The sequence below is a fragment of the Streptomyces sp. NPDC029956 genome, from assembly GCF_055574655.1.
Genome location: NZ_JBVHZJ010000016.1, coordinates 122170 through 165837 on the forward strand (window position 1 = coordinate 122170; position 43668 = coordinate 165837).

At 70.0% G+C, this 43668-nt stretch carries 45 protein-coding genes and 4 tRNA genes (1 of these 49 only partly in view); 24 read left to right on the plus strand and 25 right to left on the minus strand.

The window, feature by feature from the left end:
- The 3 genes in view from htpX to ACZ4XX_RS15765 are tightly spaced (each overlapping or abutting the next) and all read left to right on the plus strand, a layout consistent with a single transcriptional unit that may run on beyond the window.
- Positions 1 to 315 carry the 3' portion of a zinc metalloprotease HtpX gene (htpX, locus tag ACZ4XX_RS15755; protein WP_468508488.1) on the plus strand. 549 nt of this gene lie to the left of the window's left edge, so the window shows 315 of its 864 coding nt (coding positions 550-864); its start codon lies beyond the left edge, outside the window; it ends in the stop codon at positions 313 to 315.
- Complete coding sequence (locus tag ACZ4XX_RS15760; RefSeq protein ID WP_468508489.1) at positions 312 to 710, plus strand: YccF domain-containing protein; 399 nt, start codon at positions 312 to 314, stop codon at positions 708 to 710. Before htpX ends, ACZ4XX_RS15760 begins: the two co-directional genes overlap by 4 nt.
- Entirely contained in the window at positions 711 to 1724 is a 1014-nt protein-coding gene (locus ACZ4XX_RS15765) for a barstar family protein (protein ID WP_468508490.1), read from the plus strand.
- On the opposite strand, the gene ACZ4XX_RS15770 is transcribed toward ACZ4XX_RS15765, so the two are convergent.
- From ACZ4XX_RS15770 to ACZ4XX_RS15785, 4 genes are all read right to left on the minus strand, one after another.
- Positions 1690 to 2928 carry an APC family permease gene (locus ACZ4XX_RS15770; protein WP_468508491.1) on the minus strand — a complete coding sequence of 413 codons (1239 nt, stop codon included), beginning with the start codon at positions 2926 to 2928 and terminating at the stop codon, positions 1690 to 1692. The two genes, ACZ4XX_RS15765 and ACZ4XX_RS15770, sit on opposite strands and share 35 nt — an antisense overlap.
- A gap of 14 nt (positions 2929 to 2942) precedes the next feature.
- A complete protein-coding gene (locus ACZ4XX_RS15775) occupies positions 2943 to 3566 on the minus strand; it encodes an alpha-ketoglutarate-dependent dioxygenase AlkB family protein (RefSeq protein WP_468508492.1) in 624 nt (207 codons plus the stop codon).
- Positions 3563 to 4060 (minus strand): methylated-DNA--[protein]-cysteine S-methyltransferase, encoded by a 498-nt coding sequence (locus ACZ4XX_RS15780; protein ID WP_468508493.1) that lies wholly within the window; start codon positions 4058 to 4060, stop codon positions 3563 to 3565. Before ACZ4XX_RS15780 ends, ACZ4XX_RS15775 begins: the two co-directional genes overlap by 4 nt.
- Positions 4061 to 4164: 104 nt before the next feature.
- Positions 4165 to 4656 carry a YajQ family cyclic di-GMP-binding protein gene (locus ACZ4XX_RS15785; protein WP_015035522.1) on the minus strand — a complete coding sequence of 164 codons (492 nt, stop codon included), beginning with the start codon at positions 4654 to 4656 and terminating at the stop codon, positions 4165 to 4167.
- 170 nt (positions 4657 to 4826) lie between these two features.
- Between ACZ4XX_RS15785 and ACZ4XX_RS15790 the strand changes: the two genes are divergently transcribed.
- Positions 4827 to 4908 (plus strand) — tRNA-Tyr (locus ACZ4XX_RS15790).
- Positions 4909 to 4978: 70 nt separating this feature from the next.
- On the opposite strand, the gene ACZ4XX_RS15795 is transcribed toward ACZ4XX_RS15790, so the two are convergent.
- Both ACZ4XX_RS15795 and ACZ4XX_RS15800 read right to left on the minus strand, forming a co-directional pair.
- On the minus strand, positions 4979 to 5635 hold the full coding sequence (locus ACZ4XX_RS15795; protein WP_468508494.1) for an NAD(P)H-binding protein: 657 nt from the start codon (positions 5633 to 5635) through the stop codon (positions 4979 to 4981).
- A gap of 2 nt (positions 5636 to 5637) precedes the next feature.
- Entirely contained in the window at positions 5638 to 6918 is a 1281-nt protein-coding gene (locus ACZ4XX_RS15800) for an amidohydrolase family protein (protein WP_468508495.1), read from the minus strand.
- 208 nt (positions 6919 to 7126) lie between these two features.
- On the opposite strand from ACZ4XX_RS15800, the gene ACZ4XX_RS15805 reads away from it, so the two are divergent.
- The 8 genes from ACZ4XX_RS15805 to ACZ4XX_RS15840 all read left to right on the plus strand — a co-directional run bounded on the left by ACZ4XX_RS15805 (position 7127) and on the right by ACZ4XX_RS15840 (position 11873).
- A tRNA-Thr gene (locus ACZ4XX_RS15805) sits at positions 7127 to 7199 on the plus strand.
- Positions 7200 to 7242: 43 nt separating this feature from the next.
- Positions 7243 to 7315, plus strand: a tRNA-Met gene (locus ACZ4XX_RS15810).
- A gap of 86 nt (positions 7316 to 7401) precedes the next feature.
- Positions 7402 to 7566, plus strand: coding sequence for a 50S ribosomal protein L33 (rpmG, locus tag ACZ4XX_RS15815; RefSeq protein WP_003956487.1), 165 nt, complete (start codon positions 7402 to 7404; stop codon positions 7564 to 7566).
- 82 nt (positions 7567 to 7648) lie between these two features.
- Complete coding sequence (locus ACZ4XX_RS15820; RefSeq protein WP_468508496.1) at positions 7649 to 8101, plus strand: FAS1-like dehydratase domain-containing protein; 453 nt, start codon at positions 7649 to 7651, stop codon at positions 8099 to 8101.
- Between the two features lie 2 nt (positions 8102 to 8103).
- Positions 8104 to 8532 (plus strand): MaoC family dehydratase, encoded by a 429-nt coding sequence (locus ACZ4XX_RS15825; protein ID WP_468508497.1) that lies wholly within the window; start codon positions 8104 to 8106, stop codon positions 8530 to 8532.
- 97 nt (positions 8533 to 8629) lie between these two features.
- The gene (locus tag ACZ4XX_RS15830) at positions 8630 to 9199 is read left to right on the plus strand and encodes a TetR/AcrR family transcriptional regulator (protein ID WP_468508498.1); all 570 of its coding nucleotides are present in this window, start codon (positions 8630 to 8632) and stop codon (positions 9197 to 9199) included.
- 98 nt (positions 9200 to 9297) lie between these two features.
- Positions 9298 to 10743: an MFS transporter gene (locus ACZ4XX_RS15835; protein ID WP_468508499.1), complete on the plus strand. Its 1446-nt coding sequence runs from the start codon at positions 9298 to 9300 to the stop codon at positions 10741 to 10743.
- Between the two features lie 71 nt (positions 10744 to 10814).
- Positions 10815 to 11873, plus strand: a complete 1059-nt coding sequence (locus ACZ4XX_RS15840; protein ID WP_468508500.1) for a UDP-N-acetylmuramate dehydrogenase — start codon at positions 10815 to 10817, stop codon at positions 11871 to 11873.
- 24 nt (positions 11874 to 11897) lie between these two features.
- Here the strand turns inward: ACZ4XX_RS15840 and ACZ4XX_RS15845 are convergent, their stop codons facing one another.
- Positions 11898 to 12530: an NAD(P)-dependent oxidoreductase gene (locus ACZ4XX_RS15845; protein WP_468508501.1), complete on the minus strand. Its 633-nt coding sequence runs from the start codon at positions 12528 to 12530 to the stop codon at positions 11898 to 11900.
- A gap of 87 nt (positions 12531 to 12617) precedes the next feature.
- Between ACZ4XX_RS15845 and ACZ4XX_RS15850 the strand changes: the two genes are divergently transcribed.
- Positions 12618 to 13226, plus strand: coding sequence for a TetR/AcrR family transcriptional regulator (locus tag ACZ4XX_RS15850; protein ID WP_468508502.1), 609 nt, complete (start codon positions 12618 to 12620; stop codon positions 13224 to 13226).
- Between the two features lie 162 nt (positions 13227 to 13388).
- On the opposite strand, the gene ACZ4XX_RS15855 is transcribed toward ACZ4XX_RS15850, so the two are convergent.
- Together ACZ4XX_RS15855 and ACZ4XX_RS15860 are read right to left on the minus strand one after the other, a co-directional pair.
- Positions 13389 to 14411: an adenosine deaminase gene (locus ACZ4XX_RS15855; RefSeq protein ID WP_468508503.1), complete on the minus strand. Its 1023-nt coding sequence runs from the start codon at positions 14409 to 14411 to the stop codon at positions 13389 to 13391.
- Between the two features lie 118 nt (positions 14412 to 14529).
- Positions 14530 to 15756 (minus strand): pyridoxal phosphate-dependent aminotransferase, encoded by a 1227-nt coding sequence (locus tag ACZ4XX_RS15860; protein WP_468508504.1) that lies wholly within the window; start codon positions 15754 to 15756, stop codon positions 14530 to 14532.
- 207 nt (positions 15757 to 15963) lie between these two features.
- On the opposite strand from ACZ4XX_RS15860, the gene ACZ4XX_RS15865 reads away from it, so the two are divergent.
- The 10 genes from ACZ4XX_RS15865 to ACZ4XX_RS15910 all read left to right on the plus strand — a co-directional run bounded on the left by ACZ4XX_RS15865 (position 15964) and on the right by ACZ4XX_RS15910 (position 29149).
- Positions 15964 to 16036: transfer RNA gene (locus tag ACZ4XX_RS15865), tRNA-Trp, on the plus strand.
- A 103-nt stretch (positions 16037 to 16139) separates the two neighbouring features.
- Entirely contained in the window at positions 16140 to 16427 is a 288-nt protein-coding gene (gene secE / locus ACZ4XX_RS15870; protein WP_030318724.1) for a preprotein translocase subunit SecE, read from the plus strand.
- Positions 16428 to 16471: 44 nt separating this feature from the next.
- Positions 16472 to 17368: a transcription termination/antitermination protein NusG gene (gene nusG / locus ACZ4XX_RS15875; protein ID WP_468508505.1), complete on the plus strand. Its 897-nt coding sequence runs from the start codon at positions 16472 to 16474 to the stop codon at positions 17366 to 17368.
- Between the two features lie 158 nt (positions 17369 to 17526).
- Entirely contained in the window at positions 17527 to 17961 is a 435-nt protein-coding gene (gene rplK / locus ACZ4XX_RS15880; protein WP_315891551.1) for a 50S ribosomal protein L11, read from the plus strand.
- Between the two features lie 78 nt (positions 17962 to 18039).
- Positions 18040 to 18768, plus strand: a complete 729-nt coding sequence (gene rplA, locus ACZ4XX_RS15885) for a 50S ribosomal protein L1 (RefSeq protein WP_187623329.1) — start codon at positions 18040 to 18042, stop codon at positions 18766 to 18768.
- Between the two features lie 114 nt (positions 18769 to 18882).
- On the plus strand, positions 18883 to 19803 hold the full coding sequence (locus tag ACZ4XX_RS15890; protein WP_468508506.1) for an SCO4651 family lipoprotein: 921 nt from the start codon (positions 18883 to 18885) through the stop codon (positions 19801 to 19803).
- Between the two features lie 284 nt (positions 19804 to 20087).
- Complete coding sequence (gene rplJ / locus ACZ4XX_RS15895; protein ID WP_030318714.1) at positions 20088 to 20618, plus strand: 50S ribosomal protein L10; 531 nt, start codon at positions 20088 to 20090, stop codon at positions 20616 to 20618.
- Between the two features lie 109 nt (positions 20619 to 20727).
- Positions 20728 to 21111 (plus strand): 50S ribosomal protein L7/L12, encoded by a 384-nt coding sequence (gene rplL, locus ACZ4XX_RS15900; protein WP_073910766.1) that lies wholly within the window; start codon positions 20728 to 20730, stop codon positions 21109 to 21111.
- 548 nt (positions 21112 to 21659) lie between these two features.
- Entirely contained in the window at positions 21660 to 25142 is a 3483-nt protein-coding gene (gene rpoB, locus ACZ4XX_RS15905) for a DNA-directed RNA polymerase subunit beta (protein WP_468508507.1), read from the plus strand.
- 107 nt (positions 25143 to 25249) lie between these two features.
- Complete coding sequence (locus ACZ4XX_RS15910) at positions 25250 to 29149, plus strand: DNA-directed RNA polymerase subunit beta' (protein ID WP_468508508.1); 3900 nt, start codon at positions 25250 to 25252, stop codon at positions 29147 to 29149.
- Between the two features lie 61 nt (positions 29150 to 29210).
- Here the strand turns inward: ACZ4XX_RS15910 and ACZ4XX_RS15915 are convergent, their stop codons facing one another.
- The 14 genes from ACZ4XX_RS15915 to ACZ4XX_RS15980 form a co-directional block, all read right to left on the minus strand.
- The gene (locus ACZ4XX_RS15915) at positions 29211 to 29474 is read right to left on the minus strand and encodes a hypothetical protein (protein ID WP_468508509.1); all 264 of its coding nucleotides are present in this window, start codon (positions 29472 to 29474) and stop codon (positions 29211 to 29213) included.
- Positions 29461 to 29727, minus strand: coding sequence for a hypothetical protein (locus ACZ4XX_RS15920; RefSeq protein WP_468508510.1), 267 nt, complete (start codon positions 29725 to 29727; stop codon positions 29461 to 29463). The genes ACZ4XX_RS15915 and ACZ4XX_RS15920 overlap by 14 nt, the downstream gene beginning before the upstream one ends.
- Positions 29728 to 29750: 23 nt before the next feature.
- Entirely contained in the window at positions 29751 to 30662 is a 912-nt protein-coding gene (locus ACZ4XX_RS15925; protein ID WP_468508511.1) for a peptidoglycan-binding protein, read from the minus strand.
- Positions 30663 to 30786: 124 nt separating this feature from the next.
- A complete protein-coding gene (locus ACZ4XX_RS15930; RefSeq protein ID WP_468508512.1) occupies positions 30787 to 31209 on the minus strand; it encodes an ATP-binding protein in 423 nt (140 codons plus the stop codon).
- 29 nt (positions 31210 to 31238) lie between these two features.
- Positions 31239 to 31880: a hypothetical protein gene (locus tag ACZ4XX_RS15935; RefSeq protein ID WP_468508513.1), complete on the minus strand. Its 642-nt coding sequence runs from the start codon at positions 31878 to 31880 to the stop codon at positions 31239 to 31241.
- Positions 31880 to 32974 carry a hypothetical protein gene (locus ACZ4XX_RS15940; RefSeq protein WP_468508514.1) on the minus strand — a complete coding sequence of 365 codons (1095 nt, stop codon included), beginning with the start codon at positions 32972 to 32974 and terminating at the stop codon, positions 31880 to 31882. Before ACZ4XX_RS15940 ends, ACZ4XX_RS15935 begins: the two co-directional genes overlap by 1 nt.
- A 10-nt stretch (positions 32975 to 32984) precedes the next feature.
- Positions 32985 to 34124, minus strand: a complete 1140-nt coding sequence (locus ACZ4XX_RS15945) for a hypothetical protein (RefSeq protein ID WP_468508515.1) — start codon at positions 34122 to 34124, stop codon at positions 32985 to 32987.
- A gap of 31 nt (positions 34125 to 34155) precedes the next feature.
- A complete protein-coding gene (locus tag ACZ4XX_RS15950) occupies positions 34156 to 35343 on the minus strand; it encodes a hypothetical protein (protein WP_468508516.1) in 1188 nt (395 codons plus the stop codon).
- Positions 35344 to 35377: 34 nt separating this feature from the next.
- Entirely contained in the window at positions 35378 to 36568 is a 1191-nt protein-coding gene (locus tag ACZ4XX_RS15955) for a hypothetical protein (protein ID WP_468508517.1), read from the minus strand.
- Positions 36569 to 36664: 96 nt separating this feature from the next.
- A complete protein-coding gene (locus ACZ4XX_RS15960; protein ID WP_468508518.1) occupies positions 36665 to 37588 on the minus strand; it encodes a phage distal tail protein in 924 nt (307 codons plus the stop codon).
- Positions 37589 to 37769: 181 nt separating this feature from the next.
- Positions 37770 to 39023: a tape-measure protein gene (locus ACZ4XX_RS15965; RefSeq protein WP_468508519.1), complete on the minus strand. Its 1254-nt coding sequence runs from the start codon at positions 39021 to 39023 to the stop codon at positions 37770 to 37772.
- Positions 39020 to 40219 carry a phage tail protein gene (locus ACZ4XX_RS15970; protein ID WP_468508520.1) on the minus strand — a complete coding sequence of 400 codons (1200 nt, stop codon included), beginning with the start codon at positions 40217 to 40219 and terminating at the stop codon, positions 39020 to 39022. The genes ACZ4XX_RS15965 and ACZ4XX_RS15970 overlap by 4 nt, the downstream gene beginning before the upstream one ends.
- Positions 40220 to 40250: 31 nt before the next feature.
- Complete coding sequence (locus ACZ4XX_RS15975) at positions 40251 to 41363, minus strand: hypothetical protein (protein ID WP_468508521.1); 1113 nt, start codon at positions 41361 to 41363, stop codon at positions 40251 to 40253.
- Between the two features lie 94 nt (positions 41364 to 41457).
- Positions 41458 to 41670 (minus strand): hypothetical protein, encoded by a 213-nt coding sequence (locus tag ACZ4XX_RS15980; protein WP_468508522.1) that lies wholly within the window; start codon positions 41668 to 41670, stop codon positions 41458 to 41460.
- A 302-nt stretch (positions 41671 to 41972) separates the two neighbouring features.
- On the opposite strand from ACZ4XX_RS15980, the gene ACZ4XX_RS15985 reads away from it, so the two are divergent.
- Positions 41973 to 42770 (plus strand): hypothetical protein, encoded by a 798-nt coding sequence (locus ACZ4XX_RS15985; protein WP_468508523.1) that lies wholly within the window; start codon positions 41973 to 41975, stop codon positions 42768 to 42770.
- Between the two features lie 34 nt (positions 42771 to 42804).
- Here ACZ4XX_RS15985 and ACZ4XX_RS15990 read toward each other — a convergent pair whose 3' ends face one another.
- Together ACZ4XX_RS15990 and ACZ4XX_RS15995 are read right to left on the minus strand one after the other, a co-directional pair.
- Positions 42805 to 43089: a hypothetical protein gene (locus ACZ4XX_RS15990; RefSeq protein WP_468508524.1), complete on the minus strand. Its 285-nt coding sequence runs from the start codon at positions 43087 to 43089 to the stop codon at positions 42805 to 42807.
- Positions 43090 to 43220: 131 nt separating this feature from the next.
- A complete protein-coding gene (locus ACZ4XX_RS15995) occupies positions 43221 to 43511 on the minus strand; it encodes a hypothetical protein (protein WP_468508525.1) in 291 nt (96 codons plus the stop codon).
- Positions 43512 to 43668: the final 157 nt, after the last annotated feature.

The following is a 43668-nucleotide window of genomic DNA, read 5'->3' on the forward strand; positions in this document are numbered from 1 at the left end:
CTGATCCTCATCCTCGGCCCGATCGCCGCCTCGATCATCCAGCTCGCCATCTCCCGCTCCCGCGAGTACGAGGCCGACTCCTCCGGAGCGCAGCTCACCGGCGATCCGCTCGCGCTGGCCAGCGCCCTGCGGAAGCTGGACGCGGGCACCAAGCAGCTGCCACTGCCCGCCGAGCCCCGGATCGAGACCGCGAGCCACATGATGATCGCGAACCCGTTCGGGCCCGTTAAGGGCATGTCCAAGATGTTCTCCACCCACCCGCCGATGGCCGAGCGGATCGCCCGGCTCGAACAGATGGCAGGTCGACGCCCGTGAAGACGATCCTCAACATCATCTGGCTGATTCTCTGCGGATTCTGGATGTTCCTGGGCTACATGCTCGCCGGCGTCCTGCTCTGCATCACGATCATCGGCATCCCCTTCGGACTCGCCGCGTTCCGCATCGGGCTGTACGCGCTGTGGCCCTTCGGGCAGACGGTCGTGGACCGCCGCGACGCGGGCGCGCCCTCCTGCGTGGGCAACGTCCTGTGGCTGATCCTGGCCGGCTGGTGGCTCGCCCTCGGCCACATCACCACCGGAATCGCCCTCTGCATCACGATCATCGGCATCCCGCTCGGCATCGCGAACTTCAAGATGATCCCGGTGTCGCTGCTGCCGCTCGGCAAGGAGATCGTCCCCACGGAGCAGGCGTACGGATACGCGGGCCGATAGGTGCAGAACCCCCGGTACGCGCTCCTCTCCGGCTCGTACGCCGTAGCCCTCTGCAAGGACGTCGACGGCCTGTACGGGGAGCCTGTGCCGGCGCCGCCCGTGCGCTACGAGCTCCGCGGCTGCGAGCCGCGCGGGGAGCTGGCCAGGGCCGTCACCGAGGCGCTGGTGGAGGGAACGGCGCCGCTCGGCACGCTGGACGTGGAGGTGCCGGACGGCCTGTGGCGCCTCGAGGGGGTCCGCGTCCTCGGCGCGCGCGGAGACGCCGTGACCGTCGAGACGACGGGCAGCCCGCACCGACGGGCCCGCGGCTCACAGCCGGCCCGCTGCGCCAACCTGATACGGATCTCGCCCGAGCCACCGCCGGAGGCCACCCGTACCGAGGTCACCTTCCTCGGCTGCTCTCCGCGCGGGGCCCTGCGCGACGCGCTCGCCGCCGGGGCGGAGGATTTCGAGACGGTCCACTACCGGGTCCTGGCCTGGACGGGGGATCTGCACCACGGCGGTGAGGCGGGCCGTATCACCGGCTGGGACACCTCCGCCGACCACCGCGGCCTGCTCGACCTGACCGTGGCCTTCCCCCGCGCGGGGCTCGTGCCGCCGCAGACCCGCGAGGTCTGGGACCTGTTCTTCGGCGGCCGACTCGCCGAGCCCGGCACCTGGCGGCGGTTCACCGGTGCGGCGCGCGGCGAGTGGCTGAGGCAGGCCGGCCGTCGGACGCACGGCGCTCCGGAGTTCGCCCCGGGGGCCGTGTACGAGCTCGACGGAGCCGGTGTCGTCGACGAGACCTCGTTCCTCTGCGCCCTCGGGGAGGCCGTGTACGGCCCCGGCCACGGCCCCGGTGTCGAGGCGGGGGACTTCGGGGAGGAGTGGGCGGGGATCACGCTCGTCTGGCACCGGGCCGATGTGGCCCGCGCCTGCCTGGGCGTCCAGCCGTGGCGCGGACACCGTCCCGCGACGTTCGAGGAACTGGCCGACGCTCTCAGGAAGGCGGGGGTACGGCTCGTCCTCGACTGATCGCCCACGCCACCACGCCCGCGGCGACCACCCCGGAGCCCGCGAGGACGGCGCCGAGCGGCAGGGCGAAGGCGAGCGCGGCGCACCCGGCGAGTCCGAGTGCGGCGAGCGGCCGGCGCGCGGGTCCCAGGGTCCAGGCGGCGGCGTTCGCGATGCCGTAGTAGACGAGCACGCCGAAGGACGAGAAGCCGATCGCGCCCCGCACGTCCGCCGTCGCCGCGACGACGGCGACCACCGCGCCCACCGCGAGCTCGGCCCGGTGCGGTACCTGGAAGCGGGGGTGGACTGCCGCGAGGGCGGTCGGCAGATAGGCGTCCCGGGCCATCGCCAGGGTCGTACGGGACACCCCGAGAATCAGCGAGAGCAGCGAGCCGAGGGCCGCGACTGCCGCGCCCACCGCGACCACCGGCACGAGCCACGCGGCGCCCGCCGCCCGGGCGGTGTCCGTCAGCGGCGCGGGGGAGTCGGCGAGGGCCTCGGGGCCGAGGACGGTGAGCACGCTGACCGCGACGAGCGCGTAGACGGCGAGCGCGATGCCGAGGGCGAGGGGCACGGCCCGGGGGATCGTCCGGGCCGGGTCGCGGACCTCCTCGCCGAGCGTGGCGATGCGTGCGTACCCCGCGAATGCGAAGAAGAGCAAACCTGCGGCCTGCAGCACGCTGCCGGTGGTGAGCTCTGCGCCGAGGGGGAGCGGGTGCGTCCCGCCGGCCCCGAGGCCGACCGCGACGACCACGGCGAGGACGGCGAGAACGAACCCCACGATCACCCGGGTGAGGAGCGTCGACTTCTGAACTCCCCCGTAGTTGACGGCTGTCAGGGCCACCACGGCGGCCACCGCCACCGCGTGTGCGTGCGCCGGCCAGATGTAGGCGCCGACGGTCAGGGCCATGGCCGCGCAGGAGGCCGTCTTGCCGACCACGAACGCCCAGCCGGCGAGGTACCCCCAGAAGGATCCGAGGCATTCGCGACCGTACACATACGTGCCACCCGAACGCGGGTACCGGGCCGCGAGCCGAGCCGAGGCCATGGCGTTGCAGTACGCGACGACGGCGGCGATCCCGAGCGCGAGGAGCAGCCCGCCCCCGGACCCGACGGCCTCCGCGGCGGGCCCGAGCGCGACGAAGATCCCGGCCCCGACCATGGCGCCGAGCCCGATCACGACCGCGTCGAAGACACCGAGGGACCGGCGCAGCTCAGCACTCATGCGCCGCAGCCTAGCTAGAGCCCCGTCTCCCTCAAGGTGATGTTGAGTCGCCCGGCAAGCCCGAGTGCGGGATCGGCCGTTCCCGGCCGGACCTTCGGCACCCCGTGATGGACCCACCGCGACACCCCGCCGAACACGAACAGATCGCCGGAGGCCAGCTCGACGTCCTGGTACGGCCGCCCCCGGCCCTCCTCGTTGCCGAACCGGAAGACGCACCGGTCCCCGAGGCTCAGCGACACCACCGGCGCACCCGAACGCTCCTCGCGGTCCTGGTGCATCCCCATCCGCGCCCCCGGCGCGTAGAAGTTGACGAGCGCGGTGTCGGGAGTGAATCCGCCGTCGTCCCCGTACGCCTCGACGAGCGCCTCACGGCCCAGGCCCACGAGCCAGTCGGGCAACGGAACCCCGACGGAGTCGAGATAGCGGTACGGCACCCACTGCCGGCCCAGGCAGAGCGACCGCACCGACATGACCCCGCCACCGGGCAGCACGGTCTGCCGGTACGGCACCGGCCCGCGCCCCCACTCCCGGCAGACGTCCACCAGCTCCCGCTGCCGTGCGAGCGGGAGCCACGCGGGCACGTGCACCGCGCCGGGCGCGACCGTGGCCCGCTCACGGGGAAACAGCCCCTCGGTCACACCGGGGCTCCCTCCAGGCCGAGGAGCCGCTGCTTGCGGTCGAGCCCCGCGGCGTACCCGCGCAGACTGCCGTCGGCCCCGATCACCCGGTGGCAGGGCCGCACCACGAGCAGCGGATTGCGCCCGATCGCGGTCCCCACGGCCCGTACGCCGGCGCCCGGGGAACCGACCCGCCAGGCGATCTCCCCGTACGAGACGGTCGTGCCGTACGGGATCTCCTCCAGGGCCCGCCAGACGCGCCGCTGGAACTCGGTCCCGGCGTCGCCGTCGAGCGGCAGTTCGAATCGGTCGCGGCGCCCGGCGAAGTACTCACCGAGCTGCCCGGCGGCCTCGGCGAAGGCCTCGGGCGCCAGGGTCCACCCGTCCTCGACCTCGACGGCGCCCTTCTGCCCCGGCAGGGACAGTGAGCGCAGCACGGCACGGCCCCCTTCGGCGAGCTGCCCGACAAGCAGCATCTCGCCCAGGGGGCCGTCGACGTACGCGTACACGGTCATGGCTGGTTCCTCTCCCCGCACGGGTCTTCCACGTCCAGTGTGCGGGGCCCGCCACGCCTCGGGCTGGCGGTATTCGGACACGAGCCTGACGACCCGCTACGAGGTCAGCGGTAGTTCACGAACTGGATGGCGAAGTCGAAGTCCTTGCCCTTGAGCAGCGCCTGCACGGCCTGCAGGTCGTCCCGGCTCTTGGAGCTGACCCGCAGCTCGTCACCCTGGACCTGCGCCTTGACGCCCTTGGGGCCCTCGTCGCGGATGGCCTTCGCGACCTTCTTGGCGTTCTCCTGGGAGATGCCCTCGGTCACCGACGCGAAGAGCTTGTACTCCTTGCCGGACAGCTGCGGCTCACCCTCGACGTCCAGCGACTTCAGCGAGATGCCCCGCTTGATCAGCTTGGTCTGGAAGATGTCGAGGATCGCCATGACGCGCTCCTCGCCGTTGGCCTGCATGAGGATCTTCTCGCCCGACCACGAGATCGAGGCGTTGGTTCCCTTGAAGTCGTAGCGCTGGGAGATCTCCTTCACGGCCTGGTTGAGGGCGTTGTCGACCTCCTGCCGCTCGACCTTGGACACGATGTCGAAACTGGAGTCGGCCATGACTCGTGGCTCCTTGCTCGGATGCTTGGGGTACAGCCCAAAGCCTAGGGGGTGTGCCACGGCCCGAACCGCTGATCAATCCGGTGGCGAACCACCCCCCGGGATCAGGTATTGTTTACGTCGTTGCCACGGAACACCGCCGAAAAGCGGCTCCATGGCGGCAATCTCATGGCGATGTGCCCGAGTGGCCAATGGGAGCGGACTGTAAATCCGTCGGCTTAGCCTACCCAGGTTCGAATCCTGGCGTCGCCACGCGAAACGGAAGGTCCCCGGTGCTTGCACCGGGGACCTTCCTTCGTTTCCGGGCGGGGTGCCGGGTCCGTCAGTTTCCGGCCACGTCCTTCACCGCGACCGAGAGCGGGGTCGAGCCCGAGACCAGTTCCAGGGTCAGGCCGGCCGTCGCCGGGGTGTCGAGGAGTTCGGCGATCGTCGCCGCCACGTCGTCGCGGGGGACCGGGCCGCGACCCGTCCGGGCCTCCAGGCGGACCAGGCCCGTGCCCGCGTCGTCCGTGAGGCTGCCGGGGCGCAGGATCGTCCAGTCCAGGGCCGCACGGGAACGGACGTCGTCGTCGGCCGCGCCCTTGGCGCGCAGGTAGACGTCGAAGACCCCGTCACCCGCGTGCGTGGCGTCCGCGCCCATCGACGAGACGACGATGTACCGGCGTACGCCCGCGCGTTCGGCCGCGTCGGCGAACAGGACCGCCGCCGCGCGGTCCACGGTGTCCTTGCGTTCCACGCCGCTGCCCGGGCCCGCGCCGGCCGCGAAGACGGCCGCGTCGGCGCCCTGGAGCACGGCCGCGACCATCTCGACCGACGCCGACTCCAGGTCCAGGACGACGGGCTCGGCCCCCACGTCCCGCAGGTCACCGGCCTGTTCCGGTCTGCGGATGACCCCCGCGACCTCGTGCCCGTGCGCCGAGAGCAGCCTCTCCAGGCGCAGGGCGATCTGTCCGTGTCCTCCAGCGATGACGATGCGCATACTCACGACCGTACGACGGGTCCGGCCGGAGGGCTTCCCGGCTCGGGCGGCCGCTCCGGACGTGCCTGGCGCGGCAGGTCGAGCGCCGCCGCCGAGTCGCAGTACTCGCGCACCGCGCTCGTCCGGGCCACCACCCGCCCCCGGTGCACCACGATCCGGCTGTACGCGAGGGACAGCACGCCCGACAGGCGTTCGCCGCGCACCGCGAGCAGCTCCGCCGGGAAACCGGCCTCGACCCGCACCTCCGGCAGCCCAATCGCCGCGCGCGCCTCCGCGCTCACCGCCGCGTACGCCTCCTCCGCCGGCAGTCCGCCGAGCGAGGCGAGGAGGTACGCCGCCTCCAATGGATCGCCGCGCCCCACCGGGTTGGCGATGTCCCGCATCGCCCCGCTGCCCGCCGCGAGCCCCACCCCGGCGGCCCGCAGCAGCCGCACCGGCGCCGCGCCGCGCAGCTCCGTGCCCCCGCAGCCGCCCTGCGGCAGGCAGACCACGGTCACGCCGGCCGCCGCCAGTCCGTCCGCCGCCCGTCGTGCCACGTCGGCGGGGAGCCGACCGAGGCCCGCGCACGGTCCGATCGTCACGCCGGGCCGCAGCCCGCCGGCCATCGCCGCGAGCCGGGCGAGGCGGGCCGGGTCGTCCGCGTCGGTGTGCAGGTCGACGGGTACGCCGTGCTCGGCCGCGACCTCCAGGACCGCCTCCACGTACCCCGTCGGGTCCGGGTCGAGGTCCGGGCAGCCACCCACCACCCCGGCGCCCATCTTCACCGCGTCCCGCAGCATCGCCAGCCCGTCCGCGCCGGCCACTCCGGTGAGCAGCCTCGGCACCGCGACCGCGGTGAGGTCCACGAGGCCGCGCAGCGAGCGTCTGGCCTGGAGGACGGCTTCGAGCGGGCCGAGCCCGTGGACGTCGCCGATCCGGACGTGCGCCCGCTGCGCGGTCGCGCCGTGGCCGAGCTGGAGCAGCGCCGCCTCGGTGGCCCGGCGTTGCACCTCCTCGGGGGCGTACGAGACGGGTCCGGGGGAGTCGGCGGAGAGCGCGGTGTCGGCGTGGGCGTGGGGTTCGGCGGCGGCGGGCAGCAGCAGATAGCCGGCGAGTTCCACGCGGGCGCCCGTGGCGGTGAGGCTGCCGGCCGTGCCGACCGCCTCGATCCGGCCGCCGACGAGCCGTACGTCCACGGACCGGCCGTCGGTGAGCCGTGCGTGGGAGAGCAGGAGCGAGGTCGAGTCGGCCGTGGTGGCGGCCCCGTCCTCGGGCGGCTGGGGCTGCTTGCTGTCGGCTGACATCGGGGGCTCCTCAAGGCTCCTCAAGATCAAGATCACGAAGCGTGGGGCAGAGCCTAGGGGTGCCCGGACCGACCTTCGAGGAGGAGCGCAATAGTCGTACCGATGAGGCCACGAGTGGCGTACGGGACGCCTGGTGAGGACCGTCGCGGGGGCGTCGCGAAACGGATTTGGGTGATGGGCCGGAGACCGTGTAATGTCTTCCTCGCTCGCCCCAATAGCTCAGTCGGTAGAGCGTCTCCATGGTAAGGAGAAGGTCTACGGTTCGATTCCGTATTGGGGCTCTGGTGAGAAGGACCCGTCCTCGGGCGGGATCCGGATCATCAAAGCGGTGTAGCTCAGTCGGTAGAGCAAGCGGCTCATAATCGCTGTGTCACCGGTTCAAGTCCGGTCACCGCTACACACGGTAGCCGATTGTGGGGTCGGTCCTTCGATCGGCTACTCTTTTATGCGTTCATCCGTCCCATCCGTCCAAGGAGCACTCACGTGGCTGCCACCGACGTCCGCCCGAAGATCACGCTGGCCTGCGTGGAGTGCAAGGAGCGGAACTACATCACCAAGAAGAACCGGCGTAACAACCCGGACCGTCTTGAGATGAAGAAGCACTGCCCCCGCTGCAACTCGCACACTGCACACCGCGAGACGCGCTAACCAGGCTCGTACACGAGGCCGTCCCCACTCGGGGGCGGCCTCGTGTCGTTTGTCGGCAACAAATCCAGGAGGTATCGAGTCCATGGCGCTCGACCAGTCCTTCGTGGGCCGGACCTATCCGCCCACTCCGGCCTACGAGGTCGGCCGGGAGAAGATCCGCGAGTTCGCCGAGGCGATCGGGGATGTGAATCCCGCCTACGTCGATCAGGAAGCGGCCAAGGAGTTCGGGCACCCCGATGTGATCGCTCCGCCGACCTTTGTGTTCGCCATCACGTTCAAGGCGGCCGGCGCGGTCATCGAGGACCCCCAGCTGGGTCTGGACTACAGCCGGGTCGTCCACGGCGACCAGAAGTTCGCCTACACGCGGCCCGTGCGCGCCGGTGACCGGCTGTCCGTCACCTCCACCATCGAGGCGATCAAGTCGATGGCGGGCAACGACATCCTGGACATCCGCGGCGAGGTCCACGACGAGTCCGGCGAGCACGTCGTGACCGCCTGGACCAAGCTCGTCTCCCGCGCACCCGAGGGGGTCTGACCATGACCGCGAAGATCGCCTACGACGAGGTCGAGGTCGGCACCGAGCTGCCCGCGCAGACCTTTCCCGTGACGCGCGCCACGCTCGTCCGGTACGCCGGCGCCTCCGGGGACTTCAACCCCATCCACTGGAACGAGAAGTTCGCGGTGGAGGTCGGCCTCCCCGACGTCATCGCCCACGGCATGTTCACCATGGCCGAGGCGATCCGCGTCGTCACCGACTGGGCCGGCGACCCCGCCGCCGTCGTCGAGTACGGCGTCCGCTTCACCAAGCCCGTCGTCGTCCCCAACGACGAGGCCGGCGCGCTGATCGAGGTCAGCGCCAAGGTCGCCGCCAAGCTGGAGGACCAGCAGGTGCGGGTCGACCTGACCGCGATGTGCGCGGGCCAGAAGGTCCTGGGCATGTCCCGGGCCGTGGTCCGGCTCGCGTAGGCGCCGAGCACCGGTTGATCAAGAGTGGGCGGCCGCGGAGAGCGGCCGCCCACTCTTTCCCGTTGCCAAGTTAGTGATTGAGTACTAACTTGGTCACATGGTCAGGATGAGTGCGGAGGAGCGGCGCGAGAGCGTCATCCGGGCGGCGATGAGCGAGTTCAGCCGCGGCGGGTACTACGGCACGTCCACCGAGGCGATCGCCAAGCGCGTCGGCGTCTCGCAGCCGTACCTGTTCCGGCTCTTCCCGGGCAAGAAGGCCATCTTCCTGGCCGCGTCCGAGCGCTGCATCAGCGACACGATCCGGGTCTTCGAGCAGGCCTCGGAAGGGCTGTCCGGCCAGGACGCCCTCCATGCCATGGCCGGTGCGTACACCCGGATCATCACCGAGGACCCCGACCGGCTCCTCATGCAGATGCAGGTGTACGTGACCGTCGCCGCTGCCGAGGCGGCCGGGGACCACGAGTTCGGCGAGGCCGTGCGGGCCGGCTGGACGGTGCTCTGGGAGACCGTCCACCTCGCGCTCGGTGCGGACGCCGACGAGACCACGACCTTCCTGGCGTACGGGATGCTCATCAACACCCTCGTCGCCATGGGTTTTCCGCCCGAGCACCGGGTCTGGGAGGGGTTCTACCCCTCCGTCCGCCGCCCGGGCGGTCGGGAGAAGTAGCACCGCCGCCCGCCTTCGCGCGCCCCCGTCGCAGGGCTGCTCCTTCATGGGCGGGAAAGTTAGTCAGCAATAACTAACCTGAGATCTGAGGGGCCGTAATGAACCAGCCAGCAGCCCGCCGCGGTTCCGCCGCCTGGGCACTCGTCATCACCAGCGCCGCCGGCTTCATGGCGGCCCTCGACAACCTCGTCGTCACCACCGCCCTCCCCTCGATCCGCGAGGACCTCGGCGGAGCACTGCACGACCTCGAATGGACGGTGAGCGCGTACACCCTCACGTTCGCCGTCCTGCTCATGTTCGGCGCCGCGCTCGGCGACCGCTTCGGCCGCCGCCGGCTGTTCATCGTCGGACTCACCGTCTTCACCGGCGCCTCCGCCGCGGCCGCCCTCGCCCCCGGCATCGACGCGCTGATCGCCGCCCGTGCCGTCCAGGGCGTCGGCGCCGCGATCATGATGCCGCTCACGCTCACGCTGCTCACCGCGGCCGTCCCGGCCGCCAAGCGCGGGACGGCCTTCGGCATCTGGGGCGCCGTCCAGGGACTCGCCGTCGCCTCCGGACCCCTCATCGGCGGCGTCCTCACCGAGCACCTCTCCTGGCAGTGGATCTTCTGGCTGAACGTCCCGCTCGGCCTCGCCCTGCTGCCGCTCGCCCGGCTGCGCCTCGCCGAGTCGCACGGCAGCGGCGCCCCCCTCGACATCGTCGGCACGCTCCTCGCCAGCGGCGGCCTCTTCGGCATCGTGTACGCGCTGATCCGCGGCCCGATCGACGGCTGGACCTCCCTCACCGTCCTCACCGGACTGATCGCCGGCGCCGCGCTCATCGGCGGATTCATCCACCACGGCATACGCGGCAAGGCACCGATGCTGCCCATGCGGCTCTTCCGCAACCGCGCCTTCGCCGGGATCAACGCGGCCAGCCTGCTGATGTTCCTCGGCATGTTCGGCTCGATCTTCCTGCTCAGCCAGTACATGCAGGGCGTCCTCGGCTACTCGCCCACCGAGTCCGGACTGCGGATGCTGCCCTGGACCGGCATGCCGATGATCGTCGCGCCGCTCGCGGGCGCCCTCTCCGACCGGATCGGCGGCCGCCCGGTGGTCGCCGCGGGCCTCGCCCTCCAGGCGATCGGCCTCGCCTGGTTCGCGCTCGTCCTGACCCCCGACGCCTCGTACGCCGCCCAGCTCCCCGCCCTCGTCGTGAGCGGCATCGGCATGGCGCTGTACTTCGCACCGGCGGCCAACCTCGTGATGTCCAGCGTCCGCCCCTCCGAGCAGGGCATCGCCTCCGGCGCCAACAACGCGCTGCGCGAGGTCGGAGGCGCGCTCGGCGTCGCCGTGATGGCCTCGATCTTCGCCGCCCAGGGCGGCTACGAGTCCGGCCAGAGCTTCGTCGACGGCCTGCTGCCCGCGCTGTGGGTCGGGGCCGGAGCGGTGGCCCTCGGCGCGGTGGCGGTGCTGTTCGCGCCGTCGCGGCGCCAGGAGGCCCGGCGGAAGGCGGAGGGCGCGGCCGAGGCGGAGGCAGGGAAGAAGGACCTGATCACCGTGTGAGCGGTCCCCGCGCCGTCCCGGCGGGAAGACGAAACGTCTCCCCGCCGGGACCGCCCCGTACCCTTGAGCCCGTGCAGCCTCTTCTCGACGCCCCCCTCGCGCCCCTGACCACCTTCCGGCTCGGCGGTCCCGCGGCCCGGCTCGTCACCGCCACCACGGACGACGAGGTGGTCGCGGCCGTCCGCGAGGCCGACGCCACGGGGACGCCGCTGCTGATCATCGGCGGCGGGTCCAACCTCGTCATCGGCGACAAGGGCTTCGACGGCACCGCCCTGCGGATCGCGACCGAGGGCTTCGCCCTCGACGGGACCAGGCTGGAGCTCGCCGCCGGCGAGGTCTGGACGGACGCCGTCGCCCGCACCGTCGAGGCCGGGCTCGCCGGGATCGAGTGCCTGGCCGGCATCCCCGGCTCGGCCGGCGCGACCCCGATCCAGAACGTCGGCGCGTACGGGCAGGACGTCTCCGCCACCGTGACCGAGGTCGTCGCCTACGACCGGCGCGCCGAGGAGACCGTCACCCTCACCAACGCCGAGTGCGCCTTCTCGTACCGCCACAGCCTCTTCAAGGACCACCCCGAGCGGTACGTTGTGCTGCGGGTCCGCTTCGAGCTGGAGGACGCGGAGGGGCTGTCCGCCCCGATCAAGTACGCGGAGACCGCCCGGGCCCTCGGTGTCGAGGCCGGCGACCGGGTGCCGCTCGCCAAGGCCCGTGAGACCGTCCTCGCGCTGCGCGCCGGCAAGGGCATGGTCCTGGACCCGGAGGACCACGACACCTGGTCCGCGGGCTCCTTCTTCACCAACCCGATCCTCACGGCGGGGGAGTACGAGAGCTTCCTCGCGCGCGTGGCCGGGCGGCTCGGCGCGGACGTCGCCCCGCCGGCCTTCCCCGCGGGCGAGGACGGCGCCGTGAAGACCTCCGCCGCCTGGCTGATCGACCGCGCCGGGTTCACCAAGGGGTACGGCTCCGGGCCCGCGCGGATCTCCACCAAGCACACGCTCGCCCTGACCAACCGGGGCGAGGCGACCACCGAGGACCTGCTGGCGCTGGCCCGTGAGGTCGTCGCCGGGGTCCACGAGGCCTTCGGGATCACCCTGGTCAACGAGCCCGTCACGGTGGGCGTCTCGCTCTGAGGTCCGTCGGCGGCCCGTCCGGCGTCAGTACGCGACGCCCACGCCCTGCCTGACCGTGGCCGGGTCGTCGATCATCGCCAGCATCGCGTGCGCCACGTCGGCGCGGGCGAGCGAGCGGCCCCGGGCCGGGGTGCCGCCGACGACCGTCCGGTAGCGGCCGGTGCCCTGCTTGTCCGTCAGCTTGGGCGGGCGTACGGACGTCCAGTCCGCGGTGCTCGCCGCGAGCTCGGCCTCCATGACCCGCAGATCGGCGTAGACGTCCTTCAGGACCGCGTTGACGATCGCGAGGACGGCCCTGTCCGCGAGGCCCTGGCGGTCCGGGACCGGGCCGACCGGGGCCGCGCTGACCACCAGGAGTCGGCGCACCTTCTCCGCCTCCATGGCGGTGAGCACCGAGCGGGTCAGCCGGGCGGCCACGCCCGCGTCCGCGCGGCTGCGGGCGCCGAGCCCCGAGAGCACCGCGTCTCTGCCGGTGAGCGCCCCGCGCAGGGGCTCGGGATCGGAGAGGTCGGCGCGCAGGACCGTCAGCCGTCCGCCGGTGGCCGCGAGCCGGGCCGGGTCCCGTACGACCGCCGTCACCTCGTGGCCCGCGGCCAGTGCCTGGCCGACGATCTCCCGGCCGATGCCGCCGGTCGCGCCGAAGACTGTGAGCTTCATGTCGCACCCTCCAGGGGTGGGTAAGTGTTCACTCACCCCCAGGGTGGGTGGATACTCACTCACGCGTCAAGCGTGGCTGGAGGATGCATGGAACAGAAGCCGACCCGGGTACGGATCGTGGACGCCGCCCGCGACCTCATGCGGACCGTGGGCCTCGCCCGCACCACGACCAAGGAGATCGCCAGGGCCGCAGGCTGCTCGGAGGCCGCGCTCTACAAGTACTTCTCCAGCAAGGAGGAACTCTTCCTCGCTGTCCTCGACGAGCGGCTTCCCCGGCTCGGCGGGCTCCTCGACACGCTCGCCGCCGACCCCGGCGGCCGTACCGTCGAGCAGAACCTCACGGAGGTCGCCCGGCAGGCCGCCCTCTTCTACGAGCAGACCTTCCCGGTCGTCGCCTCCCTCTACGCGGAACCGCAGCTCAAGCAGCGCCACGAGGACGCCATGCGCAGCTACGGCAAGGGCCCCCACAAGCCCGTCGAAGGCCTCACCGCCTATCTGCGGGCCGAGCAGCGGCACGGCCGCATCGCCGCCGACGCCGATCCGGCGGCCGCCGCGGCCCTGCTCCTCGGGGCATGCGTCCAGCGCGCCTTCGTCTGGGAGATGACCCCGGACCGCCGGCCCCCGGACTCCCTCGACGACTTCGCGCGCGGCATCGCGCGCACCCTGACGGCAGGGATCTGCCGGACGGCCGACTGAGCGGGCTCGGCCGGAGCACCGCCGACCGGGATCAGACGGAGAACCGGCCGGGCGGGGTCAGCCGGAGGACCGGCCGGGCGGGGTCAGCCGGAGGACCGGCCGGGCGGGGTCAGCCGGCGGACCGACCCGGGCGGGGTCAGCCGGAAGACCGACTGAACAGGGTCAGCCCGCGATCCAGTCGTCGATCCCCGCGAGCAGCTTCGCCTGGACGTCCGCCGGGGCCGCCGACCCCCGCACCGACTGCCGGGCCAGTTCCGCCAGTTCCGCGTCCGTGAAGCCGTGGTGCCTGCGGGCGATCTCGTACTGCGCCGCCAGGCGGGAGCCGAAGAGCAGGGGGTCGTCCGCGCCGAGGGCCATCGGCACACCGGCGTCGAAGAGCGTCCGCAGCGGGACGTCCTCGTGCTTCTCGTACACCCCGAGGGCCACGTTGGACGCCGGGCAGACCTCGCAGGTCACGCCCCGCTCCGCGAGCTTGCGCAGCAGGCGCGGGTCCTCGGCCGACCGGACTCCGTGGCCGACCCGGGAGGCCCGCAGATCGTCCAGGCAGTCCCGTACGGACGCCGGACCCGTCAGTTCGCCGCCGTGCGGGGCGGCGAGCAGGCCGCCCTCGCGCGCGATGGCGAAGGCCCGGTCGAAGTCCCGAGCCAGGCCGCGCCGCTCGTCGTTGGAGAGCCCGAAGCCGACCACGCCCCGGTCCGCGAACCGCACCGCGAGCCGTGCGAGCGTCCGTGCCTCCAGCGGGTGCTTCATCCGGTTCGCCGCGACGAGCACCCGCATCCCGAGCCCGGTCTCCCGCGAGGCCGCGTCGACCGCGTCGAGGATGATCTCCAGGGCGGGGATGAGTCCGCCGAGGTGCGGGGCGTACGAGGTGGGGTCGACCTGGATCTCCAGCCAGCCCGAGCCGTCCCGGACGTCCTCCTGGGCCGCCTCGCGGACGAGCCGCTGGATGTCCTCGGGGGCGCGCAGGCAGGAGCGGGCGATGTCGTACAGCCGTTGGAAGCGGAACCAGCCGCGCTCGTCGGTCGCCCGCAGCTTCGGTGGCGTGCCACTGCTCAGCGCCTCGGGAAGGTGCACGCCGTACTTGTCGGCCAGCTCGATCAGAGTGGTGGGCCGCATCGAACCGGTGAAGTGCAGGTGCAGATGGGCCTTGGGCAGCTGGGTGAGATCGCGGTAAACGTGCTCCATCGGCTGATCCTGCCGCACCCGAATGGACGAAGGCACCCCGTTTCCCCGATCGGGACCTTGCTAGAACGCAAAAACGGGCCCCCGGCTCCGAAGAACCGGGGGCCCGCGAGGAGTGCGATCAGTCGGTCGCCTCGGCGAGGAGCTTCTGCAGGCGGGACACGCCCTCCACCAGGTCCTCGTCACCCAGCGCGTACGACAGGCGCAGGTAGCCCGGCGTGCCGAAGGCCTCGCCCGGGACGACCGCGACCTCGGCCTCGTCCAGGATCAGGGCGGCCAGCTCGACGGAGGTCTGCGGGCGCTTGCCGCGGATCTCCTTGCCGAGCAGGGCCTTCACCGAGGGGTACGCGTAGAACGCGCCCTCCGGCGTCGGGCAGTACACGCCCTCGATCTCGTTGAGCATCCGCACGATCGTCTGGCGGCGGCGGTCGAAGGCGGTCCGCATCTCCGCGACGGCGTCCAGGTTGCCCGAGACGGCGGCGAGGGCGGCGATCTGCGCCACGTTGCTCACGTTGGACGTGGCGTGCGACTGCAGGTTCGTCGCGGCCTTCACGACGTCCTTCGGGCCCACGATCCACCCGACGCGCCAGCCCGTCATCGCGTACGTCTTCGCCACACCGTTGACCACGATGCACTTGTCGCGCAGCTCGGGAACGAGCGCCGGCAGCGAGGTGAACTTCGCGTCGCCGTAGACGAGGTGCTCGTAGATCTCGTCGGTGAGGACCCACAGGCCGTGCTCGAGGGCCCAGCGGCCGATCGCCTCGGCGTCGGCCTCGCTGTACACCGCGCCGGTCGGGTTGGACGGCGAGACGAAGAGGACGACCTTGGTCCGCTCCGTACGGGCCGCCTCCAGCTGCTCCACCGAGACCCGGTAGCCGGTGGTCTCGTCGGCGACGACCTCCACCGGGACACCGCCCGCGAGGCGGATCGACTCCGGGTACGTCGTCCAGTAGGGCGCCGGGACGATGACCTCGTCGCCCGGGTCGAGGATGGCGGCGAACGCCTCGTAGATCGCCTGCTTGCCGCCGTTGGTCACCAGGACCTGGGCGGCGTCGACCTCGTAGCCGGAGTCGCGCAGCGTCTTGGCGGCGATGGCGGCCTTCAGCTCGGGCAGACCGCCGGCCGGCGTGTAGCGGTGGTACTTCGGGTTCTTGCAGGCCTCGACGGCCGCGTCGACGATGTAGTCCGGGGTCGGGAAGTCGGGCTCACCCGCGCCGAAACCGATCACCGGGCGCCCGGCGGCCTTGAGGGCCTTGGCCTTGGCGTCGACGGCGAGGGTGGCGGACTCGGAGATCGCACCGATCCGGGCGGAGACCCGACGCTCGGTGGGAGGGGTAGCAGCGCTCATGCGGCCCATCGTCCCAGACCTCTTCAAGGCCCGGCACACAGGTTTCACGGACCGGACAGGAACGGTCATTCCCGGTCGTACGCGCGTCCGACGGCAGGTCGGTCGTGGTTTCTGTTCGACGCGGGGGCCCCTGACCACGTATGCTCACTCCTCGTTGGCCCGCACCGACCACATCTCACGATGCGGTACGTTGAGGGACACCAACAAAGGGTCGTAGCTCAATTGGTAGAGCACCGGTCTCCAAAACCGGCGGTTGGGGGTTCAAGTCCCTCCGGCCCTGCTACACACACCGCCAGGTGTTGTGCGCATGTACGTACTTCATTGCACCGCCGTGCGGCTCCACCCGGGCGCGGCACGGCCGACCCGGAATCAGGTGAGAGATCGTGACGGACGCCGTAGGCTCCATCGACATGCCTGATGCCGATGACGAGGCCTCCGAGTCGAAGAAGAAGTCCCGCAAGGGCGGCAAGCGCGGAAAGAAGGGCCCCCTGGGCCGTCTCGCGCTCTTCTACCGGCAGATCGTCGCCGAGCTCCGCAAGGTCGTCTGGCCCACGCGCAGTCAGCTCTCGACGTACACCACCGTGGTGATTGTCTTCGTCGTCATCATGATCGGCCTTGTCACCGTGATTGACTATGGCTTCCAGGAAGCAGTCAAGTACGTCTTCGGCTGACTTTTTGTTCCACCCCATCTGTATCGCAGGAAGAAGCAGCCACCGTGTCTGACGCGAACCTGAACGACGCCTTCGAGTCCGAGTCCGTCGAGGACGAGCTGGACATCGTCGAGGCCGCCGACGAGGACCAGGCAGACGCTGCTGACGACGTTGCCGGCGACGCCGCCGAGGAAGCCGCTCTCGAGGTCGAGGACGAGGACCAGGACGAGGCGGAGACCGACGAGGACGACGACGAGTCCGACGCCGAGGGCGACGAGTCCGACGCCGACGAGGTCGAGGACGCAGAGGAAGAGACCGAGGAGGAGGCCGAGCCGGCCGCCCCGGTCGACCCGGTCGCCGCCCTCCGCGAGGAACTGCGCACCCTGCCCGGCGAGTGGTACGTCATCCACACCTACGCGGGCTACGAGAAGCGCGTGAAGGCCAACCTCGAGCAGCGTGCCGTCTCGCTCAACGTCGAGGACTTCATCTACCAGGCCGAGGTCCCCGAGGAAGAGATCGTCCAGATCAAGGGCGGCGAGCGGAAGAACGTCAAGCAGAACAAGCTTCCCGGCTACGTTCTCGTCCGCATGGACCTGACGAACGAGTCCTGGGGCGTCGTCCGCAACACCCCCGGCGTCACCGGCTTCGTGGGCAACGCCTACGACCCGTACCCGCTGACCCTGGACGAGATCGTCAAGATGCTCGCCCCGGAGGCCGAGGAGAAGGCCGCCCGCGAGGCCGCCGAGGCCGAGGGCAAGCCGGCTCCGGCCCGCAAGCTGGAGGTCCAGGTGCTGGACTTCGAGGTCGGCGACTCGGTCACCGTCACCGACGGCCCCTTCGCCACCCTCCAGGCGACCATCAACGAGATCAACCCCGACTCGAAGAAGGTCAAGGGCCTCGTCGAGATCTTCGGTCGCGAGACCCCGGTCGAGCTCAGCTTCGACCAGATCCAGAAGAACTGATCTCACAAGTTTCCGACCAGGTCAGAGTGGCTCCTGCAGCCGCTCTGACCTGCTCGGTTTTTGGCCGCGCGTCTATACCCGTTATCGTTGTGCGGTATGCCTGCATCCGGATGACCGGATGGCGGGCTGAACACTCTCACTAGGACCCGGAGAGAGCAATGCCTCCCAAGAAGAAGAAGGTCACGGGGCTTATCAAGCTCCAGATCAACGCTGGTGCGGCCAACCCGGCCCCGCCGGTCGGTCCCGCGCTGGGCCAGCACGGCGTCAACATCATGGAGTTCTGCAAGGCCTACAACGCCGCGACCGAGTCGCAGCGTGGCATGGTCGTGCCGGTGGAGATCACGGTCTACGACGACCGTTCCTTCACCTTCATCACCAAGACTCCGCCGGCCGCCAAGCTGATCCTCAAGGCCGCTGGTGTGGACAAGGGCTCCGGCGAGCCGCACAAGACCAAGGTCGCCAAGCTCACGGCTGCCCAGGTCCGCGAGATCGCCACGGTCAAGCTCCCCGACCTGAACGCCAACGACCTGGACGCCGCGTCCAAGATCATCGCTGGCACCGCCCGTTCCATGGGCATCACGGTCGAGGGCTGATCAGCCCCCTCGTGACCTAGTGGTAGGGCCAGCGCCGGCCCGCACCACGACTCCACACCTGAACCAACAGGAGAAGCAGTGAAGCGCAGCAAGACCCTCCGCGCAGCGGACGCCAAGATCGACAGCGAGAAGCTCTACGCTCCTCTCGAGGCCGTCCGTCTCGCCAAGGACACCTCCAGCACGAAGTTCGACGGCACCGTCGAGGTCGCCTTCCGCCTGGGCGTCGACCCGCGCAAGGCCGACCAGATGGTCCGCGGCACCGTGAACCTCCCGCACGGCACCGGCAAGACCGCCCGGGTCCTGGTCTTCGCGACCGGTGACCGTGCCGAGGCCGCGATCGCCGCTGGCGCCGACATCGTCGGCTCCGACGAGCTCATCGACGAGATCTCCAAGGGCAACCGCCTGAACGAGTTCGACGCCGTTGTGGCCACCCCGGACCTCATGGGCAAGGTCGGCCGCCTCGGCCGCGTCCTCGGCCCGCGTGGTCTCATGCCGAACCCCAAGGTCGGCACCGTCACCCCCGATGTCGCCAAGGCTGTCAACGAGATCAAGGGCGGCAAGATCGAGTTCCGCGTCGACAAGCACTCGAACCTGCACTTCATCATCGGCAAGGTCTCCTTCGACGAGACGAAGCTGGTCGAGAACTACGCCGCGGCCCTGGACGAGATCCTGCGTCTGAAGCCGTCCGCCGCGAAGGGTCGCTACATCAAGAAGGCGACCATCACGACGACGATGGGCCCCGGCATCCCGCTGGACTCGAACCGCACCCGCAACCTCCTCGTCGAGGAGGACCCGGCCGCGGTCTGAGCCCTTCCGGCTCACTGAGTGGTCAGTCGGCCCCGCACCTCCTCGGAGGTGCGGGGCCGACTTCTTGTTACGGTTCGAGGGACCGTACGAGGCTGCCCAAGGGTGGGGGAACAGATGAACGTGTCCGCATGGAAGCGCGCGGGTGTGGCAGTGACGGCCGTGGCCGTCGTCACCGGAGTCGCGGGGTGTCAGGACGGGGACGGGAAGGCCGCGGGCGCCGACAAGGCGCAGACGCAGAGCCTCGGTGACATCACGAAGGTCATCCGGACCGCGTACGAGAAGACCTCGGCCGCCAAGTCCGCGAAGATCCGGATGACGATGGAGCTGCCGACCGGTCTCGAGGGCGGCGGCACCATGGAGATGACCGGTGTCCAGGGCTGGGACCCGACCGTCATGGACATCACCGTCAAGGGCTCGATGCTGGGCGCGGCCGGCACCGGCGGCCCCGACAAGATGCGCATGATCATGCTCGGCAACGTCATGTACATGGACATGGGTGCCCAGCAGGCCGCCAAGACGGACGGCAAGCGCTGGATGAAGCTGGACATGCAGGCCGCCGCGGAGGCCTCCGGCGACAAGGCCCTCTCGAAGTCGATGACGGGCGGCCTGGAGAACATGAACCAGGACCCGGCCAAGCAGCTCGCCCTGCTCCTCGACTCGCCCAACCTCAAGCACCTCGGTGCCGAGAAGGTCGACGGCGTCGAGGCCCAGCACTACAAGGGCACGCTGACCCTGGAGCAGATGGTCGCCGCCAACAAGTCCCTGGACGTGCTGTCCGAGAAGGACCGCGCGGACCTGGTGGAGAACGTCAGGAAGGCCGGCATCACGGCGTACGACACCGAGGTCTGGGTCCGCGAGGACGGCTACCCGGCCCGGATGGACGTCGGCATGAAGTCGGCGCAGGGCACCGTGAAGATGGGGATGCACTACTCCGACTACGGCTCCAAGACGGCCGTCCAGGCCCCGCCGGCCGAGGACACCGTCGACCTCTTCGAAATGCTGAAGGGCCTCGGCGCAGGGGGCGGCCAGGCCTGATCCGCCCCGGCGTGTCCGGGGGTGGTCAGACCTGATTTGCCCCCGGGCGTGCCGGTCGCGTACTCTTCCGAAGAAGCCAAAGACCGCTGGTCGTCACTGTGCCGTCAAGGTGCGGTGGCCGAAGGATTCGCTGCGACGCGAACGACCCGCGCAGGTGATTGTGGATGAGTTCCCGGATCTTCATGATGCGGTTGAGCTGAGCCCCGAGCGCCTGCGCCCGGGGCGTTTTGTTTTGTCAGTCCCTTCTGAGCGGTCCTCATCACCCGGAAGGAGGCCGACGCTCTATGGCAAGGCCCGACAAGGCTGCCGCGGTAGCCGAGCTTGAGGACAAGTTCCGCAGCTCGAACGCCGTCGTGCTGACCTCGTACACGGGGCTCACCGTGGCGCAGCTGAAGACGCTGCGTCGTTCGCTCGGTGAGAACGCCCAGTACGCCGTGGTGAAGAACACGCTGACCAAGATTGCGGCCAACCAGGCCGGCATCTCCGCGCTGGACGACCAGCTTGCTGGTTCGACCGCGGCCGCCTTCGTCACCGGTGACCCGGTGGAGTCGGCGAAGGCTCTGCGTGACTTCGCCAAGGAGAACCCGAACCTCGTCATCAAGGGCGGTGTCCTTGATGGTAAGGCGCTGTCCGCCGATGAGTTCAAGAAGCTCGCGGACCTCGAGTCCCGCGAGGTTCTGCTCAGCAAGCTGGCCGGCGCGTTCAAGGGCAAGCAGTCGCAGACTGCCTCGCTCCTGCAGGCGCTGCCGTCGAAGTTCGTCCGCACCGCGGAGGCGCTTCGCGTCAAGCTCGCCGAGCAGGGCGGTGCCGAGTAATTCGGCTCGCGTCATGATCTGTGCCGCCTAGGCGCAGGTCGTAGCGGGCCGTAACGCCCGCCTCTCTATACATCCGGCACCTGCCGAATTAGTGGAAGGATCGCCCATCATGGCGAAGCTCTCTCAGGACGACCTCCTCGCCCAGTTCGAGGAGATGACCCTCATCGAGCTCTCCGAGTTCGTGAAGGCCTTCGAGGAGAAGTTCGACGTCACCGCCGCCGCGGCCGTCGCCGTTGCCGGCCCGGGCGCCCCGGTCGCCGGTGCCGAGGCTGTCGAGGAGCAGGACGAGTTCGACGTCATCCTCGAGGGTGCCGGCGACAAGAAGATCCAGGTCATCAAGGTCGTGCGTGAGCTCACCTCCCTGGGCCTCAAGGAGGCCAAGGACCTCGTCGACGGCACCCCGAAGCCGGTCCTCGAGAAGGTCGCGAAGGAGGCCGCCGAGAAGGCTGCCGAGTCCCTCAAGGCCGCCGGCGCCTCCGTCACGGTCAAGTAAGACCGTTTCGAGTCGCTGAAGCTGACTCCTGCCCCCGTGTAACGCGGGGGCATCGAAAGGCGATCACCCTTCTGGGTGGTCGCCTTTCGGCGTTCCCGGGAAGGGCGTGGCGGGGGGCCGGAGGGCCGACGGGAGCGGAGTATGGTGATCTTCGCCGTGCGCCCCGCAGACCGGGGGGCCTTGACGAACCGCACGCAGCGCGCAATTCTCAGGACGCGTCGTCACAACGATCCGTTTCCGAGGCATGGATCGACGACTGAACGGGCAGTATCGAGGTGCGCCGCCCGGCGCGAGGTACCGCGGAGTTGAGAGCAACGAGGGTCGCGAATTATTCGCCCTGGACATCAGTGAGCCAAGTGGCTACACTGACCCTTTGCGCTGCCTGTTAGCTGCCCCCTGCCCGTCACCAGGGGCATACCTTCGCATCCGCTTCGTGGACCGACCCCGTCTGAGCTGGCCTTTTGGTCGTATCAGGAAAAGTCTGCCGTGAAGCGATGCAGGGGACCGGTACGCGCGTAGTGAGTCCGAGCCCTCGGAAGGACCCCCTCTTGGCCGCCTCGCGCAACGCCTCGACCAATACGAACAACGGCGCAAGCACCGCCCCGCTGCGCATCTCCTTTGCAAAGATCAAGGAGCCCCTCGAGGTTCCGAACCTCCTCGCGCTGCAGACCGAGAGCTTTGACTGGCTGCTCGGCAACGCCGCCTGGAAGGCTCGCGTCGAGGCTGCCCTTGAGTCGGGACAGGACGTCCCCAGGAAGTCCGGCCTGGAAGAGATCTTCGAGGAGATCTCGCCGATCGAGGACTTCTCCGGGTCGATGTCGCTGACCTTCCGCGACCACCGCTTCGAGCCGCCGAAGAACTCGATCGACGAGTGCAAGGACCGTGACTTCACGTACGGCGCCCCGCTCTTCGTCACCGCCGAGTTCACCAACAACGAGACCGGCGAGATCAAGTCCCAGACGGTCTTCATGGGCGACTTCCCGCTCATGACGAACAAGGGCACCTTCGTCATCAACGGCACCGAGCGTGTCGTGGTGTCGCAGCTGGTCCGTTCGCCGGGTGTCTACTTCGACTCCTCCATCGACAAGACGTCCGACAAGGACATCTTCTCCGCCAAGATCATCCCGTCCCGGGGTGCCTGGCTGGAGATGGAGATCGACAAGCGCGACCTGGTCGGTGTCCGCATCGACCGCAAGCGCAAGCAGTCCGTCACCGTCCTCCTCAAGGCTCTCGGCTGGACCACCGAGCAGATCCTCCAGGAGTTCGGCGAGTACGAGTCCATGCGCGCCACCCTGGAGAAGGACCACACCCAGGGCCAGGACGACGCGCTGCTCGACATCTACCGCAAGCTGCGTCCGGGCGAGCCGCCGACCCGTGAGGCCGCTCAGACGCTGCTCGAGAACCTCTACTTCAACCCGAAGCGCTACGACCTCGCCAAGGTCGGCCGCTACAAGGTGAACAAGAAGCTCGGCGCCGACGAGCCGCTGGACGCCGGCGTGCTCACCACCGACGACGTCATCGCCACGATCAAGTACCTGGTCAAGCTCCACGCGGGCGAGACCGAGACGATCGGTGAGAACGGCAACGAGATCGTCGTCGAGACCGACGACATCGACCACTTCGGCAACCGTCGTCTGCGCAACGTCGGCGAGCTCATCCAGAACCAGGTCCGCACGGGTCTGGCTCGTATGGAGCGCGTCGTGCGTGAGCGCATGACCACCCAGGACGTCGAGGCGATCACGCCGCAGACCCTGATCAACATCCGGCCGGTCGTCGCCTCCATCAAGGAGTTCTTCGGCACCAGCCAGCTGTCGCAGTTCATGGACCAGAACAACCCGCTGTCGGGTCTGACGCACAAGCGTCGTCTCTCGGCGCTGGGCCCTGGTGGTCTGTCCCGTGAGCGGGCCGGCTTCGAGGTCCGAGACGTGCACCCGTCCCACTACGGACGCATGTGCCCGATCGAGACCCCCGAAGGCCCGAACATCGGTCTGATCGGTTCGCTCGCCTCGTACGGCCGCGTCAACGCGTTCGGCTTCATCGAGACGCCGTACCGCAAGGTCGTCGACGGCCAGGTCACCGACGAGGTCGACTACGTCACCGCCGACGAGGAGGACCGCTTCGTCATCGCGCAGGCCAACGCCGCGCTCAACGACGACATGCGGCTCACCGAGAACCGAGTCCTGGTGCGTAAGCGTGGCGGCGAGGTCGACTACGTCCTGCCGTCCGAGGTGGACTACATGGACGTCTCGCCGCGCCAGATGGTGTCGGTCGCGACCGCCATGATCCCGTTCCTCGAGCACGACGACGCCAACCGTGCCCTCATGGGCGCGAACATGATGCGTCAGGCGGTGCCGCTGATCAAGTCGGAGGCCCCGCTCGTCGGCACCGGCATGGAGTACCGCTGTGCCACCGACGCCGGCGACGTGCTCAAGGCCGAGAAGGACGGTGTCGTCCAGGAGCTGTCGGCCGACTACGTCACGGTCGCCAACGACGACGGCACGTACATCACGTACCGCCTGCACAAGTTCTCGCGCTCGAACCAGGGCACCTCGGTCAACCAGAAGGTCGTCGTCGACGAGGGCGACCGTGTGATCGAGGGCCAGGTCCTCGCCGACGGTCCCGCCACCGAAGACGGCGAGATGGCGCTCGGCAAGAACCTGCTCGTGGCGTTCATGCCGTGGGAGGGTCACAACTACGAGGACGCGATCATCCTGTCGCAGCGCCTCGTGCAGGACGACGTCCTCTCCTCGATCCACATCGAGGAGCACGAGGTCGACGCCCGTGACACCAAGCTCGGCCCGGAGGAGATTACCCGGGACATCCCGAACGTCTCCGAGGAGGTCCTCGCGGACCTCGACGAGCGCGGCATCATCCGTATCGGTGCCGAGGTCGTCGCTGGCGACATCCTCGTCGGCAAGGTCACGCCCAAGGGTGAGACCGAGCTGACGCCGGAGGAGCGCCTGCTCCGCGCGATCTTCGGTGAGAAGGCCCGTGAGGTCCGTGACACCTCGCTGAAGGTGCCCCACGGCGAGATCGGCAAGATCATCGGCGTGCGCGTCTTCGACCGCGAGGAGGGCGACGAGCTTCCCCCGGGCGTGAACCAGCTGGTCCGCGTCTACGTCGCCCAGAAGCGCAAGATCACCGATGGTGACAAGCTCGCCGGCCGTCACGGCAACAAGGGCGTCATCTCCAAGATCCTTCCGATCGAGGACATGCCCTTCCTCGAGGACGGCACCCCGGTCGACATCATCCTCAACCCGCTGGGTGTCCCGTCCCGAATGAACCCGGGACAGGTCCTGGAGATCCACCTCGGCTGGCTCGCCAGCCGCGGCTGGGACGTCTCCGGTCTCGCGGACGACTGGGCGCAGCGCCTCCAGGCGATCGGCGCCGACCAGGTCGCCCCGGGCACCAACGTCGCCACCCCGGTGTTCGACGGTGCGCGTGAGGACGAGCTCGCGGGCCTGCTGAACCACACCATCCCGAACCGCGACGGCGAGCGCATGGTGCAGCCGACCGGTAAGGCGAGGCTGTTCGACGGCCGCTCCGGCGAGCCGTTCCCGGACCCGATCTCCATCGGGTACATGTACATCCTCAAGCTCCACCACCTGGTCGACGACAAGCTCCACGCCCGGTCGACCGGTCCGTACTCGATGATCACCCAGCAGCCGCTGGGTGGTAAGGCCCAGTTCGGTGGCCAGCGCTTCGGTGAGATGGAGGTGTGGGCGCTTGAGGCTTATGGCGCCGCGTACGCCCTCCAGGAGCTGCTGACGATCAAGTCCGACGACGTGACCGGCCGCGTGAAGGTCTACGAGGCCATCGTCAAGGGCGAGAACATCCCTGAGCCCGGCATCCCCGAGTCCTTCAAGGTGCTCATCAAGGAGATGCAGTCCCTGTGCCTCAACGTGGAGGTGCTGTCCTCGGACGGCATGTCCATCGAGATGCGCGACACCGACGAGGACGTCTTCCGCGCAGCGGAGGAGCTCGGCATCGACCTGTCCCGGCGCGAGCCGAGCAGCGTCGAAGAGGTCTGACGGGAGTTCGGTCGGGGACTCGGCGTTTCACCGCTGAGTCCCCGGCCGGCCCCAGGACCCCCGTATCAGACCCCAAGCCTTACAACCCTGAGAGGGATTGACGCATAGTGCTCGACGTCAACTTCTTCGACGAGCTCCGGATCGGTCTGGCCACCGCTGACGACATCCGTCAGTGGAGCCACGGCGAGGTCAAGAAGCCGGAGACCATCAACTACCGCACGCTCAAGCCCGAGAAGGACGGACTCTTCTGCGAGAAGATCTTCGGTCCGACCCGGGACTGGGAGTGCTACTGCGGCAAGTACAAGCGTGTCCGCTTCAAGGGCATCATCTGTGAGCGGTGTGGCGTCGAGGTCACCCGCGCGAAGGTGCGCCGCGAGCGGATGGGCCACATCGAGCTCGCCGCTCCCGTCACCCACATCTGGTACTTCAAGGGCGTCCCGTCGCGCCTTGGCTACCTGCTCGACCTCGCCCCGAAGGACCTCGAGAAGGTCATCTACTTCGCGGCGTACATGATCACGTACGTCGACGACGAGCGTCGTACGCGTGACCTGCCCTCGCTGGAGGCGCACGTCTCCGTCGAGCGTCAGCAGATCGAGAACCGTCGCGACTCCGACCTGGAGGCCCGCGCCAAGAAGCTCGAGAACGACCTCGGCGAGCTCGAGGCCGAGGGCGCCAAGGCCGACGTGCGCCGCAAGGTGCGCGAGGGTGCCGAGCGCGAGATGAAGCAGCTGCGCGACCGTGCGCAGCGCGAGATCGACCGTCTGGACGAGGTCTGGTCGCGCTTCAAGAACCTCAAGGTCCAGGACCTGGAGGGCGACGAGCTCCTCTACCGCGAGCTGCGTGACCGCTTCGGCACGTACTTCGACGGTTCGATGGGTGCCGCGGCGCTGCAGAAGCGTCTCGAGTCCTTCGACCTGGAGGAGGAGGCCGAGCGCCTCCGCGAGATCATCCGTACCGGCAAGGGCCAGAAGAAGACCCGTGCGCTCAAGCGCCTCAAGGTCGTCTCCGCGTTCCTGCAGACCGCGAACAGCCCCAAGGGCATGGTTCTCGACTGCGTGCCGGTCATCCCGCCGGACCTTCGTCCGATGGTGCAGCTGGACGGTGGCCGCTTCGCGACCTCCGACCTGAACGACCTGTACCGCCGCGTGATCAACCGCAACAACCGTCTGAAGCGTCTGCTCGACCTCGGTGCCCCCGAGATCATCGTGAACAACGAGAAGCGGATGCTCCAGGAGGCGGTCGACGCCCTCTTCGACAACGGCCGTCGTGGTCGCCCGGTCACGGGCCCCGGCAACCGTCCGCTGAAGTCCCTCAGCGACATGCTGAAGGGTAAGCAGGGTCGATTCCGTCAGAACCTGCTCGGTAAGCGTGTGGACTACTCCGCGCGTTCCGTCATCGTCGTCGGTCCGCAGCTGAAGCTGCACCAGTGCGGTCTGCCGAAGGCCATGGCGCTGGAGCTCTTCAAGCCGTTCGTGATGAAGCGCCTGGTCGACCTGAACCACGCGCAGAACATCAAGAGCGCCAAGCGGATGGTCGAGCGCGGCCGCACGGTCGTGTACGACGTCCTCGAAGAGGTCATCGCCGAGCACCCGGTTCTGCTGAACCGTGCGCCCACGCTGCACCGCCTCGGCATCCAGGCCTTCGAGCCCCAGCTGGTCGAGGGCAAGGCCATCCAGATCCACCCGCTCGTCTGCACCGCGTTCAACGCGGACTTCGACGGTGACCAGATGGCCGTGCACCTGCCGCTCTCCGCGGAGGCGCAGGCCGAGGCCCGCATCCTGATGCTGTCCTCGAACAACATCCTGAAGCCGGCCGACGGCCGTCCGGTCACGATGCCGACCCAGGACATGGTCCTCGGTCTGTTCTTCCTGACCACCGACGGTGAGCTCCGTGACACCAAGGGCGAGGGCCGCGCGTTCGGCTCGACGGCCGAGGCGATCATGGCGTTCGACGCCGGCGAGCTCGCGCTGCAGTCGCAGATCGACATCCGCTTCCCCGTCGGCACCGTCGCTCCCCGTGGCTGGGTTCCCCCGGTCACCGAGGAGGGCGAGCCGGAGTGGCAGCAGGGTGACTCGTTCCGCCTGCGGACGTCGCTGGGCCGCGCGCTCTTCAACGAGCTGCTGCCCGAGGACTACCCCTTCGTCGACTACTCCGTCGGCAAGAAGCAGCTCTCCGAGATCGTCAACGACCTCGCCGAGCGGTACCCCAAGGTCATCGTGGCGGCGACGCTCGACAACCTGAAGGCGTCCGGCTTCTACTGGGCGACGCGCTCCGGCGTCACCGTGGCCATCTCCGACGTCGTCGTGCCCGAGGCCAAGAAGGCCATCGTCAAGGGCTACGAGGAGCAGGACGAGAAGGTCCAGAAGCAGTACGAGCGCGGTCTCATCACGAAGGAAGAGCGCACTCAGGAGCTCATCGCGATCTGGACCAAGGCGACCAATGAGGTTGCCGAGGCGATGAACGCGAACTTCCCGAAGACGAACCCCATCTTCATGATGGTCGACTCGGGTGCCCGAGGAAACATGATGCAGATGCGTCAGATCGCGGGTATGCGTGGTCTGGTGTCGAACGCCAAGAACGAGACGATCCCGCGTCCCATCAAGGCGTCCTTCCGTGAGGGCCTCACCGTTCTGGAGTACTTCATCTCCACGCACGGTGCCCGTAAGGGTCTGGCGGACACCGCCCTGCGTACCGCCGACTCGGGTTACCTGACCCGTCGTCTGGTGGACGTCTCGCAGGACGTGATCATCCGCGAGGAGGACTGTGGCACCGAGCGCGGTCTGAAGCTGCGGATCGCCGAGCGCGGCGCCGACAACGTGCTGCGCAAGACGGACGACGTCGAGACCTCCGTGTACGCGCGGATGCTCGCCGAGGACGTCGTCGTCGACGGCAAGGTCATCGCGCCTGCCAACGTCGACCTGGGTGACGTGCTCATCGACGCCCTCGTGGGCGCCGGCGTGGAGGAGGTCAAGACCCGCTCGGTCCTGACCTGTGAGTCCGCCGTCGGTACCTGTGCGTTCTGCTACGGCCGTTCGCTGGCCACCGGCAAGCTGGTCGACATCGGTGAGGCGGTCGGCATCATCGCCGCCCAGTCCATCGGTGAGCCCGGTACCCAGCTGACGATGCGTACCTTCCACACCGGTGGTGTGGCCGGTGACGACATCACCCAGGGTCTGCCCCGTGTCGTCGAGCTCTTCGAGGCTCGTCAGCCCAAGGGTGTCGCCCCGATCTCGGAGGCGGCAGGCCGCGTCCGTATCGAGGAGACCGAGAAGACCAAGAAGCTCGTCGTCACCCCGGACGACGGCACCGACGAGACGGCGTTCCCGATCTCGAAGCGTGCCCGTCTGCTCGTGGGCGAGGGCGACCACGTCGAGGTGGGCCAGAAGCTCACCGTGGGTGCCACCAACCCGCACGACGTGCTGCGGATCCTCGGTCAGCGCGCGGTCCAGATCCACCTGGTCGCCGAGGTCCAGAAGGTCTACAACTCGCAGGGCGTGTCGATCCACGACAAGCACATCGAGATCATCATCCGGCAGATGCTGCGCCGTGTGACGATCATCGAGTCCGGCGACGCGGAGCTGCTGCCGGGCGAGCTCGTCGAGCGCTCGAAGTTCGAGACCGAGAACCGTCGTGTGGTCACCGAGGGCGGTCACCCCGCCTCCGGTCGTCCGCAGCTGATGGGTATCACCAAGGCCTCGCTCGCCACCGAGTCGTGGCTGTCGGCGGCGTCCTTCCAGGAGACGACCCGAGTTCTGACGGATGCGGCGATCAACGCCAAGTCCGACAGCCTCATCGGCCTCAAGGAGAACGTCATCATCGGTAAGCTCATCCCGGCCGGTACGGGTCTGTCCCGCTACCGCAACATCCGGGTCGAGCCGACCGAAGAGGCCAAGGCCGCGATGTACTCGGCCGTCGGCTACGACGACATCGACTACTCGCCGTTCGGCTCGGGCTCCGGCCAGGCCGTTCCGCTGGAGGACTACGACTACGGTCCGTACAACCAGTAAGCGAGTCGCTTGACCGAAGGGCGGTCACCCCGATGGGGTGGCCGCCCTTCGGCGTACCCGGTCAGCGGGCGGCCAGTTCCCACATCGCGACGAGCACACCGGCGCCCGCGGCCAGCGCGGCGATGCTGGCCAGGGGCCAGCGGGCGCGTTCCAGGTCGTCGAGGCGGGCCTCGTGGTCGGCGAGCTGCCGGTCGGTCTGGTCGCTGCGCTGCACGAGCAGCGCGAGCGAGCCGTCGACCCGGGCGAAGCCGGCCTCCAGGGTGCCGCGGAGCCGTTCCAGTTCGAGGGCGACGGCGACGGGGTCGTTCGGGTCAGGATCGGTCATCGGCACCGCCCTCGGCCGGGGTGCCGGTCGGCACGTGGGTACCGCTGTCGGTGCGGAGCCAGGACGGGAGCAGGTTCTGCACCGGGTCCAGGGCCATCACCCGGGCCAGTCCGCCGGCGACGGCGAGCGCGCCCGCGACCCAGGGGAGGGTCGCGGGGAGGCCGGAGGCGTCGACGATCGCGGGGAGCACGACGGCGATGCCGACGGCGGTCTGGAGGACGGTACGGGCCGTGCGCTGGGCGGCATCGGACATCGGGGTCTCCTCTGGTGCGGTGGTTACTTCGTGTACGGGACCTTCAGTGCGCTCCAGGACGCTGCGCCGGGAACGCCGTCGGCGTCGGAGCCGCGGAAGCCGAGCTTGCGCTGCCACTTCGCGTAGCTGAGCCGGTCGGCCTCGCTCCAGCGGGGGCCGGGGCCGACGGTGTACGCGGCGCAGCCCTCGGCGACGAGACGGCGGCCCATGGCCGTGATGACGGGGGAGCTCGTCTCCTTGCGGAAGAACGAGGTGCCCGGGAACGGCTGGAGGCGGGGAGCGGGGGGCTTCCCGCTGCCGGGGACGGGCTGTGCGGGGGCCTTGGCGAGCCGGGTCTGGACGCGCTGTCGGAGGGTCGGCATGCCGAAGCCCTTGGGGTCGCTCTTCCAGTCGGACCATTCCAGGTGGCCGATGACGGACTTGGCGCCCCAGCCGTGGGCCCGGCAGAGGGCGGTGGAGACGCGTTCGATCGCGTCGAGCTGGGCGGTCGGCCAGGGGTCGGTGCCGTTGCCGAGGTTGATGCACTCGAAGCCGTAGAAGCGGGAGTTGCCGTCGACGGCGTTGCGGCTGCCCTGGTGTTCGCGCGGGGCCGGGGGCCGGTCCCCGTACGTCTCGGTGATCACGGCCTGGAGGACGGACGGGTCGCCGCCGCCGGCGTGGTTGGCGCGTCCGTTGGCGACGAGGTGGACGGTGCCGTCCTTGGCGATGACGCCGTGGCAGAGCGGTCCGGGCAGGCCCTCGTAGCCGTTGAAGCACATCTCGACGGTGGAGCGGGTGCCGGAGCTGACGGTGTGGTGGATCATCACGCCGGTGACCGGGCCCCAGGTGCCGGTGTGGTTGCGGTTGTGGGAGCGCCAGCCGGGGTGTTCGACGACGGTGACGCCTTCGGCGCGGAGTGCGGCGAGGAGCCGGTCCGCGGGGAGGGGAGTGGCCATCTGGTGTCCTCCGGACATGAAGAAGGCCCGCGCGGAGGGCGGGCGGGCGTACGGGGTGGGGCGGGTTCGTGAGCGGGGGCGGGGGCGGGCGTACGGGGTTCGGTGCGGGAGCGTGCCGTGGGGGTTACGGCTCGGGGGTCGGCTCGGGCTCGGGTGTCGGTGTCGGTGTCGGTGCCGGTTCGGGGGCGGCCGGGGCCCAGGTGGCGCACAGTGCCGCGTACGCGAGGCGGCGGGTCTCGAAGTCGGCGAGCGAGGCCTCGACGGCCCGCTGGACGGCGGTCGGGTCGGGCACGGCCGGGGTGCCGTTCGTCGGGGTGACGGTGACGGCGCCGTAACCGCGCAGGGAGGCGCCGCTCTCGCCGGTCTCGCCGATCTGCGCGGTGACGTACACGGCCGGGTACTCGCCGGTCATCGGGTCGCGCTCCAGCGGGCCGCCGAGCGTGTTGTCGTACAGACGGACGCTGATCGCGTGGTCGTTCTCGGTGACGGTGCCGCGGCCGGCGTAGTCGATGGCCAGGCCCCAGGGGTGGATCGGATCGGGGATCATGGTGGCTCCTCTCGGGGGGGTGGGGCGGGTCAGGTCTGGCGGCCGTACATCAGGATCGGCTTGGCGTAGACCGTGCCGGAGGCGCTGGTGACGATGCCGTGGATCTCCACCGCCAGGTCCTTGCCGAAGTTGGCCTGCATGTCCGCGGTGGCCAGGTCGGTGTGGTCGAAGGTGGTGCCGGCGGCGACGGTCGGGCCGAACTGGACGCCGTTGACCATCACCCTGATCTGGCCGCTCGCCCCGCTGGAGACCCGGGTGACCATGCGCAGGCGCAGCTTGGGCTGCCAGAGCGGGTTCTGAGAGTGGGCGATGGTGGTCCAGCCGGTGGCGCTGGTGGCCGGCCAGTTCGCGGAGGCCCAGTCCTGCGGCGGGAGCATCGGCAGCCAGGGCCGGGCGAGACCGCCGGTGAGGATGTCGTCCGAGAGGACCTCGTGGCCGTAGGCGTCGCTGACCCGCAGGACCGGCTTGGAGGAGCCGGCGCCGCTGCTGTTGATCTGGGCGAGCGTGACGGAGGTCGTCGGGTCGGAGAGGTCGGGCTGCCGGCGCACGGTGAGCGAGCCGTTGACGACCTCGGTGATCGGCGGGCGGGTGTTCACGGCGGTGGACAGGGCCTGGATCCGGCGTTCCATCTGGATGAGCCGGTCGATGATGTCCTCGGGCAGCTGGGCCATCAGGCCTCCTCAAGGCTGAGCTCGGCGGTGTCGGGCCGGCCGCGCTCCGGCGGCCGGAACTTGACGCCGATGATCCGGTAGCGGGCGTCGAGCCCCTGGGGGTGCCATTCGTCGGTGATCCGGATCCTGGCCGTACGGCCGAGGAGCGCGGGCGGGACGATGCCGCCGAGGCGGATGCTGATCTCGGGGATCAGCACGGAGCCGTTCGCGGCCTTGAGCTGCGCCGAGGCCAGGGAGTTGAGCGTGGCGACGTCGCTGATCTCGTTGTGGTCGGACGAGAGGTCGATCCGCGGCCATTCGCCGAGCTCGGGGCTGAGCATCTCGTCGGAGACGGTCGGCCGGGACTCGGCGGCCGCGTTGCTGTTGGTCGAGGCGCCGCGGGCCACGGAGGTGGTGCCGCCGCGGGTCGCGTCGTCGGGGAACGAGTAGCTGAGGATGGCGCCGGGCCGGTCGAAGACCATGTCGGTCGCGCCGGTACGGATCTTCGGCCAGCCGAGCCGCAGCTGGCGCAGGCGCCGGCCGTCGACCGGGTCGCGGTAGACGAGGATCTGGTACTCGAAGCCGTTCTCCTGGGCGCCGAGCTGGTCGAGCGCCTCCTGGTAGACGGTCTCGTCGCCGAGCCGCCAGGACGCGGTGCGCAGCACCTCGGACGCCTCGGTGCCGGCTTCGACCGCGCTCTTGCCCAGGCCGGCCGAGAGGTCCGCCCAGAGGGTGCGGGCGATGTCGAGCTGGTCGGTCGGCTGGGTGAACGTGATCGGCCTGCGGATCCGGCGCCGGGTCGCGTACGAGTCGAAGGTGGCGGCCTGGATGCCCAGGGTCATCACCCCGCGGTCGCTGCTCTGCAGGGTGGTCGTCCAGACGATGCCGCCCCACCACAGGTCGCCGCCGCGCTCCAGGTAGACCGCGGTGCGGCCCGCCCGGACCTTGTGGGCCCGCTCGGCGACGGTCCGGTCGGGGAGGGGGATCGTGCCGGACAGGGAGCCGGCCCGGCCGATGTAGTCGTCGCACTGGACGTCCCGCAGCGGCAGGATGTCCAGGGTCGTGTCGGTCAGCAGGTCGCAGAAGATCGCCCGGTAGGGCGTGTCGAGTGTCATCGGGGGGACCTCACAGCACGTAGGTCGCGGAGACGCGGATGTTGCGGCCGGCCGTCAGAGCGCCGTTCGGCGACCAGGTGCGCAGCACCACCTGTCCGTTGGGGGAGATGTAGGCGCCTCCGGACGCGAAGCCGTCGCCGGCGGCCGCCTCCAGGTCGAGGGGGGAGCGCCAGCCGGTGGGCAGGGTGAGCAGCGGTTCGTCGGGGATGTTGCCGGCGCTGTTGGCGTAGACGTCGGCGCCGCTGCGGGTGACCGTGGCGGTGACGGTGGCGATGCCGCGGGCGCGGCGGGCGTTGAACGCGATCAGTGTCCAGCCGGTGAGCGCGGTCGCGCCCGTCGTGAGGGTCTCCACCTCCACGGGCGGCTGGTAGGTGGTCCAGGCGCTGCCGTTCCAGCGCTGGAGCACGCCCGCGTTGTCCCGGAACTGGCCCGCGTAGCCGCCGGTGGTGAGCGCCGTCCCGGTGGGGACGATGCCGCCGACCTCCTTGGGGTAGGCGACCCAGGAGGTGCCGTCCCAGCGCTGGAGGAAGTGGGAGTTGTCGTTGTCCTGGTACTGGCCCGGGTAGGAGCCCGGTACGCCGGAGTTGTTGTAGACGGGCAGGATTCCGCCGACGCCGACGAGGGTGGTCCGCAGGTCGGTGAGGGCTCCGCCCGTCCATTCGATGCCGCCGGTGCCGGCGGAGGCGCCCGCCTTCACCCGCACCAGGTGGAGGGGGAGGGACAGCGGGGGCGTGGTGGGGGCGACCGGGGTCGCCTTCGGCTGGCCCCGCACGATCTCCAGGACGGCCTCGTTCCTGGTCAGGGTGTCGAACTCGTCGTCGTACACGCGCAGGACGACCAGGTCGAGGCGCGGGTTGAGCGGGTCGCCGTCGCCGAAGGTGACGACGGTGTCCTCGTCGAGGGTGATCGGGTAGGCGCCCTGGTTGTGCGCGCCCTGGATGATCGCGCGTCCGTGGTGGACGGTCGCGGTCATCGGGCCGGTGGAGCTCATCGAGAGCCCGCCGACCCGGTACTTGCCGTCGACCGAGCCGGGCAGGATGCCGGAGCGCGAGGCGACGGGGGTGACGGGTGTGGTGGCGCCGAGGGCGGTGAGACGGGTGGTGACACGGGTCTGCCCGGTCGGCGGGAGCCAGCCGCTGCGGAGTGCCATGGGATTCTCCTGTCGGGTGGGTGGGCCGGTGTCAGAACTGCGGGTCGACGCGGATGAAGGTGTTGTCGAAGCCCGCCTTGTGGCCGAGGGTGTTGACGGTGATCCGGAAGAAGGCCGTCAGCGTGTAGCTCGTGCCCGGGGTCAGGTTGGAGAGGCGGCGCATCGCGGAGCAGGAGACCGTGGTGTCGCTCGCGACGATCGCCGCGTACTCGTCGTTGAGGTCCTCGACGACGGTGGCGCCCTGGGTGAGCTTGAGGGCCATGAACCCGTAGTGGTCGTCCCGGGACTTCATGCGGGCCCCGAAGGTGATGAGGACGCTCTTCGACGGCGGCGCGACGAAGGTCAGCGCGAGCGGGTTCGTGGCGCGGGCCACGAGCGTCGAGGTGTACGCGCCCGATGCGGTGTCGCCGTAGTCGGTGTTGTCCGTGTAGTACGAGCTCGGCACGGACTGCAGCCAGGCGGAGCCGTTCCACCGCTGGAGCTTGCCGTCCGCCGAGTCGCGGTACTGGCCGGTGTAGCTGGCGGGGGTGGTGGAGGCGGAGTTCGGGACGATGCCGCCGAGCGCGGACGGGTACGACACCCAGGCGCCGCCGTCCCAGCGCTGGAGCGCGCCGCCGGCGTCCTGGTACTGCCCCGGGTAGGCGCCCGGCAGGACCGGGCCCTCGACGGGCAGGATGCCGCCGAGCGAGACGACCGGGGTGCGCAGGTCCTTGAGCGCGGAGGCCCACGGGATGCCGCCGTTGCCCGCGCTGACGCCGGCCGGGACGGTCACTTCGTAGAGCGGGAGGCTGCGCGGCGGGACAGCCGGGGCCTGCGGGGTCTGCCCCGGGACGCCCTGGACGATCTCGATCTTCGCCTCGTTGCGGTTCGAGGAGTCGTAGAGGTTGTCGTAGACCTTCACGACGAGCAGGTCGATCCGGCCGTACTGGGCGTCGCCCGGTGCGAAGGTGATCGCCTCGGACGTCGGCAGGGTCACCGGGTAGACGCCCTGGGAGATCTCGCCCTGGATGACGGCCCGGCCCTCGGAGACGGTGGCGGTCATCGCGGAGGAGCCGTAGGTCCAGAAGCCGGCCAGCCGGTGCAGGCCCTCGTACGAGCCGGGCAGGACACCGGAGCGGACCTGGACGGGGTTGGTGAGGGTGGTGACGCCGGTCTGGGTGAGGCGGGTGTCCTCGCGGGTCTGGCCGGTCTCGGCGACCCAGCTGCTGCGCAGGTTCATGGGGTTTCTCCGATCGAAGGGGAGGGGGCGGGGGTCAGGACTTGATCCACTCGGCGGAGAGGTTGCCGGCGTAGCCGGAGCCGCCGAGGGTCTTCACCGCCACGTCGTGGTTCTGGTAGGCGGCGACCTGGATGGTGTTTCCGGCGTTGAGCTTGATCAGGCCCTGGCCGCCGACCACGACCGCGCCGGGACCGGCCGGGGTCAGCCAGGTGCAGCGCGGTATGCCGACGCTGTCGACCACGATCCGGGCGCCGCGCATGCCGGCCGAGGAGTCGGGGGCCCAGGCGACGTGGGCCGAGACGCGCCACCAGCCGCTCCGCGGGACGCGGTAGTAGGAGAGGCCGGACCAGCCCGCAGCGTCGTCGACGTCGACGGTCTGGAAGGCGAGCGTGTACCAGATGCCCGGCGGGACGGTCGCCTGCGCCGTCTGCGAGACGCTGAACAGGATCGACGACCTGCCCTCGACGAACTGCCAGGTCGAGCCGTCCCAGCGCTGGAGCGCGCCGGCGTTGTCCCGGTACTGCCCGGTGTAACTTCCCGTGGTCACCGTGCCGTTGGGGGCGATGCCGCCGATGGGCTTCGCGTACGACACCCAGGTCGTGCCGTCCCAGCGCTGGAGGAGGCCGGCCGCGTCGCGGTACTGGCCGACGTACGCGCCCTTGAAGCCGCTGGTCGGCAGGATGCCGCCGAGGGCGACCACCGGCCAGTGCATGGTGGTGACGTCGGCGGTGGTCCACTGGACGCCGCCGGTGCCGGCGGACGTGCCCTTGCGCACCAGGACCGTGTACAGCGGGAGCGTGCTGCCCGGGCCGCTCGCCGGGGCGCTGGGGGAGGCCGCGGGTGTGCCCTTGACCAGCCGGACCACCGCCTCGGTGGCGCCCGTACGGTCGTAGGCGTCGTCCACGACGGCCAGTTCGATCAGGTCGATCCGGTCGTACTGCGGATCGCCGTCCGCGAGGGTGAGGATCTCCGGCGCGGTGACGGCGACGAGGTAGGCGCCCTGGGAGGTGTCCTTGCCCTGGACGATCGCGCGGCCGGTGCCGATCGTGCACTGCATGGGGGTCGAGCCGGCGAGGACGAAGCCGCCGGGCACGATGCCGGGACGCGAGCGCAGCGGCGTCTCCTCGGGGCTCTGCCCGCTGGGGGTGAGCAGGGCGGCGAGGGTCAGCCGGGTGTCCTCGCGGGTCTGGCCGGTGGGCTGGAGCCAAGCGGCGCGTACGGTCATGGGGTCACCTCTCCGGGAAGGGGGTCGTGGCGGCGGGGGAAGGAACGGTTCGGCGACCGGTCACCGCGCGGTGACCGGCCGCCGAGGGGGCACCGGTCACCATTCGGCGCTGCGCCAGCGCACCGTCATCAGCGCGTCCGCGGTCGCCTCGTCGGGCCGGAAGGACAGCTCCGTACGACCGGGGTCGAGCACGAAGAGCTCCTCCGGGCTGGAGTCGGCCATCGCGGTGTGCAGCCGGGAGGCCGAGTTGTTCAGCTGGACCGTCCCCGCGCGCGTGTCGATGACGAGCTCGTCGCCCGCGGCCAGGTCGATCGCGTACCGCAGCCTGCGCCGGCTGGTCCGCTCGGTGATGCTCGGCATGGAGCAGGGGCCGCGGAAGACGATCACCGGGTGCGCCGGGGCGGAGCCGATGTTCTCGACGACGACGTCGCCCGTGCTCTTGGCCCGGCCCCAGGAGAGCGGCCAGGTCAGCGGCCAGGTGAGGCCCGACTCCGGCTGGGGCGGGTTGGTGGTGGCGAGCTGCTCGTTGACGACGTACCGGCGCGGGTCGGAGGCCAGCCACTGGATCGACATGCGCGAGCTGCCCTGGGTGGCGAAGCCCTGGTCGGCGGGGACGACGCGCTGCGCGATCCGGGCGCGCACGGTGAGCAGTTCGCCGTGCAGCCGGACGGTCAGCCAGCGTTCCTCGTCGAGCAGGGCGAGCGACTGGCGCAGTGCGCGGACGGCCTCGGGGGCCTGTTTCCACTCCGGCATCAGCACGATCGTGCCGCCGACCTTGCGGGGCTTGGCGTACCGGGAGCCCGGCCAGGCGCCGTGGGAGGTCGGTCGGTCGGCGTCGGAGGAGTCGCACTCGGGCAGGTCCTCCCAGCCCGTCAGGCCGGACTTGTCGACGGCGAACGGCGTGCCGGGCCCGATGAGAAGCCCGGCCCACTGCATCTGCCCGTCCTGGGTGATGAGTGAGCCGGGCGCGAGGTCGGCGGTGAAGTTGCTTCCGGCGTAGGGGGTCATGGTCTCGGCCATGGGGGCCGTCACCTCACTTCGGATGGGGCGCGCGCTTCGGACGGGGTGTCAGGAGCGGCGCGGTCGGCATGGCCGGGTCGGTCGGGGCGCGCCTCGACGTCGCCGGAGGCGTCACCGCTGCGACGACGGCGACGACGGCGCCGGGGCGCGCCGGGGCAGGGCGGGGCGGGGCGCGGCCCGGTCAGGCATGGGCGTTCGCGAGGAAGAGCAGGTCCTCGGCGGTCGACCGGGGTCCGGCGCCGGGCTCCTCGTGGAAGTCCCGGACGCGGTGCGGCGGCCGGGGCGTCTCGGTGAGGGCCGGGATGCGGCGGTTCTCCAGCTGTGCGAGCGAGTCGATGCGGTAGTCGTCCGCGGAGCCGGGCGAGACGATGCCGCCGTCGGCGAGCATCGGGATCTTGTCGAGTTCGACGCCGAACTTCTTCCCGGTGAGGGGGATTTCGAAGCTGAGCCTGTTGAGCCCGTCGATGATCCAGTTGGCGAAGGCGATCAGGCCGTTGATCGGCCCCTTGACGACGCCGATCACGGCGCTGAGACCGCCCTTGACCAGGTCTCCGATGCCCCGCAGGGCCTTGCTCACGGCGTCCTTGGCGGTACGGAAGAAGCCGGGCACCTTGTCGGTGACCCAGGTGACGACCGGCTGGACGGCGCTCTTGATGCCGCCGATCGTGCGCGAGGCGATGCCGCGGAGCGCGTTCGTGGCGGAGGAGACGGCGGAGCGGAGCGTGGAGATCCCGCCGACGGCCGCGCCGACGATCTTCAGTGCGGTCTTGAACAGGGTCAGATAGGCCGTGAAGTAGGTGCCCACTGCCTCGCCGAGGAGCTTCATGATCGGCTGGAGGAACTTCCAGACCGTCTGGAAGCCCTTCAGCGCCTGCTGCATGGCCTGCTTGATGAACCGCTGGCCGGTCTCGGAGTTGACCGCGAGCTCGATCAGATACGCGGCGACGGGCACGATCAGGCCGACGAGGAAGCCGAGCGGGTTGGCCCGCATGGCGACGTTGACGGCTGTCATGGCGACGGAGGCGATGGTCGCGACGGTGCCGAAGGTGCCCATGAGACCGGCGATGACGTCGGTGATGGGCAGCAGCGGCAGGAGGATGCCGAGGACCACTCCGGCGCCGGTGCCGATCCTGCGGGCGGCGTTCCGGGCCTTGTCGGCGGCGGTGCCGATCCGCTTGACGCCCGTGGGCGCGGTGGAGCGGCGGATCCTGCCCATCGCGGTGGCGGCGCCGGAGGAGTTCTGGCCGAGGGCGCGCAGGGAGGTTCCGGCGTTGCGGGCGGTGGTGGCGAGGCCGCCGACACGGGTGGCCGCCCGTTGGGCGTCCTGCTGGAGCCTCTTCAGCGTGCCGCTCGCCCCACCGAGCCCCTGGCGCAGGCCCGTCATCGGCGCGACGGCGGTGCGGAACCGGGGCATGGCGACGGCCGCGGCACTCATGCGCGTGCTCCACGCGCCTTCACGAGGTACATGAGCGCGGCGGCGGTCTCGTGCGGGTCGCCGGCGCGGGCCGCGTGGTAGTGCTCGATGTGCAGTCCGCCGCCGGCCTGGCCGCCCTGGGCCGCGCGGGCGCGGCGGGCGGTCTGGGCGAGCAGGCGGTCCAGCTTGGAGAGCGGGAGGACGGCCTCGGCCTCGCCGGCCTCGGCGATGATCGCCGGGACGCCGCCGGTGCGCGGCATGACGACACCACCGGTGGCGAGCATCGGGATGGTCGGGATGCTGACGCCGAAGGTCTTGCCGCCGACGACCGGAACCCAGCCGGGGACGCTGACCTTGACCCTGTTGAGGCTGCCGATCATGCCGTTGATCAGGCTGATGACGGCGTTGATCGGGGACTTCACGCCGTCCTTGATGCCGTTGAACGCCCGGGACGCGATGTCCTTGAGGCCGTTCCAGACGGACGACATCTTGTCCTTGACGGCGCTGAAGGCCTTCGGGATCGCGGACTTGATCCAGTTCACCACCGGGGTGATGACGGCCTTGATGCCGTTCCAGACCGTGCTGATCACGGTCTTGATCGCCTTCATGACCGTGGTGATGACCGTCTTCCAGATCTTCACGTACGTCTTGATGACGGTCGCGACGGCCTTGACGACGGTGGAGACGGCCTTCTTGATGCCGTTCCAGACCGTCTTGATCAGCGATCCGGCCTTCTGCATGATCGGCCCGATGGCCTTCATGACGGAGCTGATCACGGTCTTGATGGCGCTGAACGCCTTCTTCAGGACCGTCTGCATCGTCTTCGAGCGGAGCGCCATCTCGACGATCGACTCGATGAGCGGCATGAAGAGTTCGAGCAGTCGGACCAGGAAGTTGCCCTTCATGGACTTGTTGAGCTTGTCCTGGCCCTTGGCCGCCTTGCCGGCGCCGGACTCGTACTTGCCGAGCTTGCCGCCGGCCGACTGGGCGGTGTCGCCGGCCTTCTTCATGGAGCGCTCGGCCTGGTCCGAGGCGGTCTTCAGGTTCTTGAGCTGGGTGGTGGAGCCCTGGGCGTTGGTCCTGAGGTTCTTGAGCTGCCCGTTGGCCGCGTTGCCGGAGTCGCCGGCCTTCTTGACTGACGTCGCCGCGCCGGATGCCTGCGTCTTGAGGTTGCGCAGGGCGTCGGACGCATTCTTGGTGGAGCTTGAGAGAGTCATGGTCGTACCTCCTTCCGGGGTGGTTGCGGGGTCAGAGCGCGGAGTCGGTGCGCTGGACGGCGATCCTGAAGGCGTTGAACGCCTGGGTCACGTTGCCGCCCGCCTCCGCGAGGTCGTTGGCGGCCCGTGCGGCCGACCGCAGGTTGCCGGCGTTGGGGAGTTTGTCCGGCTGGAAGTGCCTCTGGGCGCCGGCGAGTTTGCCGGTCGCCCGGGCGAGTTCCGCGACCCTGGTGGGGTTGGACTTGTCGACGGCCTTGTTGGCCTTGTCGAGCGCCTTGGTGTCCAGCCGGTGCTCGTTGTACTTCTCCACGGCCTCGGCGAGCTTCGCGAGCTTCTCGGCGACGGCGCCGATCTTGGTGGGGACGGCGGCGGTGACGGCGGTGTTGACCTTGCCGACGGCCGTTGCGGTCTTGTCGAGGGAGCGGGCGTTCGGGAGCTTGCGGACCTCGGTGTTGAAGTTCTTGATCTTGGTGTTGACGCTGCCGATGGCCTGCTTCAGGTTCTGCAGCTTCTGCTCGTCCGGGAGGTCGGCCAGGGGGACACCCGCGGCGGCCGCGTCCTCGCGCCTCTTGACGTGGTTCTTGTTCTGGAACCCGTAGCCGTCGCCGTTGTCGTTCTTGGCCAGGATGAGATCGCGGGCGATGCGACCGCGGCTGAGCCGGGAGATGCCGTTGAGGATGGCGCCCTGGATGGCACGCTGGACGACGGTGAACCGGGCCAGCAGGACGAGGCCGATCCCCGCGAGGATCGTGGGGACGAGGACACTGGCGAAGGCCGCCACCCAGTACTTAGCCGCGTCCGTGCTGCCCTCGGCCGACTTCTCCACGGCGGCGCCGATCGTGTCGAATCCGGCGGCCTCCCAGAGCTCGGTCGACAGCTCCTTCTTGAGCTCCTTGTGCATCTCCTCGAAGCGGTTCACGAAGTCGTACGGCAGCATGTTGTCCGTGACGAGCTTCGGATTGCCCCCGATCAGGGCGTTCTTGAGCGCGGAGACCGTGGAGTCGACGGGGTCCGGTTTCTGCTCCTTCTCCTTCTTCGACTCGTAGTCGCCCTGAGGCTGCACCTTGATGGGCACCTTGTCGTCGAGGAGTGCCGCTCTGAGGTCGCTGACTTCCTTGGCGACGTCGTCGATCGTTTTACCCATGAGTTACTCCGCTTCCGGCCGGTGACGGCCAAGCGCCGAAAAGCCCCTGCCGGTTCCGGCAGGGGCTCGTTCGTGTGGGGGCGGCGGGCGGCGGCTAGGCGTCCTCGCCCCGGCGGGAGTCGCGCCGCGCCGTCGCGAGCGCGTCGTTCCAGCCGGCCGCGTACGCACGGGTCTCGCAGCGGGAGACCTCGGCGTAGAGGCTGCCGAGCAACGCTCTCTTGTCGAGGGCGGCGGGTCCGTCGAGGAGCTGGCGGAGGCGGTCCTGGAGAGGGATCTGCGGTCGCGATGCCTCGGCCTGCTGGGTCATGGACGCCTGCCTTCCGGTTGCTTGCCCGTGCGTGTGTGGCGGCGCCGCGGAGTGAGGGGCGGGGGCACCACGTGTTCGAACTCTTGTTCGAGCTGAGTGTGGAACATCTGCTCGGTGTTTGTCGAGCGGGAAACATCTGACGGTGTGTCTTCTGGCCAGTTATCCGAACGTGTTGGCGCCTGATCGGAGCTTCTGTTCGACCGGGTAACCTGGAGGGCGCTCTCCGGACCTGACCACCTCGGGGCGCGGGGGGCGCGAGGGGCGCGCGGGGACCCCGGGGGGCTGGAAGGCAGTACTGACGCATGGATACGGAGCCGGGCGCCAACCGGCGGGAGCGAGTCGTCGACTGGCTCGCGTCCCACCCCGATCTGCCTCATCTCTTCGCTCGCCTCTCCGAGCTCGTCCTGGTCCACGGGTACGCCACCGAGGACCTCGTCGTGATCCCCCGGGCCGAGGTCGACCGCCGGGAGACCTCCGCGTTCACCGCGGGCTGGGCCGAGGCCGTGTCGGACGAACTCCCGCGCATACGACGGGAGTACGAGAAGCGTGTCGCCGACGCCTACACCCAGGGCCAGAGTGACGCGCGCGGCATTCGCCGGCCCCAGCGCCGTGCGGACGTCGGACAGGCCGGCGCCCGGGTGATCGCGCTGCCCTTCGCCCGCCTCCTCGAACCGCCCGCCGCCGTCGTCGAGGCCGAGGAGCGGGTGCGCAGGGAACGCGAGCTGTTCGAACGACAGTCCGGACTCGAACGGGAGCAGGAGGACGCGCCCGGGCAGCACGGCGAACCCGAGCCCGTGCACCAGAAGGAGCCCGCGCCGGACGCGGAGCCGGACGTCCTCGTCACCGCGCAGGAGAGCCGTGTCCGCAGGAACGCCCAGCCGGTACGGAAGGTCGTCCGGGGCAAGGGCGGCCGCCCGATCGTGCCGCCCCTCGGGGTGCCCCCCCAGTCCCCGTCCGGCGGCGAACGCCGGGGCGCCGAGCCCACCGACCCGGAACCGCGTGCGGGCAAGGGACGCCGGCTCTCCGAACGGGCCAGGGCGCTGACGGACGAGCTGACCGCGGAGCGAGCACAGGAAGCGCCCCCGGAGTCCGCTCCCTGACGGAACGGGCTCCGGGGGCCGCGGGGAGGTGGCTTCAGCCGAAGAACCGGGCGAGCTGGTGCGGGGAGATCTCGGGGGTCTCCGCCCCGGGGGAGCGCTCGTCCCGCTCTTCGGTGTCCTCGTTCTCGTCCTCGGTGCCCGGACGGGGAACGGGTGCCGGCGGATCGGGCTGGTCACCGTCCTCGGACGCGTTGACGCAGTGGAACATCCAGTTCCCGACGGCCAGGTGGTCCACCGTCGCCGCGAGCAGATGGTCGGTGATCGACCACTCCGCGGACTCGCCGTGCAGCTCGCGCTGCAGGGCGCTGTCCCGCGGCATGTGCCTGATCAGGGCAAGTACCCGCCGACTGGAGAGTTCCCCGCGGTGCCAGTCGAGGATGTCGAGCCCGTAGTAGCGGATGAGGTCGGCCTCGAGGGCCTCGGCGTGTTCTTCGACGAACGCGACGAGGCTCAGTCTTCCCCCAGGCCGAGCCCGGTCTCCTTGCCGTATGCCTCCAGGATGGCGGCGATGTCCTGCATGGTGACGTCGTGCTGCTCGAAGCGGCTGAACTGCTCCTCACCCATCAGGAGTGCGAGCAGGCCGTCCACGTCGTTGTCGTCGAGCTTGCGCAGCCCCTTGGCGGTGGCGCGGCTCAGCTCCGTCGGAAGGGTGTAGGCCTCCCCGTCCAGCTCGAAGGACCACTTGCGGCCGTGGGCCTCCTGGCGCTGGGCGCGGGCGGCGTTGACGTCGAAACGGGCCATGGTGATGCGTACTCCTTGTTCGGGTGAAGGGAAGAGGAGGGGGTGGGGGGGGGCGGGGGGCGGGCCTCCCCCCCCCGGGCAAGACGGGCCCCAAGGGCCGGCCCTCCCTGTTTTTCCTTCCCGGGGAGGGTTCCAGACGATTTTCCTCCCCCCTCGC

What these genes read in the sequence shown, in the direction of transcription:
- ACZ4XX_RS15970 (WP_468508520.1), bottom strand. Translation starts at nt 40,219, where the DNA reads ATGACTCTCTCAAGCTCCACCAAGAATGCGTCCGACGCCCTGCGCAAC.
- ACZ4XX_RS15845 (WP_468508501.1), bottom strand. Translation starts at nt 12,530, where the DNA reads ATGAAGCTCACAGTCTTCGGCGCGACCGGCGGCATCGGCCGGGAGATC.
- ACZ4XX_RS15985 (WP_468508523.1), top strand. Translation starts at nt 41,973, where the DNA reads ATGGATACGGAGCCGGGCGCCAACCGGCGGGAGCGAGTCGTCGACTGG.
- ACZ4XX_RS15780 (WP_468508493.1), bottom strand. Translation starts at nt 4,060, where the DNA reads ATGACCGTGTACGCGTACGTCGACGGCCCCCTGGGCGAGATGCTGCTT.
- rplJ (WP_030318714.1), top strand. Translation starts at nt 20,088, where the DNA reads ATGGCAAGGCCCGACAAGGCTGCCGCGGTAGCCGAGCTTGAGGACAAG.
- ACZ4XX_RS15770 (WP_468508491.1), bottom strand. Translation starts at nt 2,928, where the DNA reads ATGAGTGCTGAGCTGCGCCGGTCCCTCGGTGTCTTCGACGCGGTCGTG.
- ACZ4XX_RS15855 (WP_468508503.1), bottom strand. Translation starts at nt 14,411, where the DNA reads ATGGAGCACGTTTACCGCGATCTCACCCAGCTGCCCAAGGCCCATCTG.
- ACZ4XX_RS15915 (WP_468508509.1), bottom strand. Translation starts at nt 29,474, where the DNA reads ATGACCGATCCTGACCCGAACGACCCCGTCGCCGTCGCCCTCGAACTG.
- ACZ4XX_RS15800 (WP_468508495.1), bottom strand. Translation starts at nt 6,918, where the DNA reads ATGTCAGCCGACAGCAAGCAGCCCCAGCCGCCCGAGGACGGGGCCGCC.
- ACZ4XX_RS15860 (WP_468508504.1), bottom strand. Translation starts at nt 15,756, where the DNA reads ATGAGCGCTGCTACCCCTCCCACCGAGCGTCGGGTCTCCGCCCGGATC.
- ACZ4XX_RS15990 (WP_468508524.1), bottom strand. Translation starts at nt 43,089, where the DNA reads ATGCCGCGGGACAGCGCCCTGCAGCGCGAGCTGCACGGCGAGTCCGCG.
- ACZ4XX_RS15785 (WP_015035522.1), bottom strand. Translation starts at nt 4,656, where the DNA reads ATGGCCGACTCCAGTTTCGACATCGTGTCCAAGGTCGAGCGGCAGGAG.
- ACZ4XX_RS15980 (WP_468508522.1), bottom strand. Translation starts at nt 41,670, where the DNA reads ATGACCCAGCAGGCCGAGGCATCGCGACCGCAGATCCCTCTCCAGGAC.
- ACZ4XX_RS15925 (WP_468508511.1), bottom strand. Translation starts at nt 30,662, where the DNA reads ATGGCCACTCCCCTCCCCGCGGACCGGCTCCTCGCCGCACTCCGCGCC.
- ACZ4XX_RS15960 (WP_468508518.1), bottom strand. Translation starts at nt 37,588, where the DNA reads ATGGCCGAGACCATGACCCCCTACGCCGGAAGCAACTTCACCGCCGAC.
- ACZ4XX_RS15850 (WP_468508502.1), top strand. Translation starts at nt 12,618, where the DNA reads ATGGAACAGAAGCCGACCCGGGTACGGATCGTGGACGCCGCCCGCGAC.
- ACZ4XX_RS15950 (WP_468508516.1), bottom strand. Translation starts at nt 35,343, where the DNA reads ATGAACCTGCGCAGCAGCTGGGTCGCCGAGACCGGCCAGACCCGCGAG.
- rplK (WP_315891551.1), top strand. Translation starts at nt 17,527, where the DNA reads ATGCCTCCCAAGAAGAAGAAGGTCACGGGGCTTATCAAGCTCCAGATC.
- ACZ4XX_RS15835 (WP_468508499.1), top strand. Translation starts at nt 9,298, where the DNA reads ATGAACCAGCCAGCAGCCCGCCGCGGTTCCGCCGCCTGGGCACTCGTC.
- ACZ4XX_RS15820 (WP_468508496.1), top strand. Translation starts at nt 7,649, where the DNA reads ATGGCGCTCGACCAGTCCTTCGTGGGCCGGACCTATCCGCCCACTCCG.
- ACZ4XX_RS15890 (WP_468508506.1), top strand. Translation starts at nt 18,883, where the DNA reads ATGAACGTGTCCGCATGGAAGCGCGCGGGTGTGGCAGTGACGGCCGTG.
- ACZ4XX_RS15920 (WP_468508510.1), bottom strand. Translation starts at nt 29,727, where the DNA reads ATGTCCGATGCCGCCCAGCGCACGGCCCGTACCGTCCTCCAGACCGCC.
- ACZ4XX_RS15930 (WP_468508512.1), bottom strand. Translation starts at nt 31,209, where the DNA reads ATGATCCCCGATCCGATCCACCCCTGGGGCCTGGCCATCGACTACGCC.
- ACZ4XX_RS15940 (WP_468508514.1), bottom strand. Translation starts at nt 32,974, where the DNA reads ATGACACTCGACACGCCCTACCGGGCGATCTTCTGCGACCTGCTGACC.
- ACZ4XX_RS15935 (WP_468508513.1), bottom strand. Translation starts at nt 31,880, where the DNA reads ATGGCCCAGCTGCCCGAGGACATCATCGACCGGCTCATCCAGATGGAA.
- ACZ4XX_RS15955 (WP_468508517.1), bottom strand. Translation starts at nt 36,568, where the DNA reads ATGACCGTACGCGCCGCTTGGCTCCAGCCCACCGGCCAGACCCGCGAG.
- ACZ4XX_RS15830 (WP_468508498.1), top strand. Translation starts at nt 8,630, where the DNA reads ATGGTCAGGATGAGTGCGGAGGAGCGGCGCGAGAGCGTCATCCGGGCG.
- ACZ4XX_RS15995 (WP_468508525.1), bottom strand. Translation starts at nt 43,511, where the DNA reads ATGGCCCGTTTCGACGTCAACGCCGCCCGCGCCCAGCGCCAGGAGGCC.
- ACZ4XX_RS15795 (WP_468508494.1), bottom strand. Translation starts at nt 5,635, where the DNA reads ATGCGCATCGTCATCGCTGGAGGACACGGACAGATCGCCCTGCGCCTG.
- ACZ4XX_RS15975 (WP_468508521.1), bottom strand. Translation starts at nt 41,363, where the DNA reads ATGGGTAAAACGATCGACGACGTCGCCAAGGAAGTCAGCGACCTCAGA.
- rplL (WP_073910766.1), top strand. Translation starts at nt 20,728, where the DNA reads ATGGCGAAGCTCTCTCAGGACGACCTCCTCGCCCAGTTCGAGGAGATG.
- ACZ4XX_RS15945 (WP_468508515.1), bottom strand. Translation starts at nt 34,124, where the DNA reads ATGGCACTCCGCAGCGGCTGGCTCCCGCCGACCGGGCAGACCCGTGTC.
- ACZ4XX_RS15965 (WP_468508519.1), bottom strand. Translation starts at nt 39,023, where the DNA reads ATGAGTGCCGCGGCCGTCGCCATGCCCCGGTTCCGCACCGCCGTCGCG.
- ACZ4XX_RS15825 (WP_468508497.1), top strand. Translation starts at nt 8,104, where the DNA reads ATGACCGCGAAGATCGCCTACGACGAGGTCGAGGTCGGCACCGAGCTG.